This is a genomic window from Pedobacter mendelii (assembly GCF_014635725.1).
GTDB classification, from domain to species: domain Bacteria; phylum Bacteroidota; class Bacteroidia; order Sphingobacteriales; family Sphingobacteriaceae; genus Pedobacter; species Pedobacter mendelii.
The window spans coordinates 288,357-346,027 of record NZ_BMDJ01000004.1 but is presented as its reverse complement, the minus strand read 5'-3'; the positions used below and the strand labels follow the sequence as shown (position 1 = coordinate 346,027).

The following is a 57,671-nucleotide window of genomic DNA, read 5'->3' as shown; positions in this document are numbered from 1 at the left end:
TCTTTAGCAATTATTAAAGACCGAGCAAACGAAATTGCAGCAGTGCTGGTAGAGCCTGTACAAAGCAGAAGGCCAGAATTTGTGCCAATAGAATTTTTAAAAAAGGTAAGACAAATCACAACTGATGCTGGTATTCCATTAATCTTTGATGAAGTAATCACTGGTTTTAGAATGCATCCAGGTGGTGCACAAGCATTATTTGGCATAAAGGCTGACCTCGCATCATACGGTAAAGTTATTGGGGCAGGTGTACCAATTGGCGTAATTGCTGGTAACAGCAATTTAATGGATGCATTAGATGGTGGTAACTGGGAATATGGTGATGGATCATATCCAGAAATTGGTGTAACCTATTTTGCCGGAACATTTGTAAGGCATCCATTAGCGCTTGCATCTGCAAAAGCATCGTTAAATTACATGAAAGAAAAAGGTCCTTCTTTGCAACAAGATTTAAACGATAAAGGTGCTTACTTAGCAAAAGCAGTTAATGCAGAATTTGATAAAAGAAAACTACCAATTTATGTAGCAAATTATGGTTCGCTATGGAAAGTAAAATATCATGAAGAAATTCCATACAGCGAATTGATGTTTGTTTTGATGCGTGAAAAAGGAATTCATGTGTTGGATGGTTTTCCTTGTTTCATTACAGAAACATTAACTTACCAAAACATCGATAGCATAATTAGCTGCTTTGTAGAAAGTATGGATGAAATGATTGAAGCAGGATTTTTCCCATCAGTAAATAAGGTAAATAATAATTTTAAGATTGATGAGGTGGTTGTTGATAAAAATAACCCACCAGTTACGGGCGCCAAACTTGGTAAAGATAGAGAAGGAAATCCGGCCTGGTTCGTGCAGGATTCAAATCAAGAGGGAAAATACCTTCAGGTTAAACTTAGCTAATGAAAATGGCAGAGGCTAACTTAATCGAAGTAGATTTTAACCCTTTTGAAGAGGGAAAAGAAATTGAAAAAGTTATTATTTTAAATGAATCTCAAAAAGAGATTTGGTTATCATGCATCATCGGCGGCGATGCTGCAAATTTAGCATATAACGAATCTGTTTCTTTAAATTTAAGTGGTCGATTTAACTTCGCGGCTTTCCAAGAAGCTGTAAATATGGTTACTGCTCGTCATGAAGCATTAAGATCAACAATTTCTAAAGATGGCGAGAACTTAATTGTTTACAATCAGGTAGATGACCAAATTATTTTTAATGATTTTTCCCATATTGATTCAGCTCTGATAAAAGAAGAACTAAAAGCTTTTGTACAAAAAGAGATTAGTATTCCTTTTCAACTTTACGATGGTCCGTTATTTAAATTATTTGTTCATAAACTAGATGACGAAACGCATTACTTTACCATAATCATTCATCATATTATTGGAGATGGCTGGTCGCTGGGAATTATTCTCGAAGATTTAAGCACTTGCTACAATGCTTGCTTAAGCGGAATTAAATCTACACTTCAAGCTCCAGATCAAATAAGTACCTATGCAATTGAGCAGGTAGCTTTTAGTCGCACAAAAGAATATATTCAAACCCAGGAATTTTGGCGTAATCTATTTAAAGATGATGTTCCTGTATTAGATATGCCTTTAGATTTTAGCCGTCCAACAACCAGAACTTACCAGGGTAAAAGAAATGATTATGTAGTAGATGCTCAACTTTATGATTCAGTTAAAAGCCTGTCAGTCAAATCAAAAAGTAGTGTTGTATCTACCTTAATTGCTGCGTTTGAAGTTTTTTTGTATAACCAAACCGGACAGGAAGATATAGTTTTGGGTTTACCAGCAGCTGGGCAATTGGCATCTGAAAATTTAAATTTAATTGGTCATTGTGTTAATCTATTGCCATTACGTAGTAAAATAAACCCAAATGTTTCATTCATAAATTACTTATTAAAAAGAAAAAATGAAATACTGGATGCTTATGATCATCAGCGATTAACTTTTAGCGAATTATTAAAAAAGTTAAATATTAAAAGGAACAAAGCCAATATCCCATTGGTTCCTGTTGTTTTTAATGTTGATAGAGGCATGGATGATGCTGTTAATTTTTCAGGCTTAAGGCATCAAATTATATCAAATCCTAGAGTATCACAAACCTTCGAAATTTCATTAAATGTTAATGGCTCAAAAGATTCGATGATTTTTGAATGGGCTTATAATACACAGCTGTTTACTTCTGAAACGATAAATAGAATGATGAATGATTTCGTTTCATTGCTTACAGTTATTTCCGATAATCCTGATACGTTAATTGCTGATACCGTTTCAAATGTAAATCCCTTTCCAAACATAACACCATCAAGCCTAAATTTCCCTCAAAACCTTACCATCCTTGATTTATTTGAAAATGTAGCAACAACCAAAGCTAACAACATTGCTGTTGTATGCGAAGGTAAATCGCTATCCTACAAAGAATTAAATATAAAGGCTAATCAACTCGCTAATTATATTTTAAAAAAAGGTTTACCAAAAAATGGACTAATTCCAATTTGCATACATCCATCTTTGGAAACAGTTATAGGGATATTCGGAATATTAAAAGCAGGTTGTGCATATGTTCCAATAGATCCGGAATATCCTATTTGCCGCATTAAAATTATTACTGATGAAATAAACTCTAAACTCATCATTGGTGACGGCGTAACTGCTAAAAAACTCAATGAATTACCAGCTCTAGAAATAATTGCCATAGATGATCATACATCTCCTGCTTGGAAAGAAAACTCATCAAAACCATCCTTAGTTTCTGATCCCGATTCTCTAGCTTATATCATCTATACTTCCGGTTCAACAGGAAACCCAAAAGGTGTTATGATTCAGCACATTGCATTAACTGATTACCTATTTGGCTTAAGAAATAAAATTCCTGGGTTAGAAGGCTGCAAAAGTTTTGCACTTGGTTCTGCAATTTCAACCGATTTGGGCAATACTACCCTATTTAGTGCGCTAACATTAGCTGCTCAACTTCATATTTTCGCAAAAGACAGATTCAACAATGCCGATTATATTCATCAGTATTTTACTGATAATCCAATTGATTTTCTGAAAATTGTTCCCTCTCAATGGAAGTTTTTAATGTCTCAAAAGCGATTATTAGCACCCCATAAGATTTTAATGTTTGGTGGTGAAGCATTGCCTGCAGAATACATCAAGCTAATAAAAGCTTCAAATGCATCTTGTCAAATTGTGAACCATTATGGTCCGACAGAAACCACAATAGGTAAATTGATCCATTTGGTTGATAAAAACTATGATTATCCCGTAATTATTCCAATTGGTAAACCATTTTCAAATGCTTCTATCTATGTATTAAATAAAAATTTAAAAATTTGTCCAATCGGTGTTCCTGGTGAACTTTATATTGGTGGTTTAGGTCTGGCAAAAGGGTATCTTAATAATGATGAACTCACTGATAGCGTATTTATAAAAAACCCGAATAACAGGAATGAAGAAAAGATTTACAAAACCGGCGACTTGGTTAAATGGCTAGCCAGCGGAGATATAGAATACTTAGGCAGAATTGACGACCAGATTAAAATTAGAGGCAATAGAATAGAATTGGGAGAAATTCAGAATGCATTACAAAAGCATCATAATATAAAGCAATCCGCGGTTTTTGCTGTAGAAGTTGCGCAAAGAGAAAAGGAGCTAGTTGCATATGTAGTGCTGAACAGTAATTTTGATAGAGATGAAATAGTTCAGTTTCTAAGAAAGCAACTGCCAGAATACATGGTTCCTAAAATCTTTGTTGAGCTCGATAAACTTCCTTTAACTTCAAACGGTAAAGTTGACAGAAAGACACTACCGGAGTTCAATGCAGGAAATCAGCTAGATATAGAAGGATTTGTTGAGCCACAAAATGAAATGCAAAAACTTGTTGCTGATATTTGGGCAAAAAACCTAAATCTTGAAAAAATCAGTATAAAAGACGATTTTTTCGAGCTTGGTGGGCACTCTATGATTGCTATAAAAGTTATGGTAGAAATAGAAAAGCAAACAAATCTACGATTGCCGCTCTCAATTCTATTTGATAATTCCACTGTAGAAAAATTTGCGCAACAATTAAATAAGTCAAAACAAGACATCAATTGGGATTCTCTAATTCCAATCAAATCATCTGGCACAAAAGCACCTCTATATATTGTTCATGGACAGGGCATGAATATTATTGTATTTAAGCCGTTAGCTAAAGAAATAGATCCTGATAGACCAATATACGGCTTGCAACCTAAGGGTTTAAATCCTGAAATTGAACCATCTAATACAATAGAAGAAATTGCTGCAGATTATGTTAATGAAATTATAGCTAATAATCCTAACGGACCATATTTAGTTATGGGCTACTCATCTGGCGGAACAATTGCATTAGAAATGTCCCATCAAATGAAAAAAATGGGCAAAAAGGTTTCTTTTCTAGGACTTTTAGATACTTATTTTGATGGAGAAAGTTATATACAATTGGCTAGCAAAAACAATCACATAGAAATTATAGATTGGACATTCAAATTTGTAGGCTTTGGCTTTCTTTATCTATGCAAACATCCAAAAGAATTCCTTCGCCATAAAGTGAGTTTTAGCTTAGGCACCATGTACAATATTTATAAAAAAATAAAACCGACTAAAAAAGATTTATCAAACCCAAAATATGTGTTAGGCAACATTCAATCTGTACATGCAAAAGCCTTTAAAAAATATAAAATTAAAAAATATGATGTAGATGTACATTTATTTAAATCAAATGACATTTTATTAAGCTACGTACCATATGCTAAAACAAATGGATGGGAACCATACATCAATGGAAAATTATCTATAATCGATATCCCGCTTGCCCACCTTCAATTTTTTAAACCTGAATATGTTAAAATTTTGTCAGATAAATTAAATGAAGTTTTAAAGAGAATTGACTACTAATTAAATAAATTGAGCAACCTGATAAATAATAAGCTGCTATGGGAAGATTATGAGGAAAGCATACTTATAGATAAAAAAAATGTCAATATTTTCAAAATTTCCCTTGATATCTATCAAATAATTAAAGAGCATTTTATGCTAGTTTTAACGGATGATGAGTTAAATAAAGCAAGTAAGTTTAAACAAGAAAGCGATACTAAAAGATATGTTATCGGTAAATTTTGCACCAAAATGATATTGGCTAAAATGATGAATAAGAAGCCTGCAGATATACATTTTGAATTTAGTGAATACAAAAAACCATATATAAATGATATAAATTTTAATATAAGCCACAGTGGAGACTATGTTGTTATAGCATTTAGCACATATTCTGTTGGTATTGACATCGAGGCTATAAATCCGGTTTTAGATTACCAAGAACTTATCCATCAGTGTTTTAATGGAGAAGAAATTAAAAAAATTATAGACTTAGATAGCTTTTATCTTTTCTGGACCAGGAAAGAATCCTTATTAAAAGCAACTGGAGAAGGTTTAATAAACGATCTGCCTACCATAAATTGTACACAAGAGAAGACAGAGCGATTTGGCATTTTTTACGAACTAAAAAGTTTCAAATTAAACGATGGATATTTTTTAAGCATAGCATCATCAGAAAATCAAGACATTTATAAATATTGGGATTTAAAAACGTTAACTAACATCATAAATTTTCCTTAGAAAGAAATGTTTAAGCTTCCCGAATATCTCAATAAAAGCATACGCCCAAACTAAAAATTATAATTATAATTGTATTCCAAACATCATTTTCATCCCATGGAAATTCAAAGAGTTGATAACATCACGCACCAGGAATTTTTAAAAAATTTCTACGAACCAGGTATTCCGGTTGTTTTTAAAAATGCTTCCAGTGTTTGGAAAGCTAAAGGCTTATTCTCACCAGAATGGTTTAAGAGAAATTATGGAGAAAGGGTTTTAAATAAAGAAGGTAAAACTTATACCATGAGTGAGGTTTTTGATTTGGTAGAAAACAGCACGGTCGAAAATCCTGCACCATATCCATTAAAATATAATATTACTAAAGATATACCTGAATTGTTACCGCTCATTCAACCGTTAAACTTACACTATGCCTTACCAAATTGGTTAGAGAGTCAATGGTTTAAAAAAGGTTATTGGGGCAGTGCAACAGAACTATTTATTGGCGGCCCAGGTGGTAAATTTCCATACCTGCACTTAGATTATTACCATTTAAATGCATGGATTACTCAGTTATATGGAGAAAAGCAATTTACAGTTTTCCCCAGAGGACAAGAAGATTTACTTTACCCTAGAGCTGATGATCCATGGCGTTCGGAAGTTAATATTTTTGAGCCTGATTATGAAAAATTCCCTAAATATAGAGATGCTACACCAATTAACTTTACGGTTGGCCCTGGCGAAACATTATTTATACCATTTGGTACATGGCATTCAGCTTACTCGCTAACCACTACCATTTCTGTAGCGTTTGACCAGTTAAATGAAAAAAATTATAAGCCGTTTTTAAAAGATGTTTGGGATTTTAAAAGACGCGAAGGACTAGTTAAAGCATTAACAATGCATAGTTATGCATGGCTTGGTTGTAAAATTGGAAATAGTTTGAAATAAAATTTCGGTTTTCTACTTGTAATTCTTATTTCGTTCCATTTAACAATCGTTTAAATTTTCAAATCTAAATAAAGCAAAATTATGGCTGCTCTTAAAGAAACTTTAAAGAAAATAATCAAATTTCACCCATACTCGCATGTTAAACCACTTCAGAACTTGATTCATGTTGGTTCTGAACATCACGGTTATACCATTCCAAATAATTATTTAGATAAAAACTCTATATGCTATTGTATAGGTGCTGGAGAAGATATATCGTTTGATACAGAACTAAAAGTTTTATTCGATTCGAAAGTCTTCATTTTTGACCCAATGCCTGAAGGTATAAACTATTTCAAAAAATTAACAAATGCATTAGCTAAGGGCGAAACATTTGGGGTTTTTGATGATAAAAATTTCCTTTATCGTTTAAATAGCAAACAGATAAATGAAATAACATACGTAAACAAAGGTGTATGGAATGAAAAAACAACCTTAAAATTTTACGCACCTCAATTAGACAATTATATTTCTCATTCTGTTTATCTCTTTCAAGATTCTGACGATTATATAGAAGCACCTGTAGATAAGTTAAAGAATTTTATGCAGGAGTTTGGTCATATGTCAGTAGATTTAGTTAAAATCGAGATTGAAGGCGCTGAATACACAGTCATTGATAGCATTATAAAAGACAAACTCGATATCAAAATTATTTGTATTGAGTTTGATGAAGTTTACCATAAAAAAGATTTAGCACATAAGCTTAGAATAAGAAAATCATCAAATCAGCTTCTTAAAGCAGGATATGTTATGGTTCATTCTACCTATATGATGAAAAGAACTTTTGTGCGTAAAGATGTTTATGATTTGTTAAAATCGAAGGAATAATTTCCTTTCTAAGTTTTTCGCAACGAACGTTCCCATGCTGCACTTTGATTCTTTTTATAATAACGAATCATTCCTGCTAACACTGCATAGTTCATAATGCAGAAATAATAAGGAATAAAAAATGCTTTTATTTTAATGTTTTTACGTTCGAAAAACCAACCCAATACACTTAATAAATAAAACAAAACCTGAGCAATTAAAATTACTTGATATAAGATAAGATCCGTTCTAATCACAATTATTAGATTAAGAATCACAAGCAAAATTAATAAAAACGGTGTTATTGTCCACCTTAAAACCCGGTGAGATATATACTGAAATGTAAGCACAGGATAATGAAAAGGATTTGCTGCTTTCTTTAATCGTAAAATAGATTGAATACCTCCGGCAGCCATTCTTATTTTCCTTTTCAGCTCTTCTTTTACATTTGCCGATGATGTTTCTGAAGCATAAGCGTTTGGCTCGTAAGCGATAATAAATCCTTTTTCAGCAATACGCATTGCAATCATGTGGTCGTCAATAATCGTATCCGATTCAACAGGTTGATAAAGAGAAGTTCTAATACTGAATAGCTCTCCAGCTGCTCCCACATTAGAATACAGTTCATAATCCCATCTTTTTAATAAAGATTCATACTTCCAGTAAAATCCTTCACCGGCAGAACTAGCATCAGCAAGTTCTTCGACCATTATTCTCTTTTCGCCCGCAACTGCACCAACTTTAGGGTTTTGGTAATGCTTAACAAGTTCATTTATCGCAGCCTTATTCAAAAAGGTATTTGCATCGGTAAATACTAAAATTTCGTTCTTTACATAAGGCATAGCTCTTTTAATAGCAGCCATTTTACCAGTTCTAATATCTTCATGCAACAGCTCAATTTCACTGTATTTACTTATCCTTTCTGCGGTTTCATCCGTAGAGCCATCGGTTATAAAAATAACCTGCATTATATTTTTTGGATAATCTAAATCGATTGTATTTAAAACTTTTTCATCAATAATATTTTCTTCGTTCCATGCAGCAACCAGAATGGTAACGGTGGGTAATTCTGCATCATTACTAAAGGAAAAGGGTTTAGTAAAGCGTCTTTTTATTTTAACCAACAGTAATAATAAAAAACCATAACCTACAAAAGTGTAAATTATCAGGAATAGGGAAATCCAGAAAGCTATAATCATTTGGGATATTTAAATTTTAAAACCTAAGTTTTTACTGTTTTTAGTGTGAGTTAAATTCCAAGAGACACCCTTAAATGTCCATTTTACTAAATCCAATCTATTTTTTAAGAGGTAATTAATAATTTGTTTGCTACAAGCGATAAATATATAGTATAAACTAAATAAAACTGAATTAATAATGCCAGTGTTTTTTCTTATAAATAGCATCCTATTACGAGTCATGAAGTATGTTTTAATTGCACTCTCCTTACCCACACTCATCGACTCTTTATGGTAGATTTTAGTTTTTCCTGTAAACCATATTTTCTTACCTGCTTTTTTAAATCTTTCACACCAATCTAATTCTTCATAATAAAGAAAAAATTCAGCAGCCATTAAACCAACATGTTCTAAATCAGACCTTCTACACATCATTGCAGCGCCATGGCAATACCCGGTTTCTCTGCTATCATTATCGAATTGACCTTTATTTTGCTGCATGCTACCAATACCACTGTTTCTACAGGTAAGATAGTTCATCTCCGTAAAGCCGGCATATTGTATGGTATCAGGTTGATCATAATACAAAATCATTGGAGATAATAAACCAATCTCCGCATTAGTTTCCATTTCACTAACCAACACATCAATAGTGTTGGAAGTAATTTCCGTATCATTATTTAGAAGTAATAAATAATCACCTGTTGCTTTTTTAATCCCCAGGTTATTGCCGCCGGCAAAACCAAGATTTTGGGCAGAGCGGACATAGATTAATTCGGGATAAATAGCTTTATACTCCTGCTCAAATTCCTCTTTACTCCCATTATCCACAAAAACAACTTCTAAATTATATACAGACGGGTTTTGCTTCAATGAAATTAAAAAATCTAGATTAACTTGGTGCTGATTGAAATTTACGGTGATGATTGATACTGACTTCATTATTTGGTAAAAATAATGAAATAACCACAACAAAATAATATATATGAAACTTAATCTCTAGTTATTTGTTTATCTTTTATTAAAAACATCGAAGATAAAGTATCTTAAATTATACAGAAAAGAATAATTATTATTCCAAAACCAAGGCGCTTTCTAACATATATTCCTAAATTTGAAAATTGTCTTTTTTGATAATTTAAAATCTAATGTGTAAATAGCTATTTTGAGTATTCAGAATGGATAAATAACATTAAATAATTACATCACCTAATTGAAAAAATGCGAATAGCCCATCTTATTTTAACCTACACCGACCCCCACCAAACAGAAAGAATGATTAACAATATGAAGCATGAAAATTTCGATTTTTATATTCATGTTGATAAAAAATTCGATATTAATCCTCACCTTTTTTTAAAAAAAATACCCAATGTATATTTCATAAATAATAGAGTTGATGTTAAATGGGCAGGATTTAATACAGTAAGGGCAACCTTCGAATGTATTAAAGAAATTGTTAATAAAGGAATTGATTATAAGTACATCAATTTTCTAAGTGGTCAGGATTATCCTTTAAAGCCAGCCGCATTTTTAGCAGAATTTTTCGAGAAAAGTGATAAGGAGTTTTTAAGCTATAGAGACATTAAAAACGACTGGAAAGAGGGTTTAATCAGAATGGAGAAGTATTTTTTGACCAATTTTAGTTTTAAAGGGAAAACTACTCTTGAGAATTTTATTAACTATGTTATGCCAAAAAGGAAGTTGCCCTATAATTTGTATCCATATGGCAAATCAATGTTCTGGATGCTTAGTCCGGAGGCAGCCATGTACGTAGTTAACAAAGTAGAAAGTGATAAAAAATTAATAAATTTCTTTTCCTTATGTTGGGGAAGTGACGAGTTTGTGTTTCAAACCATGCTGTTAAATTCTCCTTATAAGGATAAGATTAAAAACGAAAATTACAGATATATAGACTGGTCATTAGGAGGTGCAAATCCCAAAGTGCTAGATGAAAGTGATTTTGATGCTTTGAAAAATTCTAACATGCTTTTCGCCAGAAAGGTAAATGAAACCAAAAGCAAAAAATTATTGGATTTAATTGATAGTCAACTCTTAACCATCTTTACGGTATTTACATGGGTCATATCATAAACCTTACTACATATAAAGATAGCCGCGGAGTTTTAACAGTACTAGATAGGGTTGTCGATTTTGAAATTAAACGCCTGTTTTACATCTATGCAGTTGATGATTCAGATCGTGGTGGTCACAGACATCACAATACTTATCAGGCGGCAATTTGCATCAAAGGTTCTTGTAAAATAACTAACAATGACGGACATAAGACAGAAATATTTGATTTAGACACTCCCGAAAAGTGCTTAATTTTAGAACCGAATGATTGGCATATAATGCATAGTTTTACAGAAGACGCAATTTTGTTAGTTCTTGCCTCAACCGCATTTGACCCCAAAGATTATATTTATGAGCCCTATGAGAATACCTTATGAGAATTTAAAGGCTTTAAATAAACCGTTTGAAGAAGCGTTTAAATTAAAATTTAACGATTTTTTAAATAGTGGCTGGTATATACTTGGTAATGAAGTTGCACAATTTGAAAAGGAATTTTCCAATTATCATGATGAAAATTATGTGGTTGGTGTTGCCAATGGTTTGGATGCATTAATCCTTTCGTTAAAGTGTTGTAATTTTAAAAAAGGTGATGAAGTTATTGTGCCTTCAAATACCTATATAGCCAGCATTTTATCAATTTTACAATGCGATTTAGTACCTATATTTGTCGAACCAAATGTAGAAACATACAATATAGACCCTAAAAAAATTGAGGATGCTATAACGTCAAAAACCGTTGCTATTATGGTGGTTCATTTATATGGTCAATGCTGTGAAATGGAACCTATAGTTAACATAGCTAATCAAAATAAATTAAAAGTTGTTGAAGATTGTGCGCAAGCTCATGGTGCGAAGTACAAAGGAAAACTAGCCGGTACTTTTGGTGAATATGGTTGTTTTAGTTTCTATCCAACAAAAAACCTTGGTGCACTGGGCGACGCGGGAGCGATAATTTGTAAAACTGAAGAGGATTATATTAAGCTTAGGCAATTAAGAAATTATGGATCGGAAAAGAAATATCATAATGGTATAATTGGCTATAACTCTCGTTTGGATGAAGTGCAAGCATCTTTTTTACGTGTTAAGTTACCTTATCTAAATGAAATCAATAACCATAAAAAAACTTTAGCCTCCATATATCAAAGTAACTTGAATGAGAATTTCATTAAACCAATAATTGATAACGACTTTGATAATGTTTACCACATTTATAATATTAGGCATAAAGAAAGAGATAGATTAAAAGCTTATTTATCGGCAAACAATATTGATACAGAAATCCATTATCCAGTTGCTCCACATAAGCAACAAGCGCTTTACCAGCTTAATAATTTGAGTTATCCAATATCAGAAGAAATACATGCTACTACATTGAGTTTGCCATGCTCATTTGCTCACACAGAAAATGATATACGTAAAGTTGTTGAGATTATAAATCAATTTAATTAATCCATTTGATGCACTATTTATTAAAAGAACTTGCTCCACCAGTATTAAATACATTACGCTGGTTTAGTTTCAAATATGGCTGGAAAGGTAATTTCAAATCATTTGATGAAGCCAAGGAGCATTGTTCGGGTTACGATGAAAGTCATATATTAAATAGAATTGTAGAAACAACTGGTAAGGTAAGAGATGGTGTGGCTATTTATGAAAGGGATGGTATTATATATGATGAAGTACAAGTTAACCACACTTTATTAAGCATATTACTGTTAGTTGCTGGTAGAAATGGGAATAAATTAACACTAATAGATTTTGGTGGGTCATTAGGAACCTCCTATTACCAGTGCATCAAGTATTTATCACACTTAGTAGAATTGAACTGGTGTATTATCGAGCAATCTAACTATGTAGAAGTTGGTAAAAAATCATTTGAAAATGCTCATGTTAAATTTTATTATACAATAGAAGAATGTATTGCAGATGGGAAAACACCTGATATACTATTGATTTCAAGCACTTTACAATATATCAAAGAACCATATAATCTTCTAAATCACCTACAATCATTTAATATACCATATCTAATGCTCGATTTAGTTGGATATAATGATACCGAAGAGGATAGATTAACGATTCAAAAGGTTCCTCCTGTGTTTTATGGCATAGAGGCGTCATACCCTTGCATCTTTTTTGGTAAAAATAAATTAGAAAATCAAATCAGGAAAAATTACGAATTGGAGTTTGATTTTATATCCGAATCTCAAAAATATTATATAAACTTTAAACCATTTCGCTATCAGGGTTCTTTTTGGAAATTGAAATAGATATTAATATTTATCCAATTCATCCAATATTGCCGAATCTAAATCGATGTCGAATTTCCTTGCAAAAATCATTTTAGAATCAACGATTTTAGATAAATCTGCGATGCCTAAATACTTCGGATTAGGCTTACCTTCAGACCAATCTATATAACGTAGATTATCATGATTGGTATGTTTGCTGTGTTCAGAATTCATGATTACTGTTGCTATAACAAATTCATCAGAACCCCATGTGTATTTGAAAAAATCATGAAATTTCGAATTCCTATACAGCTTACTCACCACATAAGCTGCAGAATCATGAGTGATTGTCCACCAAGAAGAGTTGCTACCACCATAAAATTCCATATCATCAGGTAGTTTCCTTTTTTTAGCTAAAGAATTAACTACGCTTTGAAAAAGATATTTGCCTTTTAAACCTGAATCTGTAAAGTGGAATTTCTCAAATCTATCACGCCCTTCTTGGTACCAAAGCGAATCTTTTTCAGCTATATGCATAAAGTTTTGACCGATTTTATCAATAAAAAATTTGTACGTCTCATCCGCTGAGTGTATCGGATAATCCTGGCCACTAATCAAATTGACAAAATCATATTGCTGTTTAGTTGCGATAACTTCTTTAAGCGATTGAACTATTGCCCTGGTAAAACTCCAGCCAGCCCAGGTACAATTTACTCTTTTTTTGATGAAATATATCTGCGGCAAATGCTCTAAAAACTTATATTCCAAAGCATCAACCTTTTCATCTAAATGTATATAAATATCAAATCCTGGGTGTTTTAAACGATTTACCAAACGCAACAACTGCGTCGGATTTTTATGAACCATTATAATATGAGCAACACGCATCATTAGGGATTAATTTTGTAGGGTTGATTTGTAATTTGATAGAGATAAACACTAACATCAGCCGTATGTGATGTTTTAATAAACTTCCCTATTTTTGATAATTCTGTTTTCAAATTTGCTGCAGGAAGATTCCTATTTTCATAATACCACTTTGGCATGCTAATAGGATCACCAACATTTGATAGAAATTTGTTGTTAAAGATAACCCAAACTCTTTTATTATTCTTAATTTTTTTAAAATCTGAGCCCAATTTCGCGTTATATTCAGCAAGATTTTTAGAATTCCATCTAAAATCCCGACCTTCAATAGCATTAAATTTATATTTTTTTAAAATCGAGTAAACTTTAAATCCGGGCAATTCATTCCAATAAACATAAACAGCATCTCCAGCTCTAAATTCTTTATTTATCATATCAAATGACTCTTTTTGATATGATTTTTTATGTTTATAAAATGTAGCACTGTTTGTAATGGATTGAAAGGATTGGATTACAGGTGAGATTAATAGTAGGAAAACAATAATGATTTTTAATGGCTTACTCTTATTAATTAAACCGTCCAAACCGATACCTATTAGCAGCAGAAAGATTGGTGTTAAAAACAACCAGAACCTTTCTGTTAGCGGATAAAGTTCTAATCCGGAAGCAAGGAATACCAATAGCAATGGAAACACCAGTATATTAAAATTTTGGAGCGACTTTTTAAAACAAAAATAAATTCCTGCTCCCAAAAAGATGAACGGTAAAAATGGCATCTTAATCAATGGTGCATAAGAATGTGTTTGCATTCCCGATTCAACAAAATTCCATAGCAAACCCATAGGATAATCCAACATCCTATAAAAGCTTGTAAAAAACCAACTTAAATCTGAAACAGATTTAGGTGGTAATGGCATAAAATCTCCATAAAATCTAAACCAATTAACTACCCATTCAGCATCTGGAGTTTTATTAATAAAAAAAACAAACAGTAAAATAAAACTTATCAACCAGGTGATAAATGGTATTAAACTTTTAAATAAAATATTCCATTGTTTTTTTATCAAATAGTAAATCGATAAGCCTAAACCAATGCCACCTAATATAAAAATTGCAGAAAACGAAAACCAAAGAATAATAGCTCCGCCTAAACTCCAGATAATTATTTCTTTAAAACCGTTTAGTGTTCTATATTTAATAAACAGGCAAAATGATAGAATCGAGCAAAGCAATTCGGTAGAATATTGCTTAATCTCTACAGAGTGATAAATAAATGCCGGCGAAATACATAAAATCGCCATTGCAACCAAAATACCTGTGCTTTTTAAGAAATACTTGGTAACTGGAATAAATATTAGGATTGATAATAATCCTGATAAAAGCGGTATAATTCTTAAACCATACTCATTATGACCAAAAATATTTAAAAATAATTTTACAATGAGCAGAAATCCAATTGGTGCCTTTTGCTGATAATCTAATGGTTTTGTTAATAGCTGCTGAAAGTTAAAATTTAACAAACTTGATGCTAAATATCCCTCATCCAACCACAAAGACCTATTGATGAAGTAATGGTATAATCTTAAAAATACGCCTAAAACTATAATTAATAAAAATAAATAATAACTGAATTTATCTTTCAGAGCGCTTTTTAATAGGAATGGCATGCAAATAGACCGTCGGGATTTTATGCAATATCGGAATTTTTAATAATTTTACATAAATAAATCACCCACTGTGCATAATATCTCTCTGAATAATTTAGAGGTAGTAGTTTTTGATGTTGATGGTACCTTATATAATCAAAGCCTTCTCAGAAAAAAAATGCTATTCTCCTTAATGAAGTATTTTGTTTTTCATCCCTGGAAGATTAACGAATTAGTTATCCTATACCATTTCAGAAAAGAAAGAGAAAAAAATAAAGGCTTTAAAGGGGCCAACCTTAACGAACAACAATATATATGGTGTCAAAAAAAAATTAATCAATCCATTGATAAAATTAAAGAAGTTGTAAATAAATGGATATTAACTTATCCTAATCAATTTTTAAAGGCATGCGCATATCCCGGCATTCATCTTTTATTTAAATCACTTGCCGAAAAAAATATTCGTATCGCGATTTATTCTGATTACGATTCCATAGAAAAGATGAGCGCTATGGAACTAAAAGCCGATTTATACGTTAGTTCAACTGATGCTCATATCAATGCATTTAAACCTAATCCTGATGGGTTAGCATTTATATGTAATGAATTTGGCATTACAGATAAAAATCAATGCCTATTTATTGGCGACCGATTGGAACTGGATGGCGAATGCGCAAACGCAGCGGGTATTCCATTCGTATTGGTGAATGATGTAAGTGTAAATAATTCCCTATTTGAAAACCTCTCAAAACAAGTGCTTAATGTTGTTAAGCAGGAAACATTATGATCGATAAAATCACATATCCCCAAGATCCGGAATCTTCAGAGGAGCCAAAAGAAACTGAACTCCGACGTGCAGGTATAAAAGAATATGTTACCATAGCTCGGCCAGATAATTGGGTAAAAAACTTATTTATGGTGCCTGGGATGCTTTTTGCCTTATCTATTTTCCATACACCAATCAATTCAGCACTTATCATCAAAATTGTTTTAGGTGTTGTAAGTATGTGCTTAATAGCATCTGCAAATTACGTTATAAATGAATATTTAGACGCGGGTTTCGATAAATTCCACCCATTAAAAAGAAAAAGATCATCTGTTGTAACCATGATAAATCCTAAAATTGTATACATAGAATATGCAGTTTTGGCGATTATAGGTATTGCCCTTTCATCTTTTGTATCAATTAAATTTTTGTCGGTAGCTACATTTTTATTGATAATGGGAATAATTTATAATGTGAAACCATTCAGAAGCAAAGACCGTGTATTTCTTGATGTTTTAAGTGAATCGATAAATAACCCAATTCGCTTTGCGGCAGGCTGGTTTATCTTTAGTCCTGCCTTAGGAATTCCCAGTAGTAAATGGGATCTAAATTGGATTAACACCTTCCCTCCTGTTAGTATAATCATTGCTTATTGGATGGGTGGTGCATTTTTAATGGCTACAAAAAGATTTGCCGAATATCGGTTAATTGATAACCCAAAAATGGCTGGTTTATACCGCAAATCATTTAAGATTTATAATGAAAACAGCTTATTGGTATCGATGTTTTTTTATGCAATAACCTGTGCATTTTTTATGGGAATATTCTTAATAAAAGATAGAATTGAGCTTTTGGTGAGCTTCCCGTTTTTTGCGCTGTTATTCTCTTGGTATCTTAAAATAGGATTGTTGGACGATTCGCCGGTTCAGGGCTCTGAAAAACTATATACCAGAAAATGGTTTATGCTTTATTTGGCACTTTTTACGGCCTTACTTTGTGTACTCATGTTTGTTGATATTCCTTGGTTACACTGGTTTTTAAATAACGCAAATAATTACAATTACGATTCTTAAAATTGATGAAAAACGATAAATACGATTTAATTGTTGTTGGGACTGGTTTTGCTTCATCATTCTTTTTACAAAAATATCTAGCCAAAAATAAAGGAAATAAAAAAGTTTTGGTTTTGGAGCGAGGCTATTTTTACAGCCATGTAGAAAAGCTTAAAGTGAGAAGAGGAGAAAGTTTACCCGATATTAAATACGAACAAAAGTGGGATTCGCTTGTAGAAAATTTTAATCCGAAAAAAGATTGGCATTTTACAACCGGATATGGTGGCAGCTCAAATTGCTGGTGGGGTTGTACGCCACGTTTTATGCCGTCTGATTTCAAAATGAATTCGCTTTTTGGGGTTGCTCAAGATTGGCCAATTTCTTACGACGATATCGAACCTTATTATGATGAAGCTGAAGAAATTATGCAAATTTCGGGTCCAGATGATACACCATTTCCGAAGAATGGAAAATATCCCCTTCCACCGCACAGATTTAGCAAAGTAGATGAAATTTTAAATAAAAAATATGGCAATAAATACATAAGCCAACCCACTGCAAGGGCGAGCCGGGCAACTGCAAATAGAAATGCATGCATGGCATCAAGCACTTGCGGCACTTGCCCTGTTGATGCAAAGTTTAGCATTGAAAACTCTGGTATGATGGTTTACCAAAACCCGCAAGTAGAAATTGTTTATGGAGCCCAGGTTTATAAATTAGAAATGGTAAATGATGTAGCTAGAAAAGTTTGCTACATGAAAGATGAAAAAGAATATACCGCTGAAGGAGAAGTTATCGCACTTGGTGCAAATCCATTTTTCAACACGAACATTTTACTAAATTCTGGAGATAAAAATCAATTCACCGGTAAAGGTTTTGGTGAGCAATTGGGCATTCAGGTACTGATATATTTAGATAATTTGAGTAATGCAGGTGGCAGTACCTGGGTAAATGCAAATGGGTATATGCTTTATGATGGGCAACACAGAAAAGATTATGCAGCCTGCTTAATTGAAGTTAATAATGCTCCTTTTATTAGGTTTGAAGAAAATAAGTGGCTTAACATTGCGAGTTTTAGATTGGTTTTTGAAGATTTACCAGATGATAAAAATTACATCACAACATCTGCAAATAAATTGAAACCTGAAGTGCATTATGATGGTCGTTCTGATTATGCAGAGAAAGCATTCAAAAACGCCAAGATAGAATTACCTAAAATTTTATCTTGCTTGCCGGTTGAACGCTTAAAGTATCTGGACCCATTTCCAAACGAAGGTCATATTATTGGCGGAACAAGAATGTCAGCAAATGCAGAAACGGGTGTGGTAGATAAATATTTAGTGCACCACAAATATAGAAATGTGTTTGTTTTAGGTGCAGGGGCTTTCACTACATATAGTGCTGCTAATCCTAGCTTAACGCTATCTGCCCTATCTTTATTTGCAGCTGATAAAATGTTTTAGTTATGGAAAGAAGAAGCTTTTTATTATTATCAGGTGTATTGGTTGGTATGGTTGCAATTCCACCATCACTCTATTTTGTTTCGCCAGGCATAAAAAAATACGCAGCTAAGCTAATCGAGAAAGAATTATCATATTTAAAACTAGATAAAGAAGGACTAAATAATTACATCAACGATTATTTTAAGAATGGATCTAATAATGTAATGGCGAATGTAAAATGGAAAGTTTTGTATTATGGAAGGAGTGACTCGAACAGTTCCAACAACGTAAATGATCTTTTGCGGTATTATCTTTTATCAACTGATTTTTTCTTAAACCAGATGAATGTAGAAAAAACGGTTAAATATTTAGGAATTTTCGATCCTTATAAAAGCCCAATAGCCAATCCATTTTCATACATCCTATTGCCTGCTAACCAACAAATTACCTAAATCAGCTCTTTGTAAATCTGCTTATAAATACTGGTATTTAATGGGTTTTTTAGAATTATCTTCAAACTTTGTTTTAAGAAATAAGGATAATCTTTTTTTTGCAACGCAATATTTATTTGTTCAAGAATAATATCGTTAGATAGCATTTTCTCTAACTGCTTCAAAGCCAAATCTGTACTGCCAGACTCTAGGTTATTAAAATTATTGCTAGTAAATACCTCATCTAAATAATTATCCATAAATAGCTTTTGCCTTTGTCCCCAATAGTGAAAAACAACATCATTGGCAGGTCTTATTTCGGTAACCTTTTGAAGCACTAAGGAGAATGCGAGCTGCTCACTAACAAACCATTTCGAATTCTGGTAAAATTGATAAGTTAAGTCCGTAACATCCTCCATATAAGATGAAAAATCACTATTTAATGCTAATACGCCGGTATTCCAGCTGTAATCATTTTCATCAAATTTTACAGTTTCATTATTCATTTTTAAAACTCTTCCCGAAATAAATTTCATAAAAGATAAAGGGAAATGTGCTTGATTAAATACTGCGAATTCCGATATCGCATCACCTAATCTGTATTCGCGTTTGTGTAAAAAGCTTTTCCCTTTAACAAATAAGTTTAAAATTTTTGATGGATTCTTTATAAAAAACGTATCTGTATCGACAAAAAATAGATGTTCATTGGGATATTTTTTAAAGGTTAAATCAATAACACCAACCTTTTTTAAATGGTTGAATGTGGTTCCCTTTAAAAATTGCCATTCTAAATCTTCTGTAAGTAATACATATTCAATATTTAATGATGGAAGATGCGTTTTAAATGTCTCAGGATTATCCGTGTAAATAACAAACCTCATGTTATTCAAATCTGGCTTCCAACTAAGAAAGCTGTAAATACAAAAGATTGCTCTCCTATACTCCAAGTCACTTCCATAAGATAATAGCACAAAATTTTTAAACATAGATGATTTTCGGCAATTAAAAAAGGTTTTTAAGTAGAGATGGTAACCTTAATTTTTGTAATGCAAATATATAACTATTAAAATTAACACTTATTTTATAAGGGAATTGAGGATGGTTAAACCAAAAAGTAAATAAGTGGGATAAGTTATTTGCTTTGAAAACCATTTTTGAAATAATGAATAGTTATTAGAGTGTTGATTTTAATACATTGACGACTATTTAGATAAAGCAAGAAGATAATAAAAAGTTAATTTTCATGGCATGATAATTTTTTAAAAATTATCATATATTGCGATATGAATAATGTAAAACAACAAACACAACAGAAATAAAATGTTTTGTATTTTTCTTAATACAAAAACAAACACAAACCAAGCAATATTAAATAAACAACACATTATCAGGCAATTATAAAATGCAAATGAATAAATTTAATTGTAATTAAAATGTAATAATTTCGAATTACTTTTAATTTTATTTAATACTTAATTTTAATGATAAATCAGCTCTAGTACCTTTTAACAACCCTAATGAGTAAAAGTATAATCTATATAAAATTTTAGCAAGCAAATTAATACACAATAATCAAATTATCCCCCGTTTTAGAAGCAACAAACAATTATTAATTTATCTTTAACAAATTTTAATGAAAATCACCCCAAAAATGCCTCTTTTCATCGCTCTAATTGTTATTCTATTTGCTGCTTGCAAAAAAAATACAACACCTGAAGAGATTAAATCTGAAACATCTGTTATACTTCCTATAACTAGTCCAATACCAACAACACCAGTGGCTATAATTCCATCCTACGAGGTTGGTACAGGCTCCGGTTATTTAACAATCGATGGAAAATCTTTAGACCTATCATCAATTAAACTTATAAAAGTAAAAGGAGGCACCTACAAAGGCATCTACATTAAAAATATTATAGCTTCATCTTCAAATCCAGTAAAAATTGTTAACAACGGACAGGTAAATATATCTGAAGGTATGGAAACGGACAACGTTAGTTACGTAACAATATCTGGAGACGCAATTAGCAGTTTAACATATGGATTTGCTTTCGAAAATATTGCTTTAAGAGCAATAAAGTTGAATGGGCTTATGAATGGTGTTACGCTGAAGAACATGAGTTTCAAAAATGTAAATGATTATTGCATTGCAGGAGAGAAAACAAACGGGAGTAATTTAGCTTACAATGGGACTTCGAATAGTAGAGTTGAAAATTTTAAAATTTTAAATTGTCTTTTTGATAATACTGGTCAAATCTCTTTTGGAGGCAATCTAAATGAGAATGAAGATACAGGACTTTTTAAAGACGTTGAAATTGCAAATAATATATTCCAAAATACAAATGCTGGGAGCGTTTGTGCATTTACCAATGTACAAGATTATAACATCCATAACAACATCGTAAATAACATCAATCAATCAACCAATAATCATAACGGTGTTTTCTACATGCAGGGTAATGGCATTTTTCATGATAATAAATTAACAAATTATCAAGGCAATGCGATAAGAATGTGGATATACTCAAGGGGCAATTCTCCAGCAACAGTAGAAATATATAACAACATTTGCTATAATACAAGGAAATATGGAGGTTTTGAAATTCAACAATTTGCTAGAAATATCATTGTTGGAAAAACAACTTTTGTTAACGCTAAAGTGTACAATAATACAGTTGGTAAAATGAACACATCAGAAGATTGGGAAGGTCAAATATTAGATTTATATAATTTTGGAGGCACTTTAGATTACTATAACAATTTAGGATTTGAATTGTATAAAGTACAGGGCACTATAACAGATATGATAAATTATAATGGAAATGCTGCTAAAACAAATATTTCAAATAACAAATATTTCGCTCAACAATCAAGTGCCGTGGCAGACATTAATAAATTTACCTCACTATTTGTTGGAATAGGTTCGCCAGGAATATAATAATACCTGATAAAAAATTTAAAGGTTCGTAAAATAAAATTTACGAGCCTTTTTTTGTAAGTAAAATAAGTTATTTTAAAAAACTTGATAATAAAGCGATTTTTAATAAAATTCCAAAACCAAATGAAATGTTTTATATCTTAGCAAGATAATTCCCTATTATACAACACTCTTCAGATGAATTTTATCTTTATAGACTATAAAAGTCTGTACAAACTATTTTTTTTAAAGTTAATGCTGCATCTAAATAGCGTTTATTATATTTCATATACCAATTCTAACTTTTCGCAAACTACATAAGCCCTATTCATATCTTATAAAGCATAATATCAAGGCTTATAACTTGATTACTACAATCATACCAACAATAATGATAATTTTAAATAAGTGGAGGCTCTTTTTGCCATACTTCTTGATAGTACTATTATTAGTACTTATTACCTTGAGGATAATGGTGATTTTCTTAAATATAGCAGATATTGCAGGTATGGAACAGAATGTGATCTACAGCATTCAGCAACTTCTTTACAATGGCAATTTATATACATCACCATTAAATGCTCCTTTCTCCATTACACAATATACACCTATATATTACCTTATAAATGCCTTCACCTCCAAATCCTTAGGTTTTACAGAAGATAATATTTATGCTTTATACCACATTGGTAGATTTTGGAACTTGATATTCAACTTAGCAAGTTCCTACCTTATCTATAGAATTGGCAAAGATTATTTTAGAATATCTGGTAATAAAACCGTAATACTTTTTGTTGCTTCATTCGCTTTAAATTTCGCACATAATTTTGCTGTAAGGCCAGATTCTTTACATGATTTAGCAGGAATTGCTTCCATTTATGCAATGATAGTATATTATAAATCGGAGAAAAAAGATATTGCAACCCTACTGATAACTGTTTTACTAACAGCTATTGCCGTATTTTCAAAACAAAGTGGAATACAATTTATTATAATATTTGTGGGTTTTGCATTCCTAATTAAAGATTGGGCAACTTTGCTAAAACTGATTGTTTCTACTGTTCTATTTTATGGAATTCTCTTTTATATTACTCATTTAGTATATCCATCATTTTTTGAGAACATTATTGGGGGAGTAAAAAATGGAATTGATGTTACAAACTTCGTAAAATACATACTTACAAGAAGCATATTTATCTTAACTGGATGGCCTTTAATTTTGTACTTTCTATATCTTTTGCTTAGTAGAAACTTACTATTCAAAGGAGTAGCCATTAGCAAGCTTTTAGCGATAAGCGCATTAGGAACGCTAATTTTTGCTTCAGTAACAGCACTTAAAATGGGGGCAACAACTCAATACTATGTGGTGTTTATGAATTTGGCATTAATTGTAGCACTTAATCAAAGTTTTGAAATTAAGGCATCGGTAAAAGGATTAAAATTTTTCATTAATAAGTACTCATTAACTTCAATTTTTTGCTTATTCATAATCTTAATATTTGGTTTTAATACTTTTAAATCAATCGCAAATTTTAAAGAAGACCCAAAATTAATTTCACAAAAAAACAGTACTGCCATAATAGCTAAACTCATAAGCTCAGGCTTGCAAAAAAATAGTGGCAAATACATTTATTCAAATTTAGGAACTGATACTTATGCTCCATCCAGACAATTTTTAAATAACATTTATTTCAAAAATTGTCTTGTACCACAGCGAGATATACTCGAATATTCTACCAGCAAGCTTGAAGTTGTTGGATATAATGAATTTGAAAAGCTATTAAAAGATGGAGATATAGAATACATAATCGATTCTAATCCGAATTCTAAATATGAAATTGTTAAGGATTTTAATAAAATCAAAAAATCAGATTACATATTAGTATTAAATAGCGATGGGTATTTAGTTTATAAGAACAATAAAAGCACATGGAAGAGAAAGTAGTAATTATTACCCCTTGCTTTAATGAAAATACTACCGTAATTTCATTTCTGCAGAATGTTGAAAGCGTGATAGAAAAGCTCCCTCAAAACTTTGAGGTTGTTGTAGTAGATGACTGCTCTTCAGACCATACCCTTTCTTTGCTAAAGCAATTTAAATTCTCAACAATAAATGCAACATTAACAATTTTAGAATTGAATTTTAATGTTGGTCACCAAGCAGCAATTTATCAAGGCCTGCTATATTCTAATAGCATAGCATCTGATAAATTTATCATAATGGATTCTGATGGTGAGGATGACCCCGAAGCCATTGCTGATTTGGTTAAGTTTAAAGATTTCGATATCGTTAATGTGGCAAGAGGTAGAAGAAAAGAAAGCTTTTCTTTCCAAGCTTCATACTATATTTACAGATTTATATTTAAAATTATAACCGGAAAAATATTAAATTTTGGAAATTTCTGCATGATTAAAAAGAAGGTTTTGAAAACCTCATGCTATACCGGGTTTATACATTTTGCTGCTCATCTTTCTAAACAAAAAGTTTCATCAACTAGTATTGTTTACAATAGATTGAAAAGAATTGATGGCAAATCAAAAATGAATTTAACCAGCTTGGTTCACCATGCATTTAAATCTTTTGTAGAATATGCAGAAGAACTATTAATGGTTTTTTTAAGAATTTTTATGCTGATAATCGTTTCCTTTTTTGGTTTTATCGGTATTGTATTATACAAGAAATTTTTTACAGATGAAGCTATTTTAGGTTGGGCCAGTACTATGACTGTAAGTTTATTTACGACAGCACTAATATGTATCGGCTTCTTTGTGATGGGAATTCTATTGCTAAATATGATATCTCAAAAGAGCCAAAGCAAGAGTGAAATATTTAATAAGCTAGCCAACAATGAAATTTTACCTTCCGATAGCTTGAAATTATAGAAGAAGAATTCTTCTTCTATAATTTTATGAAAGCCTTTTTTATCTTATTAAAAATCTTCCTGATATGCCTTTGATTTCCGCTTATTGGTTTAAAATTTTCCCAAGGGGTTAACGACAAATATCTGTAAAATTCATCTTTGTAAACTTCTTTCGAGTTATATGTTTTAAATATTGGTTTAATATCAAGAAAATGGACCAACGATGGATTTTCATTTTCATTAAAGGCAAACCAGTTCCATTTTGGATCGAGCTGTAACCATTTATTTGCCAAAACTACATTTAAACCATATTGATCTGCCAATTGAACATATTTTTTATGAATTCTTAAGGCATCAATCACTTTCTCAGAAATACCTTCTGCCTTCCATTTTTTAGGATTAACAACCAGAACACCTGAGTTAAAATATTTTGTATCAGCTGTAAGTCCTAATTCAGCATAATTTGCAATTCCACCCCATTTGCAATCAACTGTTTTACCAACATCTTGTGCTGCAGCAACTGTATATTCTCCTAAAGATAGATTCCATAATTTTGAAATATCATCTTGAACAATGGTATCTACATCTAAATAAATTAATTTTTCTACATGTTCTTCGACAACATAAGGAGAAAAAACCCTCATATACGCTGTTAACGGAAAAGCCGAGCTATCAACAGGAATCGTGATATGAGTCGGGACGATTTCTTTGCTTTTAAACCATTTAATGGTTATCCTCGATGGATCTACAATTGATTCTAGTTTTTTTCTGAATGACTTTGCAATTCCATCATCAATGATATGAAAATCAATGTGTTCGTCAGTTTTGTGATTTAAATCAATTGATTTAAGCAATGCAACAATTAATATTGCATAGTGGTTATCACTAGCACAAATTATCGATATATTATTATTTACTTTCACACTATAAGAGTTATATAAAATTATCTGATTATTATTTCAAAAATTTAAACTTCAATTTTTGAATGATGTTATTTATCTTTTTTAAATATCTGCTTGAGGCACCAATTGGTTTAAAATTTACCCATTTCGTTTGATTTAGATAATGATAAAAATCATCTCTATAGTTATAAGCATAAGTTTTATAAATAGGCTTTCTATGAAAATAATGAATGAGTTTAGGTTTAGGATCTTCATTTACAGAAAAACAATTCCATAATCTATCAATTTCAAACCAGTTGCGAATTAACGCAATATTCAGACCGTACTGATCGCCTAATGATGCATATTTTTTATTCTGATTAATAGCATTAATTGTTTTTCTGGTGATGTCTTGCTCGAGCCATTTTTTAACATTAATGATTTGCAAACCAGCATTAAAGTACTTTTCATCCGGGTTTAATCCCAACTCTTTGTAGTTTTCAATTCCGTTTCCAATTGTTTTAGTTATAGGGCCTATGGTATCGCTTGCCGCTCCAATAACATAATTTCCAGTATCAATATTCCACAAGTTAATTATATCATCCAACATAATCATATCAACATCCATAAATATAGCTTTTTCTACATTTTTGGGAACAATATAAGGAATTAATAATCTGATATATGTATTAATCGGATATGCATTATTAACAATCGGAAGATTAATGTCTTTAGGAATTATCTCCGTCATTTTTAGCCATATTAAGTTCATCTTATCTAAACTTAATGAGTGTTGTAACTTAGATTTGTTTACCCTAGAAATTTTGTCATCAACGATATAGACATCGACAATTGCATTATCAATATGATTAATCTCTATTGATTTCAACAACGCTGCTAATAAAACAACATAGTTGTTATCGCAAGCCAACACAACAGAAATATTATTTTTTTTCATTGACTATTTTATGTGAACTCTTAAAGAAAGTATTATTTAACTGTTTTATAAGAAGAATTAACTCTTTAAATCCAACCTGGTAAATGCTTAAAAAGCTAAATTTTGAATATTTATTTAATGGTTTATACGTCATATAAATTGCAACAACTATTGGTGTTATAGATGCAAAAGCTATGGAATAAACAGAGTGATAAATACCAACGAATGCAAAAACAGCCGCAAGATTTACTAATGACATTATAATAATTTTATAGAAATTGATTTTTGGCTGGTGGATGATATCTACTCCAATTGCAAAAAACCGATCGGCAGGATACAATAATGCAATAACCATAAATATTCTAAAAAGGTTAGGAGCCTCATTGGCAACATAACCTTTACCTCCTAACAAATGAATAATAGGCTGAGCAAAAATTAAAGCTATAATTACTACAGGTATTAATACAATAGTTAACATACCGATTAGTTTCTTTAACGTATAAATCATTTCAGTTTTTTCTCCCTTGTTATAATGGGTAGATAACAATGGCATACCACTGGTAACAAAACTTAATAATGGTATTTCTACTATTTGTAATAGTTTCCCACCTAAATTATACATGGCTAATGCAGCAGGACCTATTAAAAAGTTGATAACAAAAGTATTTGTTACCCCAAATAAATTAGAGCTGATGTTGGTACCCATACTGTATTTTCCAAAATGGAACAGTTCCCATGCAGTATTAAGCCTTGCTTTAAAAACTGAAGAAATCATAGTCCATCTTAATACTAAAACTATGCAACTGGCAAATAAATTAGAACCTATAAAAGTGTACATTACAGTCATTAAATTTAGTTTGCCTAAATAGGCTAAAGTAAATATAATTAATGTATAAGAGCCTTGATTAAATATCCTTAACCACAACAATCTATCAAATCGCTTACTTGCCTGAACGATACAATCGGCCATAAAGCATGGAAGCGTAATAAGGGATATGATGGAAAAATATTTTAAGAATAATGCCAAACCCTGATCGGTCACATAGCTTGAAATAAAATAGGTTGGTATATTAATAATTAAAAATATAACCGAAATTACCATTGCTAACAGCCAGGCGGAACCAGCAACTTCATTTCCTCGCTCTTCGGTAGTACCAGAAAAAAACTTAACAATTGTTATGGTTAAAAATCCTGCCCGTAAATTATCTATCAAACCAACAATAGCTAAAAAGAATATATAAATACCAATATCAACTACAGTTAGGTTTCTATATAAAATAGATAAGGTAATCATTCCAAAAACCGCCATCATCCCATTGGCTAGCAGAGATTGAAAATGCATGTTTTTAAAAATTGCAAACGCCTTTTTTATAAGTTTTATCATTTATCTAGCGCTGTTGCATTATTATTATAAATTACCATTAGTTATTTCGTTTGCTGCAAAATCAACAGCTCTGGCCGTAAGCGCCATATATGTTAACGATGGATTTTGACATGCAGAGGATGTCATACAACTTCCATCTGTTACAAATACATTTTTTGCCGCATGGATTTGATTGTTAGAATTAAGAACAGATGTAGCAGGATCGGTTCCCATACGAGCTGTTCCCATTTCATGAATGGTAGAACCGCCAGGTTTATTGTAATTGAACATGCTAACATCAGAAAAACCTGCGTCTTTCAACATATTAGCGCAAGTTTCCTGGATATCCTTCATCATATTTTTTTCATTCTCATTAAATGAAAAATCTATTTTTACTAAAGGCAACCCCCATCTATCTTTCTTTGTATCATCTAAAGAAATCTTATTTTCAAAATAAGGTAAACATTCACCCCAACCTGCCATCCAGATTGTCCACGAACCAGGTGTTGTTAATTTAGATTTAAAATCGACTCCAAAACCTGCTTCACCTTGTCTGTCTTCCCATTCCTTACGTTCGCCATCACCTTGAATATTATAGCCTCTTTTAAAATCCAATCCTTCATTATCTTTTATATTCCGATACCTAGGTATTAGAAAACCACAAGGCCTTCTACCTTTATAATATTTGTCTTTAAAACCACTAAAAACACCATAAGCACCAGCAGATGAATGATGATCCATTAAATTGCGTCCAAGCTGGCCGCTATCGTTACCAAATCCTGTTGGAAATCTTTTCGACTTTGAATTTAACAATATGGAGGTTGTAGCAATAGTTGAAGCATTAACAAATATAATTTTAGATTTATAAATTAAAGTTTCATTCGTATTTGCATCAATTACTTTTACACCCGTGGCCTTTTGAGTTTCCTCGTTGTATAGAATTTCGGCGACAATAGAAAATGGACGGAGTGTTAAATTGCCTGTTTTTTCTGCAGCTGGAATAGTTGAACTATTGCTACTGAAATAACCTCCAAAAGGACACCCTCTATTGCACAAATTACGGTTTTGGCAAGGCCCTCTATCATCCCAACCACGCGATAGATTCGCAACCCTGGCTATCGTTAATATTCTGTTTTCTTTATTTTTTATTGAGGTTTTTAAATGGCTTTCTACACAATTTAGTTCCATTGGCGGTAGAAATTTTCCATCAGGTAATTGTGGTAAATTTTCTGATTGTCCACTCACGCCAATAAAATGCTCAACATAATCGTACCATTTTTCTAAATCTTTATATCTAATTGGCCAATCTACCCCAACCCCATCTTTTTTATTTGCCTCAAAATCTAAATCACTCAAACGGTAGCACTGCCTTCCCCAAGTTAATGATTTACCACCAACCTGATATCCTCTTAACCAATTAAATGGCTTTTCTTGAATATATGGATGAATTTTATCACTTACGAAAAAATGTTTATCGGCCGGGCTGTACACATTGCTATGAACTGGGTCGTTTTCAATATCCTGAAGCGTATTATGTAAACCATTTTTAAAATCCCAGGGCTTAAGGTTTGCTGTAGGATAATCCACAATATGTTTTACGTCTCTTCCACGCTCGAGTAATAATGTTTTTAACCCTTTCTTGCACAATTCCATAGCCGCCCAACCACCACTTATACCAGAACCTATTACAATGGCATCATAAACTTGTTCTGTTTTAACAGTTGTATCCATATTTATTTCGTTGCCCACGATTTTTGATTTGGGTTTAGCGGTGTACATGGAATGAAACTTCCAGGTACATAATCGTAAGATAAACCTTGAGATGCACCAAGTTCAGAGCTGCAATAGCCCTCAACTGTAAGTTGCTTTAATAGTGTAAAAAAAGGACGACCGACAAGTTTATTGTTTATCTTATTTAAAATTTGGTAGCGATAAGTATCATTCTCTTCAAAATGTTTCAATATTTCTACACGTTGTAAGGAAGTACAACGCTCAAAAGATTTATTAAATCTACTTTGAGTATAATTTTGAACATTTTCCAGACCATTCAAAAATTTGTTTTGCTCTACTTTAGAAGTGCAATTATGCAAAACATTAATTATGTAGTTTTGAACACCGGCACTTTTGGCTCCTGGTGTGTCTGTTTGTGGAATAATGGTTTCTGCAAGTTCAGCTATAAGCACTTTGAAATCAGTGATCTGACTTAAACTAATCTTTTGATGTAGGTCGAACCACTTGTAGGCAGAAAATGAAGAAATACCTAAAGCACTTAAAGCGAGAATACTTCTTATGGATGTTCGTCTATTCAAAATGAGCGGGATAATTACAAAAAGTAAAGATAAATATTAATCGAACAAATTTTGGATATTTTGATGTATTATTTTTTTTTACTCACCTTTTAAACTTTTTGATTTATATTTATCAATTATCTCCAATAATTATTTTAATGAGACCTATTTCCATTCCGCTTAGTGTCGAAAAATACAACAAAAGTTCAAGTTTTCTAAAATCTGAAATAACATCAATTACTGAAAATTTTAAAAAACTTTTCAGTACTGAACCTGATATTTCAATTATAATTCCTGCTTACAATGAAGAGGAAAATATATTGAAAACATTGTTTTCTTTATCGAAGACCAATACAAAATATTCTTTAGAAGTTATAGTCGTTAACAATAACTCCAAAGATAAAACAGAAGAATTAATAAATGCCTGTGGCGTAATATGTGTAAATGAATTGAGACAAGGCATTACGATTGCAAGAAATTCCGGCCTTGCAATAGCTAGAGGAAAGTACATTATGAATGCAGATGCGGATACAATATATCCAGAATCGTGGATAGATAACATGATAGATCCGCTAAACAACAATAATAAAATTGCGTTAACCTACGGCAGATTTTCTTTTATTCCCGAAGAAACGCCAAGAATTTTATACTTTTTTTATGAATATTTATCTGATTTTAACAGACATATAAACAGATTATTTAAAGAAGAAGCTCTAAATGTTTATGGTTTTAATTCAGCATGCCGCAGAGAGCAGTGTTTAAAGGTAGATGGATTTGTTCATCCTCCTGGAACGAATGAAGACGGTTGGCTAGCCATGAAATTACGTAAAGCTGGCTTTGGCAAATTACATTGGGTTACCAAAAGCGAAAGTATAGTATGGACAGGAGACAGAAGAATAATTGTTGATGGCGGAATATATAAATCTACTTACGATAGATTTATAAAATATTTTAACTTTAAACACGTAAAAAAAAGTTAACCTTTAAATAAATTCTTGATAAACAGCCTCAATACTTTTAGTCATCGTGGAAATATTAAATTTTTCTTGAACTGTTTTTTCTGCTTCAATACCTAAATTTTTGACTAATTGTTTATCCAGAATTAGTCTTTGAAGAGCTTTTGAGAGACTTTCTACATCAGCAGGTGGAACCAGCAAACCATTTACACCATCTTGTATCAAATCTGTAATGCCATCAATATTTGATGCTAGTATTGCTTTTCGCATAGACATTGCTTCTAATAAAGCAATTGGCAAACCTTCCCATAATGATGGTAAACAGAAAATATCAATCGCATTTAAAATGTCAGGTATATCGCTTCTAAAGTCTACGAAAGTGATGTACTTATCAAGTCTCAATTCTTTTGAAAATGCAAGCATTTGTAACTTTAAATCCCCATCACCAACAATTAAAAAGTGAACATTTTCCTTTTCTGAAAGCATGGCTATCGCCTTAAGGAACACCAATGGAGACTTCTGATTGGTAATCCGGGCAATATATCCTACCAAAATCGATCGCTCATCAATGCCAAATTCCGCTCGTATATTTTTAAATTCTTTACCTGGGTTAAATTTGAAACGATTTATTCCATTTGCGATTACAGTTGCATTTGACATTGGAAATTTATTTTTTCCTTCTACAAGATTACTTTTTGAAACACAAATTGTTTTATTGGCCACAGCAACAAGAAACCTTTCACTCATGCTTCTGATAAATTTCACCACTTTACTTTGGTCTGGATGGAAAGACCAACCATGAACCGTGTAAATTAATGGAATTTTAAGTGATTTTGCACTGTAAAAAGTATTTGAATTGGCTCTGGTGCCATGAGCATGAATTAAATCGATTTGCTCAGTTGCTATAATTTGCCTAACCACTTTCCAAACACTAATATTGAAGGGTTTTTGAGTGCTTACAACATAGGTTTTAAAGCCGTCCAACTTAAGCTGTTCAACCATTGGTCCTTCTGTAAATGATAAAATTACAGATTCATATTTGCCCTTATCCAAGTTATTTACCAAATCTAAAACATGCGTTTCACCGCCACCAACCTGGCCCTGCCTAATGGCATGTAAGATTTTTTTTCTTGCAGTTTTCATAATTGGCACTAATTTTTTTTACGCTCCAATTCATCTACAATCCCTTCGTTATAGTGAATTGTGGCAGTAGATATTTCATTTGCTTTTCTTGCCTTAAATAATGAAAGTATTTGAAGAAACATGAAAACCGGAACCTTTACTAGGGCATTGTAAACAGCTTTTGATGCTTTAAAATAATTTAAAGCAATAAAAAATATCGAAAAGAAACTTACAATGGCTGTAAGCCAAAAAATCAACATACTGCTTAGGAAAAAGATATCTATCAAAATGCATAATATTGATAGCCCGGCAATAATAAATAAAGGTGGTCTTGAAAAGATAAGTCCACAAAGAAATTGATTTTTATTAAGCTGGAATACTCCTTTAAAAACCAATTTTACGCCCTTACCAGCGTACTTAAACCAGGTATTTATCCATCTCGCTCTTTGATTAACCAATTGTTGAGATTTAGAAGTTTTTTCGTCGTAAACAATTGCCCTTTCTGCAAAAGCTATTCTTTTGCCGCGATTCAAAATTTCCATTTGTAGAACTTTATCAAAACCAGCACCTTCAATGGATAACGTTTCTAAACATTCTCTGTAAAAAGAAGTTGTGAAAGCCATACCAGATCCAGCTAATGAGGCAGATGAACCATTATCAAACAAAAGTTTCCTATCAATAAACCGATAGTAAATGTCTCCAGCCTCGTCAAGACAGGCGTAAGCAGTGTTCAAGTTTTTGGCTTTACGTACCCCTTGTACCGCTAAATATTCTAAATCAAAAAATTTGTTTAATTCATTTAAATATTCTGGTTCAACTAAATTGTCGCTATCAATTATTGTTAAAAGTTTATGTGGTCTAATAAATCTGTTAACAGCATAAAAATGAGATTTGGTGTTACTAGCCAATTTCTCTTCCGGACGAAGCAGTATTACTTTATCGCTATTAAAGTTTAGATTGGTAATATCGCAATCATCAGCAACTACATAAACAACATAATTATTGTAGTTTAAATTTAAAATTGATTTAACAACATCTGTTAACAAGGTAGTTTGTTGATAAGCCGTAACAATTATTCCATAATCATACTCGCTTCCTGCAACTGTCGAAACCTTATTTTTGCTTTTAAAAAAATGAAAAAGATATAAAAATACCGGAAGCAATAAATTAAAGCCAACCAATACTTGAAAAATGATAAAAATTGTAATCAAAACTTCCATATTAATTTTTATCTGATGAGGTATTTTCGATTGCTTTATATAAGTCTTTCACGCTATTTTCCCATGTATGTTTTAATGCAAAACTTCTTCTCTTTTGTTCTAGCGTATCGCTATTTTCCCCCAGTGCTTGCTCAATGAGCATAATATATTGCTCTTTATTTTCAGCCAAATAAACAAAGTCAGAAAAGGATTCCATTGCTTTAGTAGCGGTTGCAACAACAGGTTTTCCAATTGCTAAATACTCATCAATTTTTCGTGGATAATTGCCAATTGTAACCATATTAACAAGTTGAGGATTTATGCAAACATCAAACGCATTTATAAAATCTGGCAAAGTATTAATCGGCTTGTTTCCAGTAAATATTACATTTTTATAATTATGTAAATCGCTGGCTTTGAAAATATCGTCTTCCTGCCCTACCAAAATAATTGTCCATTCTGGTTTTGTTAACGCTATATAAGCAATAATATCTTTATCTAAACGGATGCTTTGTATTGCACCAACATAACCAATAATTGGTCGTTTAATATTGGCCAAACCTAATGCTTCAGGCTGAGTTTTCTTCCTAAAAAATATATCTAAATCACAGCCTTGCCCGATATAAAAGGAATTTGGGTTGTATTTTCTGCAGTAATCAGCAAGGAAAGTAGAGTTTGCTACACATAGAGTATTTTTTGCAATTAACTTAGGTTCTAACTGCTCCCCGTGTTTTTTCCAATAGTCAACAGCAATCATGTAATCTCTTGAATAATAAACACTTGCTTTTGGTTTCAGAAAATCATTTAAGAAATAACCTTTAAACATCTCGTTATCATTAAAAAGAATGAAATGTTTAAAACCTAACTTTTCTGTAGCTTTTAATATAGATTTAGATAGCTTTTTATTATTGTAATAATTTATAAGATTGAATATAGCTGTGCTAGGAATCCAATTGATAGATTCTACCATGCAATCGGGGTATAAATTCCATAAATTATCTTGAACTTCAATCAAGCCATTGGCTTTCCCTTTTATAATATCTAATCTACGCTTAGTTTTAGGATTATTTTTATCTCGATAAAGTGTAATTCTATCTAAAGGAGAGTTAATATACAAAACTCTATTTTTTTTACTAATTTCTATTGCAATGTTCTTGCAATTGCTTCCAATTTCAGTATCCCAAGGTTGTTGCCCAACAATTACAAAATCTATTCCTTCCAATTTTGGTTGATTAAAATTTTCTTAAATAAAGACCAGAATAACAGTTAACATATCTATAAGCAGTCCTCAAATGCCTAACAAAAAAATTATCACTATTACGCCACATGTTTCTATGCATAGTACTTGGCTCAGAAGAGGAGTTAACTTGTTCTAAAACAGATTTATGTGCATCGAAAAAAAAAGCCTTACCTCCATGTTTGATAAAAGACATCATCATGCCAAATTCTGTTTTATCACCAGATGTTCCCTCGATATATCTCCCGAATTTTTGAAAATAAGTACTTCTTTTTAAATGAGGATGGTCGCTATACAAAGCAAATTTATTTAATCCAGGATACCACCATTTAAAAAGCATTTCAGAAAAACCGTATTTGTAACTCTTTAGGTAAGGGTATTTTTCGTAAGCATAAAAGCGAACAACATCAAAATCCGAACGCTCCATTAAAAGGGAATGACCATTTTTTAAATTTTGCGCAAAGTTATCTAATGGGATAAAATCTTCTTGTATGTACAAAGTGAATAGCGTTTTTACAGCATCTAAACCCTTATTTAAATTATTTCCTAAACCTTTATTAACAGGTGTAGTAATCAACTTAAAATCGTATTGGTTGCTTAAACTATTAATATAATCAATGTGTTCAACCGAACTGCAATCATCTGATATAATAATTTCTTTAAAAGCACAATTAGCCTTCTTCAATTCGGAAAGCAAACGCTCTAAAGATTTACTACGATTGTAATGCGTAATCATTAGAGTTATATCGTCAAAATATGCAACCTTCGTTGTGGTTTCCATTTGCTTTAGTTAAAGGGATATTTTCTCCCATGAGGAAGTTAGTTTATTATATTGCTTAATTACTTTTGCAGGATTACCTACTGCTACAGAAAATTCGGGAATATTTTTGGTAACTACGCTCCCTGCACCAATTATGCAATGTTTGCCAAGTACAACTCCTGAGGTAATTACGCTATTTGCACCAATCCATACATCATCAGCAATTACGATGGGTTTGCAGGAAACTTTTTGAAGAGATGGCGGGATATTTACGTCTTCGTAACCGTGGTTCAGACCAGATATTACGATATTTTGAGCCATCATAACATGGTTTCCAATAGTAACTGGCCCAATGATAACATTGCCCATACCAACAATGGTTTTGTCGCCTATAATAACATCACCAACACCATTATTAATTGTTGCAAAATCTTCAATAATAGATTTATTGCCTAAGCGAAAATCGTTAAATGGAAAAACGTCAAGCCTGGTATTGAACCTAACAATAGAGCCTTTACCTCTTTTATGTTTAAAAGGATTTAAAAACAATCGTACCCATAGCCGTGGTTTATTATCATTAGATGCCATTAGCATACTTAGTGCCAAGCTTTTTAATTTAGGATTCGATTTTATTTTGGAGATGATTGAGGTCATTATTTTATTCGTTAAAATCTTCAGTATTCGGTTTTTTTCTTCCTCTAAAAAAACCAATTATAAAGAAAATTATAGCAGGTATACTAAATATTTCCCATGGCATATCAGGCTATTTTAATTAATTTTTTTTCTTTTAATTCTTGATCTAGCTTGGGCATCATATATACAAAAACAATTGACGCATATACTATAATCGTTGTGGGCATAGTATTAATAACCTCATTACCGTAACTACAAAAAAGAATGCCTGCAAAACCTGATGTTAATGCAATTGCCTTTATCTTTAAACCCTCATCTTCTATATCCCATACAATACCACAACATCGCCCGAGAATGTAAACCATCATACATATCCAGATGGTAAAACCAACTATGCCATACATTGCCCAAACTTTAACCCAGTAGCTATCGGGTTGTACTTTTGACAAAAATTTATCTGCGTTATAGGCCATTCCATTCGAGCCAACAACACCTAAACCACCACCAAATGGAATACCACTCATATATTCTTTTAAAACCCTTTGAGAAGCTAATCTTACATTTAAAGAAGGATCATCCGGATTTAAAGAACTTCTAAATCTGTAGATGTTATAATTTCCATTTCCAATATTAGTAAACTTTAAAAAACATAGAAATAGTATTGCTAATGCACCTCCTAAAAATAGTACTTTGAATTTTTTACTAAGTAATATTGCAACAAAGGCTCCGGGTACTAAAGCAAACATAGCACCTCTCGTTCCAGAGATTAACATACCATATAACATTAAAGCTGAACATGTTAATAATATAATTCTCACCTTCCTTTTAACCGGACCTAATGCCAATATTAATGTAAGCAAACCAATGTGAGCTTGCGATGCGCCAAATTGTGCTGCTTCAGAGTAGAATGAGAATACTCTTAATCTGCCCCAAAGTACATGCGTTACTGCACCTCCATTGTCTAAAAATATTCTATCACCTTTTGATAAACCAAAATGCAATTGCTTAATACCATCTAAAGCTGCAACAGTTGATAATACAATAACAATTAGTAAGAAATAATCTAAATCCTTATTGGTTTTAAAAACTAAGAAATACAGCATAACAATTAGTAGAGGGTATTCTGCAGCAGACCTAATTTCTTTTAACCATCCAATTGTGCTTGCACCTGCCGGATTAGCTACTTCGAGTACACTTAAAAAAAACCAAAATAGAAAAAGATAAAACAGGTCGTTATTTAAGTTCTTCCAATTTTCTTTAGGAACTGAAAAAATTGCGCATATAAAAGCAATTAACATGATTACTTCGATGAGAATACCAATAGGAAACATTATTCCTAATTCTCTTGAAATAAGCCAGTAAACAAAGCAATATATTAATAATATGTAAACGACAACTTTAGCAACCATAAATACAAAAGGTAGTTATATTTTGTTAATTAGCTCTGAACCTGAGTTTTATTTAATACCCAACCTAAAAATCCAGGCAGTTTTTTAATATAATCTACAAACTCTTTATTAGAATCTTTAATGGTATTACCGGCTTCGAAAACTGAAATATTTTTCTCAGTAAATAGAAGCCACTCCTTAGCGATGTTTATATCCTGGAGTGCATTTACATCAACAATAATTGTATCAAATTCATCTTTTAATACGTCAAAACCAGCCTGAAGGCTTTTTATGCTTTGAATTTCCAAAAGTGATTCTCGGGCTTTACTTTTATTCATAATCGTTATCAGATCTTCTGTATGAATCTCCTTTTTGATTAAAAATGTTTGGAAATTTTGACTTGTAGCAAGGGCCTTACTATCAGATTTAATAACAGGCAGTTCATCAGCGATTAAAAGAACCTTTTTACCAGTCATTGCAAAAGCGTAAGCTAGACTGTAACATAAGAAAGTTTTTCCCTCCCCAGCTACCAAACTTGTAATACCCAAAATCTTACTACCATCTGCATCCATTTGGTTATTGATTTCGAAACGCAACGACCTAAGCATATCTCTATAAAGCTCGAAGTTTTGATTCCCATCTTTATCGTTCCAAATATCTCTAATGTTTCTTTCGTTACTTTCGATTTTATTTAATACACCAAGCGTTTTAGACCTTGTTGCATTTGCCAATTGTTGCGCACTAATAATTTTATGATCGAGAAAGAATATTAATAATACAAATCCAAAACTTGCAATAAAACTTCCTGCACCAGCACCTAATAGGTAAAAAATCTTTTTAGATGGTTCAGGATTACCTGGCAAGCCAAGTTGTTCAATCTGCAATCTTAGTCCTAAGCTTTGTCCTGCCCTATTTTGATTAACCTGATCTAAAGCAGTTGTATATTCTTTGATGGCTAAATCAGCCTCTCTCTGATAATTTTGAATATCAGCATCATAAGGAACCATACTGCTATATTTCGCTCTTAAAATACCTAACTGCTGATTAATTATCGTCAAGCTTCTTTTTTGCTCTTCAAGTGATATTTCAAGGGCAGTTTTTTGCGCAATTAAGGTTTGTCTAGAAGCACGCGGATCTACTACATTTTCATCAGCATTCTGATTACTTCTTCTAACTATGATTCTATTAATAGAATCAATCTTTAATTGATCTGAAGCCTTAAATCCGTTGTCTACGTACCTATCTGTAGCAATTTTGAGGTCGCCTTTTAAACGAATGAGTTCGCGATTATCGGCTTGGGTACTTCCTGCAGTGTATGAGTCATTACCATTTAGTTTACTTCGTATAACCGAAAGTGCACCCTGGTTGGATTGAATTTTTGTTAATGCATCAGCCCGTTGTGCTTCATATTGGGTAATCTGACCATATACAGAACCAGATTGCTCATCAAGATTTAAAAACCCCTTATTTTTTTTAAAAGCTGCCAGAGCGTTATTTTTCTCATTCATAGTAGCTTCCTTTTGTTTCAGTAATGAATCTAAAAGAACTATGGAATTATTTTGATTGAAGCTTATTTCACTGCTATAATTACTAATAAAGTCAGCAGCTAATGTATTTACAACATAAGCAGAAAGTTCTGGGTTTTCAGAAACATATTCTAAAGTTATTAAATCACTGTTATCTGCATGGTTAATTTCAATTTGCTTTCTCAGTGTTTCCTCACCATATCCCATCGAACCGACCAAATTGTAAAGTTTGTATTTACCATTATTATCGGATAATGTTAGTATTGATTTAGTGGCAAGTTTTTCTTTAAATATCTGGATCAATTCAGCTCGATTTTGAGCATTTAACGAATCAAGCTTTTCACTATATTTTCTAAATGACTTTTTTGGATTTTCTAAATCATGAATCATCAAATTATAGGCAAGAATATTCATGATTTTTTTCATCTTGAATTTTTCCATAATTTGGTTAAATTGTTGACTAACTTGAAAAAAATCAGTATTCTCGTTAGAAATAACTTTTTTCGAAGGATCTAAAAGTCCCGTAGATATTTGAACTTCTGAACTATACTGTTTGGGTAAATTTTGAACCAAAAAGTAAGTAATTGTTACAGCAATAATGGGTACTAGAATTAGCACCCATTTATATTTATTAATCAGTTTTAAAAGTGATTTTATATCCATTTAAAGAATTTTGATTTCTCTTATTTAACTTCGCTTAACTTCATACCAATAATTTGTTCCAATAAATCCTTAGATTTTAAATACAAAGATTCTGCTTGAATTTTTTGTTGGAAAGATGCGAATTGATTAATACGAGATTGATTATATGCATCCAAAGTAATTTCTCCCTTTTCAAATCTTAATCTCAAACTTTCGGCTACACCTTTATTGTCTTGTGCCATTTGAGAACTAATTTTCAACAAACTTAATTGTTGAATGTAATCGTAGTACCTTACTTTAACATCATTAATTAACAAAAGTTCAAAATCTTTTTGCTCAAGTTTTGCAATTTCATAATCTATTTTTGCCTTTTTAACTAAAAAAGGTTTTGTAAGTAAATTACCTAAATTAATACCAACACCAAATTGAACACCATTAACATTATACGGATTAACAGGATCTAATACTGCTCTGTCACCTGGTCTGTAAAAATACGAAGCATTGAAAATATCTAAATAAGATAAACTAGCCGTAGTAATTCCAATTTTCACACCATCAGAACGTAACTGATAGGATTTTGCACGTGGAAAATTTTGTTTCGCCAATTCAATATACTTTTCTAAATCAGCATATTTTATTTCCGGAATAATTGTTTCTTGCGAATAAGCATTCACGCTTAAAAAGATTAAGCATGCGAGCGTAATTTTTAGTAAAGTTTTCATTAATAATAGTGTTGATTTATATAGGTTTTATTTTTGAATTTAAATATGAGATGTTACAAAAACGGATAAAGATACAATTAAACTCCTTTCTTTTAAATAAGTGTAAGAAAAAAAAAATATTAATGTCCTTTTCTTGTGTTATAACCTTTATTAAATTTCATAAAATTTATGTATTTCAATATTAATTAGTCAGTTAGAAGAATGTTTTAAATAAATAATAGGTATAGAAAAAGCATCAATTGCTGAAAATTAACGCTAGACCTTAAAACTTAACACAGCTCTCTTTTTGTCTCTTGTCAAAAAACCTATTTTTTCAGATATTAGGCTTAACAATTATCATTCATTGAATCACTGCTCGGGGAGGATAGTTTTTCAATTGGCTTTTCCTTTAGTCTCCATCGGTAGATGAAGCGTAGTTGAAGCGCAGATGATCCGCTATTAAGGGCTTAACTCGGTAAATCAAATTGAATAGCTATGGCACCTCCCAACTTGTTGCGGTTTAACCAAACAACACATGAAAAGAGTATGTATTTATCCGAAAGATCTAGCATCTTAACTGGAAAAAGTTTAGCGCCAGCATAGAGAGTTCTTAGAAATTTAAAATTTGTACTCAATAAGCGTAAAGATCAATACATTACATTTGATGAATACGCCAATTTTTCTGGCATCGATGTAGAATTGATTCAGAAAATTTGTTTGATGCTGTCTTTGGCTTGTACTTTAGCCATCAGTTAAGAAACAAAACCCGACCCACGTCCCCGGGTTTTGTTATGATTATCCTAAATCATTTTTACATCAAAGAGATATTTTTAACCTTCGATTATTAATTTTTCTTCACATGATTAATAAGCTGCTTTTTTTTAGTTAACGTCACCCTGAATTTATTTCAGGGTCTTCTTTGCAGGAAAGATGCTGAAATAAATTCAGCAAGACGTGGCGTAGAAGCAAATTTGATACCATCAAAGCAAAATCGACAGGCAACAAAAAGATACACTTATTAGTACCAATCGGACACTAATCTGACATTTACAATATTGATGCACGATTCAGCTTCACCACGCTACCCTCTGCGTGTAAAAATAAGTAGGCTTGAATATTGTATAGGCTATACCGGAAACTAAAATTTACGATATGGAAACTTCTTTAAATCAATCGAATATGCTCAGCACTGAAATAAAAGTCTATCGGGCCTTTGCAGGAAAACCGCAGATAAAAAAAATAATGTTTTCCAACTTAATCACTTCTTTTTTGAGCAGCTACCAAAAAGCCCGCAAAAAAATATAAGAATGTTCCATAGGCAATAAGATTTTAAACCAAAATCATTTTACTTCAAAACATGCTTCAGACATATTTCCGTTTAAAGGCAGCGCTGTAACTTGTTTTTGAACAATATTTTTTAAACTTGTTTTAAAAGCAAACTAAAAGAAAACCTGGAGCCTTTCCCCAATTCACTTTCCATCCAGATCTTTCCATTGTGCAATTTTACTAGCTCAGCTGAAAGGTATAGTCCAAGACCAAATCCCGACACTTTACGAGTCTGTATGTTATCAGCCCGGTAATAGCTATCAAAAGGTTTTTTTTGGTCTTCTTCTTTGATTCCTTCATCATTGTTCTTAATACTGCTGGTTACCGTTTTCTTAGACGCACTAAAAAAGATTTCGATAGCGACTACTAAGAACCACAAAAAAATCCCGTAAATCTGGTTGGAGTTAGTTTACAATTGATTACAAGAAAATTTCAGCTTTGTATAGACTTCAAAAATACAGCGAAAATTTGGTAGTTGAGTTAGTGACAAAATGGTTGATATATATTGATCCATATTGCCCCATCTTAAAAAACAAAATCCTCTAAATTTATCATTTAGAGGATTCTTAATACAACATATACTGTGTATGTCGGGGTGGCAGGATTCGAACCTACGACCTCCTGCTCCCAAAGCAGGCGCGATACCGGGCTACGCTACACCCCGAAAAAGGCATCGATCTTTTAAAAATAAACTTGCAATTACATCTGCAAATTTTGTCGGGGTGGCAGGATTCGAACCTACGACCTCCTGCTCCCAAAGCAGGCGCGATACCGGGCTACGCTACACCCCGAACTTGGTATCTGTTTCCCTTTCGCAAGGGCTGGCAAAGTAACGGTTTTAAAATGATAAATCCATTTAAAATTGCCAATTTATTTTGCGGAGAGGGCGGGATTCGAACCCGCGGTACCGTTACCAGTACGACAGTTTAGCAAACTGTTCCTTTCGGCCACTCAGGCACCTCTCCGTTATCTCAAAATTTGTTATACCAACCTTGTTTTGAGGTTTGCAAATATAGTAAAACAACCTATTCCACAAAAAAAAATTATAAAACTTGTTGATAATCTATGCGAACGTGATAGATACTCATCAGCATTGTCTTGAAAATCAATTTGATAGTCTCAATATCTTTTAATGTTAAATCGCAATTATCCAATTGATTTTGCTCTAATTTGTAGTTAATTATCCTTTCTACTAGGTCATTTATATTCTGAGCATCGGGATTTTTAAGACTTCTTGACGCAGCTTCTACAGAATCTGCCAACATTAATACACCGGTTTCTTTGCTAAAAGGAATGGGGCCAGGGTAGCGGAAAATATTTTCGTCGACAAATTTTTCTGGTGAATTTTTTAAAAACGATTGATAAAAATAATCAACCCTTGTGTTGCCATGATGTGTTCTTATGAAATCGATAATAGCTTCAGGCATCTGATTTTTTCGTAAAATCTCAATTCCTTTATGTACATGCTGAATAATAATTTGTGCACTTTGCTCATAAGGTAATTTATCGTGAGGGCTAACAGCCGTATTCTGGTTTTCAATAAAATATTGAGGATTATCAACCTTACCAATATCATGATACAGCGCCCCTGCCCTAACCAGAACGGAATTTCCGCCTATTTTAAATATTGCCGCCTCGGCCAGGTTCGCAACCTGTAACGAATGCTGAAAAGTTCCGGGCGCTTTAAATGCCAACTCGCGGAGAAGTTTGTTATTGGTGTTCGTTAACTCTATTAAGGCAACATCTGATGTTATACCGAAAACTCTTTCAAAAATATAGATTAATGGATAAGCCAATAATGAAAGTAATACGCTAAATATAAATGGAACAAAATTTATCCATTGAATATCCCTAAAAGTTCCTTCACGCAATAAAGCAATACCTACAAAGGATACAAAATATGCCGAAAGAATAAATAATGCCGACACCAGAAAACGCTCCCTTTTAACGAAATTTTTAATGCTAAAAATAGCAACCATACCTGCAGTTACTTGATAAAATACAAATTCGAAACTGTTTGCAACAAAAAATCCTGCTATTAAGATAACCAGCATATGCAGATAAAGCGCCAAACGCGTATCAAATAGAATTCTTATAATTATTGGAACAACACAAAATGGAATGTAATATAAGCTTCCAATATTCATTTTTAACGCCCAAGTTAAGGCAAGTAACATTCCTGTAGTTACAATTAAGATTAAAGACAATTGCCTGTTATCAGAAAAAATATCTCTTCTAAAAAGAAAAAGAAAAGACATTAATATACTTATAACAAAACCAACCAGCACAACCTGGCCTAAATAAACCAACGTTCTGCTTCCTATAGTTTTGGTTTGAGCCTCGTAAGTAGCTTTATATGATTCTAATTTTTGATAAATCTCATCATCAATAACATCATTTTTAGCAACGATTAATTCCCCTTTTTGCACCATTCCTTTCGTTGTAGATACATCGTTAACTGTATTATTTCGGATAACTTCCGTTAATCGCTCATTAAATACAATGTTTGGCGTAATGTGATCTTCTGCTAAATTATTAACCAAATCTTGCATCACCTGATTAGATGATTTAAAATTTAATTTAAAGTATTGAAGTGCGGTTTCAGCGGTAAAAATATCCTGTGTATTTCTTAGTTTTGAAACATTATTATCCAACAAAGCGAAATCATAATTCTTTCCTCCAGCTTGATGTTTAACGTTTAACCCTATAATTCCTTTTTGATAAATCCCTTGTAAAAGCTTGTATGAACTGTTTTTATATAAGGCTTTATCCTTCTCATCTAATTGACCAGAATGCCACTTAATATCAAATTCATTTAAAAACCCCTCTAGCGCATCATCAGTAATTTCTTTATCAAATTGATAAACAGGTAAAACATCTCGTAACGCATCTTTTTTATCGGTACTTACCTGGGGGTTTGTTTTTAAAATAGCAAAAGGAAAAGGCGATATCAAATCCTTATTCATCCAAACTTTATTCTTTTCAAACTCATACCTAAAGCGAGGCTGCTTTGGTAAAAAAAGAGTAATGATAAAGACCGTAAAAATCATCATCAGGTATTTAAGATTTGATGAATATTTACGATAAAGGATTTTATGTGAATTTTTCTTGATTTTGGCCAAAACGATACATTTATGATGCCGTCAAAAATAGCATTTTTATCTAATATACATTTTACTCATTTTGTTTGCAATTACCATTTTTTATATTTCAATTTATGATATTAAATTAATATCAATTATGTATCAGGAAAAAATTATTAGCCCTCCATCAGGGTATTTAACGTTTGCATTATTTTTAGTGCTTCTGGGTGCTTCAGTTTTTTGCTTTGTAACCGAAAGCTTTGTTTGGGGTAGCTGTATCCTCGCTTTTGATTTCTTTCTTGTTTTACCAGGATTGATAATTAATAACCCAAACGAATCTAAAGTTTTAACCCTTTTTGGTAAATATGTTGGTACAGTTAAAACCGATGGATTTTTTTGGGTAAATCCGCTAACAAATAAAAGAAAAGTTTCTTTAAGAGCAAACAACCTAAATGGCCAGCAACTAAAAGTAAACGACAAACTCGGAAACCCTATAGAAATAGCAGCAGTAGTGGTTTGGAAAGTTAACGAAACTGCAAAAGCCATTTTTTCTGTAGAAAATTATCTTCAATATGTAAATATACAAAGTGAGGCTGCAGTGAGACATTTAGCAAATATTTTTCCTTATGATCATGCAGAAGGTGAAGAAACAAGTATCACTTTAAAAGACGGCGCAGAAAAAGTAAGCGAGCTTCTTGAAAAAGAATTAAACGAACGCCTATCCCGAGCAGGAATAGAGGTTTTGGAAGCAAGAATTTCTCACTTGGCTTATGCACCGGAAATTGCAAGCGCCATGCTGCAGCGACAACAAGCAACAGCCGTTATCGCCGCCCGTAAGTTAATTGTTGAAGGTGCAGTTGGAATGGTTGAAATGGCCTTGGAAAAACTATCGCAAAAAGGAATTGTAGAACTTGATGAAGAACGTAAAGCAGCAATGGTGAGCAACTTGCTGGTTGTACTTTGTGGCGACAGACATGTTCAGCCCGTAGTAAATACCGGAACGCTTTATAACTAATGAAGTGGAATTCGAAGAAAAACAAAACTTAAATCTTTGGTGGCTTTACATCTTATTAGGTGTAGATGCTATTATCGTTTTAAGCATACTTCTTTTCGATAACGGTGGAATGAGCTACCAGAATTTACAAAAAGTATACTTCGCTCCTGTAATCGCTGTACTTCTTCCATTTTTTATTATTTTTTTGATTCAAAAAAATATATTAACCACAAGTATGAATGATGAAGGAATTTTATATCAGTATTTTCCTTTTCAAATAAAACCAAGGTTATTTCAATGGAATAACATGGAAAAAGTTTACATAAATAGTTATGATGCATTAGGAAATTACGGTGGATGGGGCGTTCGGTAAAGGTTATGGTTTAAATTTAGTGATAAAGCATACTTAATGAACGATAAAAACAAAGGTTTACAGATAGAATTTAAAAATGGCAAGAAACTTCTTTTTAGTTCCAATAAGTTAGATGAAATGGAGTCGTTTCTAAATAATATTAAAACAAAATATAATATTCAAGCAATAAAGTAAAGAATGGTTGAGAAAGATAAAAAAGCTTTTGTATTAAGAATAAGCCCTGCTCTTTTAAAGGAGATTAAAACCTGGGCTGGATATGAGTTTAGGAGTACAAACGGACAAATTGAATTTTTATTAAACCAAGCAATTAAATCAAGGAAGAAAATCAAAAATTAAGAGGAAAAGATTTAAAGCATAATTATAATTTATATCTAATACTTTTCTTATGAATTTTTTAAAGAGTAATAAAGTCTTTTAATGCCAATATACAATTTAATACGTTTATCCAGTATCAAAAAATGTATAACTTAGCGGCCTAACCAAAAATTTATAAATTTAGTTTACATGAGAGAAGTTGTAATTGTTTCAGCTGTAAGAACGGCTATTGGAAGTTTTGGCGGTTCACTAGCTCAATTTTCTGCCACTCAGTTGGGAGGTTTTGCCATTAAAGCCGCTATAGAAAAAGCAGGATTAAGTTTAAATCAGATTCAGGAAGTTTACATGGGAAACGTGCTTTCTGCTAACCTAGGTCAAGCACCTGCTACGCAAGCCGCAAAGTTTGCAGGCTTACCTGATGTACCTGCAACAACCATTAACAAAGTTTGCGCTTCAGGCACAAAAGCGATTATGCTTGCTGCACAAAGTATTGCGAATGGCGATAATGATATTTTAATTGCAGGCGGCATGGAAAGTATGAGCAATGTGCCTTACTATTTAGATAAAGCAAGAAATGGTTATAGATTAGGTAATGGCCAAATTATAGATGGATTAGTAAAAGACGGCCTGTGGGATGTTTATAACGATTACCACATGGGGGCTGCCGCAGAACTTTGCGCAACAGATTGTAATATAAATCGTGAAGCACAAGATAATTTTGCAATCGAATCCTATAATAGAGCACAATCTGCTCAAATAGCAGGAAAATTTACCGGCGAAATTGTAGCTATTGAAGTTAAAGACCGCAAAGGCGAAATTACTTTGGTTAATTCTGATGATGAACCTACCGCAGTAAAATTCGAAAAAATCCGCGGATTAAAACCCGTATTTAAAAAAGATGGAACAGTAACTGCCGCCAATGCATCAACATTAAATGATGGAGCAGCTGCATTAGTTTTAATGAGTGCAGAAAAAGCATCAGCATTAGGTATAAAACCGCTAGCAAAAATTTTAGGCTTCGCAGATGCACAACAAGCACCAGAGTGGTTTACAACCGCACCTGCTAAAGCAATCCCATTAGCTTTACAAAAAGCAAATATTGATATAAATAATGTTGATTTCTTTGAAATTAACGAAGCTTTTTCTGTTGTATCAATCGCAAATAATCAAATATTAAACCTTAACGAAGCTAAGGTAAACGTAAATGGCGGTGCCGTTTCTTTAGGCCATCCTCTTGGTGCATCAGGTGCAAGAATTGTAGTTACCTTATTGTCTGTATTAGAACAAAATAACGGTAAAATCGGTGTTGCCGGCATTTGTAATGGTGGCGGCGGCGCAAGTGCATTAGTAATTGAGAAATTATAAAATCTATTCAATGAAAAACATCAAATTCTATTTTCTAACTATTATCGGACTTTGGAGTTTTAACTTAAACGCTCAAACAACAGTAAATAAACTTGATGTTTTTCAGGATAGCTTAAGCAGCATATCGAAAACAGTTTATTCGGCACAAAGTGATGAAAAGAAGTTTACTGAAAACGGAAGATTTGTTAAAACTTTGGTTGAAGCACTAAAAGAACCTAACTCTTTCAATTATACTTTTGATTCTTTAAAAACGGTTTCAGTTATTAAATCACCTGATCAGCTTTTCAGAATCATTTCCCGGTATGTACAGTTAGAAAATGGAACGTACAGGTACTATGGCACCATACAAATGAATACTAAAGGTTCACTTAAGCTGTATCCATTGATTGATCAAACTGAAAACATTAATGATCAGAATATAATTACCAACAACCAAAAATGGTTTGGAGCAAAGTATTACGAAATTATTCCTGTAACATTATCTGGCCGTTTACCATATTATGTTTTATTGGGATGGAAGGGTAATACATTAGAAACGACTAAAAAAGTGGTAGAAATTTTATCTTTTGATAATGAACATGTTAATTTCGGCATGCCTGTATTTGATGGGAAAGAGCTTAAAGGTAAAAATCGTGTAATTTTTGAATATCAGAAACAAAACGCCATGATCTTAAAAACAGATAAAAATGCAGGCTTAATTGTTTTCGATCACCTTGCCCCTTTCGATCCTGAAATGGTGGGGAAATTTCAATTTTACGGGTCAGATGGAAATACCGATGCCTTTAAAATAGTTGGTGGTCGTTTAAAATTACAAGAAAATGTAATCTTGAAAAATGAAGCCAATGCAAGCGATGCGCTATACGCTGATCCAACTAAAAATGTAAAACCAGTAAGAAAGTTTTAGCATCGTGTTATCGTAACTTATTCATTATATTATAGATAAGTTAAAAATTTGTTAGAATGCACATCGCTGACTATATTGCGCCTTACTTTATTGGCTAAACAACAAAAATTTCGATTGTAAATTTTGACAAAACTAAACTAATTATTCTTTAAATTTTTAATATGGCATTAGAAACTGTTGCCCTAAACGAAGATCAAGCACTCGATGTGCATTTGGAAAGTAATGGTGTTGAAACACAAAAACTTCTAAATCATCCTGTTGGGTTATTTGTTTTATTTTTTACCGAAATGTGGGAAAGATTTAGTTACTACGGAATGAGATCATTGTTGGTTTTATTCCTTGTAAGTGAAGCAAGTAAAGATGGCTGGAACTGGACGAGACCCGAAGCATTACAACTTTATGCCTGGTACACTGGTTTAGCCTATTTTACACCGATTATAGGTGGATTAATTGCCGATAGAATAACGGGTTACAGAAAAGCAGTTATTTTAGGCGCTCTGATTATGACGCTTGGGCATGCAACCATGGCTTTGGAAGGTGTTAGCACTAATTTATTTTACCTCGGATTATTCTTTTTAATTGCAGGTAACGGATTATTTAAACCAAATATTTCTTCAATTGTTGGAAAACTTTATCCACCAACAAGCGATAAAAAAGATGCAGCTTACACCATATTCTACATGGGAATTAATAGCGGTGCTTTTTTAGGTATGTTAATGTGTGGTTATGTTGGAGAAAAAGTTGGCTGGCACTACGGATTCGGATTAGCAGGTATCTTTATGTTCTTTGGTATGCTACAATTTTATTTCGGGCAGAAAATATTTGGTGTATTAGGTGCAGCAGTAAATAAAGTTGAAAAAGTAATCGATCCAACGGAAGAAGTTTTACCTAAAAAAGTTGTAAATCAGCGACTTTGGGTTGTAGCAATTCTATCCATATTTACAATTTTCTTCTGGATGGTTTTCGAACAGGCAGGTGGTTCAATGACTATTTTCGCAAAAGATTATACCCTTCGTAATTTAACCGGAACAGCAGGTACAACTTTTAAATGGGTAGATGCAGTACTTACTATTTTTCCGCTTGTGGCTGTAACTATAGTTCTTTTAACCCTTGCGTTTAAAATAGCAAAAAAATATCCAGCAACAATTTTCTTCACAGCTTTAAGTTTTCTTATTATATGGGGGCTGGCAATTTGGAAAGTACAAAAAGAGTTTACATCTCTAAATACAGAAGTTCCTGCCTCTTGGTTTGGCATTTTAAACTCTTTTTTCATTGTAACACTTGCTCCATTCTTTTCTAAATTATGGGAAACTAAATTTAACCCTGGTGGACCGGTAAAATTTGGAATGGGATTAGTATTTGTCGGGATTGGTTTTGCAGGTTTAGCTTATGGAGGAATGGATATTGCCCGTGGTGCATCAACAGCTCAAGTAAGTATGTTCTGGCTAATATTTGCTTATTTTTTCCATACCGTTGGCGAACTTTGTGTTTCTCCTGTCGGATTATCTTATGTAAGTAAACTAGCTCCTGCTAAGCTCGTAGGTTTAATGTTTGGTTTTTGGTTTACTTGTACAGCTATTGGAAACTGGCTTGCAGGCAAATCAGGAAGTCTTATTGATAAAATAAGTTCAGAATATTCAATTTCTACATTCTTTTTAATTTTTACTTTTATTCCAATTGTTGCAGGTTTAATTATGTTTGCAATAAATCCAATTTTACGGAAATGGATGAATGGAGTTCATTAATATTTTTAAAAAACTATAATTTAAAAGCCCGATTAATTTCGGGCTTTTGCTGTTAATCAAACCCCATGAGTGAAATACAAACTATAGAAGAAATTCAAAACTTTGACGGTAAGTATCCAAAACAACTTTGGTATTTATCATTAGTAGAAATGTGGGAACGCTTCTGCTTTTATGGCATGCGTGGTGTTTTGGCTTTTTTTATGGTGGATCAGTTACACCTATCCGATCAAAAATCCAACCTTCAATACGGAGCAATTCAGGCTTTTGTTTACGCCTTTACATTTATCGGAGGAATTTTTGCCGACAAAATTCTGGGGTTCAAAAAGTCGCTTTTTTGGGGTGGTTCATTAATGATCATTGGAAACTTAATTCTTGCTTTTAATCCTCAAGGATTATTTTATGCCGGTATAACTCTATCAATTATTGGAACAGGCTTTTTCAAACCCAATATTTCATCAATGGTTGGTGAATTGTATCATGAAAAAGATAATCGAAGAGATGCTGGTTATGGACTATTTTACGCAGGCATAAATGTTGGAGGATTATTAGGAGGAGCAATGTGCATTTATCTGGGTAAATATTACTCGTGGCACTTATGTTTTTTATCAGCAGCTCTGGTGATGGCTTTTGGCTTAAGCACCTTTATTTTTACTAAGAAATACTTAGGTCCGATTGGCAATTCCCCCTTGCTTCATTTAGAGAAAACAAAAAGAACCATTTACGAAGTTGTAGTTTATGTCGGTTCACTTTTGTGCATTCCTTTAATTTTTATCATGGTTAAAAACACCGCATATACCGATTATTTCATGTACACAATTGGTATTGTCGCTTTAGTTTACTTCATTTATGAAATTTTTACTGTGAAAGAAAGAAAAGCCCAGTATAAACTACTGGCTGCCTTTATATTTATATTTTGCTATTTTATTTTTATGGCAATTTCGGAACAAAGCGGTGGTTCACTTTCATTGTTTGCTAAAGATAATTTAGATCATAGTCTTTTATTTTTATCAATAGATCCTAACGTTGTAAACAATAGCGTAAATTCTTTCTTTGTGATTATTTTTAGTCCGATAGTTGGTATTTTGTGGTTACTGATGTACAAGAAGAAAATAGAACCCAATACAGTTGTAAAGTTTGGGATTGGCTTTATATTACTTGCTTTAAGTTTTTATATTTTCTACGCAACCAGATTCTTCGCAAATGAGCAAGGAATAAGCTCTTTAAATGTTTTCACACTAGCGTATCTTTTATTAACCCTCGGAGAACTCTGTTTAGGGCCTATCGGCATGTCTATCATTACTAAACTTTCGCCAAAGAAAATGTTTGGGATGATGATGGGACTTTGGTTTCTATCAAGCGCTTTCGGACAGCTAGTAGCAGGTAAACTTGGTGCAGAAATGTCGAGTATTGAAAACGCTTCACTTATGACTAAATTAATGTCGTACACTGAAGGATATAAAAAGCTGGCAATATATTCATTAATAGCAGGTTTAGCATTAATCATCATTTCATCAATGATTAAAAAATTAATGGCAGAAGTTAGATAATTAACTTTTAACAGAATTTAACCCGTTTCAAAACTATTGATAAGGGTTTTTCATATTAAATATTTACTTTCGCCCTTTGAAAAGAGCAAAGGTTAAAGATTAAAATTGCAAATATATTAAACCACAATAAGCGTGTCCGATAGTTTAGTTATCATTCCAACATATAATGAAAAGGAAAATATTGAAAAAATTATCCGTAAGGTATTTTCTTTAACCCAACCTTTTCACATTTTAATTGTTGATGATGGTTCTCCCGATGGCACGGCAGATATTGTAAAATTGCTACAGGAAGAATATTCAGGCCATTTATTTATTCAGGAAAGAGCAGGCAAACAGGGATTAGGAACAGCCTATATTTTTGGCTTTAAATGGGCACTAGAACGATCTTATGAATATATTTTTGAAATGGATGCAGACTTTTCTCATAACCCAAAAGATTTAATTCATTTAAGAGAAGCTTGCATAAATGGTGCTGATGTTGCAGTTGGTTCTCGTTATGTTAAAGGGGTAAATGTTGTTAACTGGCCAATGGGCAGGGTTTTAATGTCGTACTTTGCATCTATGTATGTTCGTTTTATCACAAGAATAAATATTCAGGATGCTACTGCAGGGTTCAAATGTTATCGTAAAATTGTTTTAGAAACAATTCCTCTGAATAAAATTAAGTTTGTAGGTTATGCCTTTCAAATTGAAATGAAATTTACCGCTATCAAATTTGGTTTTAATGTTGTTGAAGTACCGATTATTTTTACTGACAGAACAGAAGGAACTTCAAAAATGAGTACAAAAATATTTAGAGAAGCTTTTCTTGGCGTTATCCAAATGAAAATTAACAGCTGGTTTAGAAGTTATAAAAGATAGGTTATTTATTTACCTTACTTTCTCTAATCATCGTTCCGAAATCTTGTTTTTTATCCATTGCATTAACCGTCATAACTAAGCGTTTCGTTCTGGTTGGTTCCGTTTTTGCAGAATTTATCCAATTGATATAATAATTTTGATGTGATTTAGGTTGTTTTAAAAAGTTTTGCATCAAATGTTCTTCTTCAGATAAACATATTTCTAAATCCTCAGGCATTTCAATTTTAAAATCCTTATCTTCTTGGAGAGAAAGTTCTAACAATGCACCTTCCTTTTTATTAAGTTTTTTACGAAGCTCCCCTTTTAACGCAATTATAAAATCGCCTTCACCCATTGGAATTGTTGCAATTCCTGCAATTTCCAATAAATCAATTCTACCTTTTACACGAAAACTTTTTTTGCAACCTTCTTTTATTTCATTTGCTAAAGCACCTGGAAGAAAAACATAGCTCCACCCAGTCTTCTCCCCCATTGTTTCAAAACGTTCTATTTCTGCTTTAAATTGGATCATGTTTGAAGATATACAATTTTTTCGGCTCAAAAAACAAATAATTTATAAACCAATTAGCGATGTTATTCTGCTTATCACTAATCAACAGCTACAGGATTCATGTGGATATCAAGTTTGGCAAACTTCAAAACTTCTATGCTTGGAAAATTAAAGTCTTCTACAACTTTCCCTAAAATTAAGTAACAGCCTTTACCTTTAAAAGGATACATCGGCGTTGTATTCGGAAAATGCGTTGTATCGAAAAAATCGCCTTTTGCATCTAAAAAAGTGCCAAACCACATTTTTGTATTTTTAATGGTATGAACAGTTTTCTCGCAAACATAGTTACCAACCATTTTAACAGTTTTACCTATATGATTATGTAAATCGGAAGCCATTATATCACCACGATAATTTGTTTTGAGTAAATTAAACATACTAAAATTCAATGGAAAATCTAATAATTCCAGTTCTGCGTATGCATCCTCAATTTCAGAATTTTCCAATTCTGGTAAACTAAAAGTTTTATGTATTGTTTTAAACAATTCGGCATGATTAAGTTTCTTTTGCTTGTGACCCAAATAAGTATAAATATCCCAGAGCAATGTCTTTTTATCTTTTCCGGTAAAACGTAAAGCACCTAACCGAATTAATAAAATTGCCTGTTCTAAAGTAATTTGCGTACGCTTTACAAATTGCTCTAAATCAACATATAGCCCATTCAAACGCCTTTCTCTGGGAATAGATTCTATAAATTTCCCTTCCAAACCTTGAATACCAATTAAACCCAAATAAGCATCATTACCTTTAATATTTACAACTTCATCACTATTATTTACGCAAGGTAAGTGAACTTTTGCGCCAGTTTTTTGTAATTCGTGAACATAAACCCAGCGACTATAAAAACCGCCATAATTATTTAGTACAGCAACCATAAATTCTTTGGGGTAATAAGTTTTAAGATATAAACTCTGATAACTTTCTACAGCAAAAGATGCAGAATGTGCTTTAGAAAAGCTGTAACCTGCAAAAGATGAAACCTGCCGCCAAACTTCTTTAGTTATTTCCTCATCTCGTCCTAATTCTTTTGCTTTATCAAAAAAACGTTGAACGAGCTTGTCGAATTCTACTTTAGAGCGATATTTTCCGCTCATTGCTCTGCGCAAAATATCAGCATCGGCTAAATCCAAACCTGCATAGTGGTGGCAAATTTTAATCACATCTTCCTGATAAACCATTACGCCATAAGTATCTTCTAATTGTTCTTTCATTATTGGATGTAGATATTCAACTTTATCAGGCGCATGATAACTCTGTATATACATTTTCATCATTCCCGAACTTGCTACGCCAGGCCTGATTATAGAACTTGCGGCAACCAATGTCAAATAATCTTCGCAAGTTAATTTTTTAAGTAATTGCCGCATTGCAGGCGATTCAATATAAAAACATCCGATAGGCTGCCCCGCTTTCAATTCTGCATTTAATTTAGGGTTGTGCCTAAAAGTTTTAAAATCATGTATATCAACCTCATCACCTATATTTTCTTTAATAATTTTAATTGCCTCTCTGATATGCCCTATCCCGCGCTGGCTTAAAATATCAAACTTTTCATAACCTATAAATTCGGCTTCATACATATCCCACTGCACTGTAGGAAAACCTTTGGGAGGCAAATCTAAAGCTGTATAATAGGTAATTGGTTCTTCAGAAATTAAAATTCCTCCTGCATGAATTGAACGTTGATTTGGCATATTTTTCATCAGCTGATGAACATATAATAACTTGGTATAAGTTGGGTTTAATCTATTCTCTCTTTCTTTAGTAGGATCGGTAAAACCATCAATCTCATCTTTTGGCAAGCCCAAAACTTTACCAATTTCACGAATAATTGCCCGATCTTTAAAAGTACTCATGGTACCTAAAAAAGCAACATCACCTTTAGGGTATCGATCAAATATATATTGTTGTATAACGATTCGTTCATCCCAGGAAAAGTCGATATCAAAATCAGGAGGGCTTGTTCTCTTTTCATTTAAAAAGCGTTCGAAATATAAATCGAGCTCGATGGGATCTACATCGGTAATCCGTAAACAATAAGCTACAATACTATTTGCACCCGAACCACGGCCTACATGATAAAACTTACATTTATTGATGGCAAAACGAATAATATCAAAAGTAATCAGGAAATATGCATGATAGTTTAACGCTTCAATTACTTTTAACTCTTTTTCTACACGTTGCCTTGCTACTTCATTATCCAAGCCATATCTATATTTTAAACCCCTAAACGCTAATCGGCGAAGCAATATTTTATCACCATGGGTTCCTGTTTTTGTATATGTTTTTTTATTTTTAGAAAACTTCTCGGTAGTCAAATAAGCATCCATATTACAAGCATCCATTAGTTTACTGGTATTTACGAGCATAAAGGGATATTGATTATACTGTTCTTTTATTTCCTGTTCAGGTATAAAAATTTCTTTTTTTGTGCATTTTGCACCATGCTGAACCATACTCAAAAGTGTACTTAGGCTAACTGCTCTTAAATATTCATGCAAACGATATTCAACTTTATTAGTAATTGTAACCGGATGCCAAACCACTAGCTTATCTTTAAAATTTTTTATAGGATAAGTATATAAATGATTGAGCTGTTCGCTACGTATGCCTACAAACTCATTTGAGGCTAAAGCAGGTTGTTTATCTTTACAAAAAGGATAAACTATAAAAGCGTTTTTAAAGGCAGGTGCTTTAATGGGAAGAGGTTCTTGATTTAAATTATGCCAGGTTAAAAAATCATTCAGTTCTTTCATACCTTCCTTATTTTTTGCAATGCCAAAGTAGAGTAATTTATGTTCCAAACGGAATTCAATACCAATAATCGGCTTAATTAAATAAGGTACGTTGCCTTCATCTTGTTCTGTTTTATCGATTTTTATATTTTGTTTTTCACACTCACGTATAAATTCCATTGCCCCTGTAGAATTATTTATATCCGTTAAAACCAATTGGTGAATATTTAATGCACGTGCCTGGGCAACAATTCTTTTAATATCAATCGTACCGTATTTTAAACTATATGATGAATGCACATTCAGAAACATAGCTACTAACTATCAGTTGATTTATTTACGGACGATATATCAGAATTAATAAAAGTTCTTATCCGTGATTTCTTTCTTTCCTCTTCAGTTTTTTTACGAGGATTGTATTTAATTATTCTATTTTTTTCATCTTTAGATGGAGGTGCAACAATACAAGCTTTTACTACCGATTCTACGCCGTAATGTTGACGTACTTTGTCCATTGCCTGATACAAATCGTATTCTTCTTCTGAAGTATGGTATAGGCCAATTTGTTCAAAACCGCTAACCAAATGAGAAAGTTTAACACCAATTAGCCGCAATAGCATACGTTTACTATACAATTTCTTAAATAAATCGTGCGCCTTTAGTATTAAAAAAGAATCTAAAGCCGTGTAAGGAATTCGAGCTTGTTGTGTTACGGTTTCGAAATTAGAATAACGTATAGTAACTGTTATACATGCGGTTAATTTTTGTTGGCTCCTAAGATCGAATGTTAAATTAGTAACCATGCCCGTAAGTATGGCTTTCATTTTACTAATGTCCATACTATCACTTTCAAAAGTAGTTTGTGTACCGATCGATTTTCTCTCCCGATAAGGAACAACAGGTGAAAGATCTATACCGTTAGCTTTTTGCCAGAGACTTAAACCATGATCACCTAAAATTTTAAACATCAGTTCTTGAGGGATGTCAGCCAGCGTTTGAATTTTTCTAACACCCATTTCACTTAATTTTCGATAAGTTGCATTGCCGATACCAGGAATCTTATTTACTGTTAAGGGATTTAAAAAAGAACGAACTTCATGAAAAGGAATTTCAAGCTCACCGTTCGGTTTACACTCATTTGTACCTACTTTGGCAACAGTTTTATTTACAGATAAACCAAAAGAGATAGGCAAACCCATTTCTTTAATAATGGTTTGTCTTAATTCTGAAGCGAATTTCATGCAACCGAAAAAACGATCCATTCCAGACATATCTATATAATGTTCATCAATACTTGCTTTTTCAAATAATGGAACACGTTGGGTTATAATCTCGGTAATTTCGTGTGA

At 32.3% G+C, this 57,671-nt stretch carries 48 protein-coding genes and 3 tRNA genes (2 of these 51 cut by a window edge); 25 read left to right on the top strand and 26 right to left on the bottom strand.

The genetic code is table 11. The annotated features are described in order from the left end of the window. The 5 genes from IEV50_RS09610 to IEV50_RS09590 all read left to right on the top strand — a co-directional run. Positions 1 to 903, top strand: partial view of a polyketide synthase gene (locus IEV50_RS09610; RefSeq protein ID WP_188413500.1) — the 3' portion only. 5,721 nt of this gene lie to the left of the window's left edge; only the last 903 of its 6,624 coding nucleotides appear in the window; the start codon falls outside the window, past its left edge; the stop codon is at positions 901 to 903. Between the two features lie 5 nt (positions 904 to 908). Next, positions 909 to 4,925 carry a non-ribosomal peptide synthetase gene (locus IEV50_RS09605; RefSeq protein WP_188413498.1) on the top strand — a complete coding sequence of 1,339 codons (4,017 nt, stop codon included), beginning with the start codon at positions 909 to 911 and terminating at the stop codon, positions 4,923 to 4,925. A gap of 9 nt (positions 4,926 to 4,934) precedes the next feature. Continuing rightward, positions 4,935 to 5,645: a 4'-phosphopantetheinyl transferase family protein gene (locus tag IEV50_RS09600; RefSeq protein ID WP_188413496.1), complete on the top strand. Its 711-nt coding sequence runs from the start codon at positions 4,935 to 4,937 to the stop codon at positions 5,643 to 5,645. A 96-nt stretch (positions 5,646 to 5,741) separates the two neighbouring features. Further along, complete coding sequence (locus tag IEV50_RS09595) at positions 5,742 to 6,575, top strand: cupin-like domain-containing protein (RefSeq protein WP_188413495.1); 834 nt, start codon at positions 5,742 to 5,744, stop codon at positions 6,573 to 6,575. A gap of 81 nt (positions 6,576 to 6,656) precedes the next feature. Then, positions 6,657 to 7,442 carry an FkbM family methyltransferase gene (locus IEV50_RS09590; protein ID WP_188413492.1) on the top strand — a complete coding sequence of 262 codons (786 nt, stop codon included), beginning with the start codon at positions 6,657 to 6,659 and terminating at the stop codon, positions 7,440 to 7,442. Positions 7,443 to 7,450: 8 nt separating this feature from the next. On the opposite strand, the gene IEV50_RS09585 is transcribed toward IEV50_RS09590, so the two are convergent. Beyond that, positions 7,451 to 8,620 carry a glycosyltransferase family 2 protein gene (locus tag IEV50_RS09585; RefSeq protein ID WP_188413490.1) on the bottom strand — a complete coding sequence of 390 codons (1,170 nt, stop codon included), beginning with the start codon at positions 8,618 to 8,620 and terminating at the stop codon, positions 7,451 to 7,453. Positions 8,621 to 8,629: 9 nt separating this feature from the next. Continuing rightward, on the bottom strand, positions 8,630 to 9,541 hold the full coding sequence (locus IEV50_RS09580; RefSeq protein WP_188413488.1) for a glycosyltransferase family 2 protein: 912 nt from the start codon (positions 9,539 to 9,541) through the stop codon (positions 8,630 to 8,632). 279 nt (positions 9,542 to 9,820) lie between these two features. Here IEV50_RS09580 and IEV50_RS09575 point away from each other — a divergent pair, with 279 nt between their 5' ends. From IEV50_RS09575 to IEV50_RS09560, 4 genes are read left to right on the top strand one after another with little or no spacing between them, the layout of a single operon-like run. Then, entirely contained in the window at positions 9,821 to 10,693 is an 873-nt protein-coding gene (locus IEV50_RS09575; protein ID WP_188413486.1) for a beta-1,6-N-acetylglucosaminyltransferase, read from the top strand. Further along, positions 10,678 to 11,052: a sugar 3,4-ketoisomerase gene (locus IEV50_RS09570; protein WP_188413483.1), complete on the top strand. Its 375-nt coding sequence runs from the start codon at positions 10,678 to 10,680 to the stop codon at positions 11,050 to 11,052. Before IEV50_RS09575 ends, IEV50_RS09570 begins: the two co-directional genes overlap by 16 nt. After that, positions 11,027 to 12,124, top strand: a complete 1,098-nt coding sequence (locus tag IEV50_RS09565) for a DegT/DnrJ/EryC1/StrS family aminotransferase (protein WP_188413481.1) — start codon at positions 11,027 to 11,029, stop codon at positions 12,122 to 12,124. Before IEV50_RS09570 ends, IEV50_RS09565 begins: the two co-directional genes overlap by 26 nt. 8 nt (positions 12,125 to 12,132) lie before the next feature. Further along, a complete protein-coding gene (locus IEV50_RS09560; RefSeq protein ID WP_188413479.1) occupies positions 12,133 to 12,945 on the top strand; it encodes a methyltransferase, TIGR04325 family in 813 nt (270 codons plus the stop codon). A gap of 3 nt (positions 12,946 to 12,948) precedes the next feature. On the opposite strand, the gene IEV50_RS09555 is transcribed toward IEV50_RS09560, so the two are convergent. Both IEV50_RS09555 and IEV50_RS09550 read right to left on the bottom strand, forming a co-directional pair. After that, positions 12,949 to 13,797: a beta-1,6-N-acetylglucosaminyltransferase gene (locus IEV50_RS09555; RefSeq protein ID WP_188413477.1), complete on the bottom strand. Its 849-nt coding sequence runs from the start codon at positions 13,795 to 13,797 to the stop codon at positions 12,949 to 12,951. After that, positions 13,797 to 15,440: a glycosyltransferase family protein gene (locus IEV50_RS09550; RefSeq protein WP_188413475.1), complete on the bottom strand. Its 1,644-nt coding sequence runs from the start codon at positions 15,438 to 15,440 to the stop codon at positions 13,797 to 13,799. The genes IEV50_RS09555 and IEV50_RS09550 overlap by 1 nt, the downstream gene beginning before the upstream one ends. A 70-nt stretch (positions 15,441 to 15,510) precedes the next feature. Between IEV50_RS09550 and IEV50_RS09545 the strand changes: the two genes are divergently transcribed. From IEV50_RS09545 to IEV50_RS09530, 4 genes are read left to right on the top strand one after another with little or no spacing between them, the layout of a single operon-like run. After that, positions 15,511 to 16,206 (top strand): HAD family hydrolase, encoded by a 696-nt coding sequence (locus IEV50_RS09545; RefSeq protein ID WP_188413473.1) that lies wholly within the window; start codon positions 15,511 to 15,513, stop codon positions 16,204 to 16,206. Next, the gene (locus IEV50_RS09540; RefSeq protein ID WP_188413471.1) at positions 16,203 to 17,258 is read left to right on the top strand and encodes a UbiA prenyltransferase family protein; all 1,056 of its coding nucleotides are present in this window, start codon (positions 16,203 to 16,205) and stop codon (positions 17,256 to 17,258) included. The genes IEV50_RS09545 and IEV50_RS09540 overlap by 4 nt, the downstream gene beginning before the upstream one ends. A 5-nt stretch (positions 17,259 to 17,263) precedes the next feature. Beyond that, positions 17,264 to 18,700, top strand: a complete 1,437-nt coding sequence (locus tag IEV50_RS09535) for a GMC oxidoreductase (RefSeq protein ID WP_188413469.1) — start codon at positions 17,264 to 17,266, stop codon at positions 18,698 to 18,700. Between the two features lie 2 nt (positions 18,701 to 18,702). After that, positions 18,703 to 19,131 carry a hypothetical protein gene (locus IEV50_RS09530; protein WP_188413467.1) on the top strand — a complete coding sequence of 143 codons (429 nt, stop codon included), beginning with the start codon at positions 18,703 to 18,705 and terminating at the stop codon, positions 19,129 to 19,131. On the opposite strand, the gene IEV50_RS09525 is transcribed toward IEV50_RS09530, so the two are convergent. After that, complete coding sequence (locus IEV50_RS09525; protein ID WP_188413464.1) at positions 19,128 to 20,096, bottom strand: hypothetical protein; 969 nt, start codon at positions 20,094 to 20,096, stop codon at positions 19,128 to 19,130. The two genes, IEV50_RS09530 and IEV50_RS09525, sit on opposite strands and share 4 nt — an antisense overlap. Before the next feature lie 647 nt (positions 20,097 to 20,743). Here IEV50_RS09525 and IEV50_RS09520 point away from each other — a divergent pair. From IEV50_RS09520 to IEV50_RS09510, 3 genes are all read left to right on the top strand, one after another. Continuing rightward, a complete protein-coding gene (locus IEV50_RS09520) occupies positions 20,744 to 22,048 on the top strand; it encodes a hypothetical protein (protein WP_188413462.1) in 1,305 nt (434 codons plus the stop codon). A gap of 451 nt (positions 22,049 to 22,499) precedes the next feature. Next, complete coding sequence (locus IEV50_RS09515; protein ID WP_188413461.1) at positions 22,500 to 23,972, top strand: ArnT family glycosyltransferase; 1,473 nt, start codon at positions 22,500 to 22,502, stop codon at positions 23,970 to 23,972. After that, positions 23,957 to 24,910, top strand: a complete 954-nt coding sequence (locus IEV50_RS09510) for a glycosyltransferase (RefSeq protein ID WP_188413459.1) — start codon at positions 23,957 to 23,959, stop codon at positions 24,908 to 24,910. Before IEV50_RS09515 ends, IEV50_RS09510 begins: the two co-directional genes overlap by 16 nt. A gap of 16 nt (positions 24,911 to 24,926) precedes the next feature. On the opposite strand, the gene IEV50_RS09505 is transcribed toward IEV50_RS09510, so the two are convergent. From IEV50_RS09505 to IEV50_RS09485, 5 genes are read right to left on the bottom strand one after another with little or no spacing between them, the layout of a single operon-like run. Then, a complete protein-coding gene (locus IEV50_RS09505; protein WP_188413457.1) occupies positions 24,927 to 25,811 on the bottom strand; it encodes a glycosyltransferase family 8 protein in 885 nt (294 codons plus the stop codon). A gap of 31 nt (positions 25,812 to 25,842) precedes the next feature. After that, positions 25,843 to 26,727 (bottom strand): glycosyltransferase family 8 protein, encoded by an 885-nt coding sequence (locus tag IEV50_RS09500; protein ID WP_188413455.1) that lies wholly within the window; start codon positions 26,725 to 26,727, stop codon positions 25,843 to 25,845. Next, the gene (locus tag IEV50_RS09495) at positions 26,714 to 28,090 is read right to left on the bottom strand and encodes a lipopolysaccharide biosynthesis protein (RefSeq protein ID WP_188413453.1); all 1,377 of its coding nucleotides are present in this window, start codon (positions 28,088 to 28,090) and stop codon (positions 26,714 to 26,716) included. The genes IEV50_RS09500 and IEV50_RS09495 overlap by 14 nt, the downstream gene beginning before the upstream one ends. 24 nt (positions 28,091 to 28,114) lie before the next feature. Next, positions 28,115 to 29,800, bottom strand: a complete 1,686-nt coding sequence (locus IEV50_RS09490) for a GMC oxidoreductase (protein ID WP_188413695.1) — start codon at positions 29,798 to 29,800, stop codon at positions 28,115 to 28,117. A gap of 2 nt (positions 29,801 to 29,802) precedes the next feature. Continuing rightward, positions 29,803 to 30,378 (bottom strand): gluconate 2-dehydrogenase subunit 3 family protein, encoded by a 576-nt coding sequence (locus IEV50_RS09485; RefSeq protein ID WP_188413451.1) that lies wholly within the window; start codon positions 30,376 to 30,378, stop codon positions 29,803 to 29,805. Between the two features lie 137 nt (positions 30,379 to 30,515). On the opposite strand from IEV50_RS09485, the gene IEV50_RS09480 reads away from it, so the two are divergent. Continuing rightward, a complete protein-coding gene (locus IEV50_RS09480; protein WP_188413449.1) occupies positions 30,516 to 31,337 on the top strand; it encodes a glycosyltransferase family 2 protein in 822 nt (273 codons plus the stop codon). A gap of 3 nt (positions 31,338 to 31,340) precedes the next feature. Here IEV50_RS09480 and IEV50_RS09475 read toward each other — a convergent pair whose 3' ends face one another. The 8 genes from IEV50_RS09475 to IEV50_RS09440 form a co-directional block, all read right to left on the bottom strand. Continuing rightward, on the bottom strand, positions 31,341 to 32,456 hold the full coding sequence (locus IEV50_RS09475) for a glycosyltransferase family 4 protein (protein ID WP_188413447.1): 1,116 nt from the start codon (positions 32,454 to 32,456) through the stop codon (positions 31,341 to 31,343). An 8-nt stretch (positions 32,457 to 32,464) separates the two neighbouring features. Next, a complete protein-coding gene (locus IEV50_RS09470) occupies positions 32,465 to 33,655 on the bottom strand; it encodes a glycosyltransferase (protein WP_188413445.1) in 1,191 nt (396 codons plus the stop codon). Position 33,656: 1 nt separating this feature from the next. Further along, complete coding sequence (locus IEV50_RS09465; RefSeq protein WP_229746685.1) at positions 33,657 to 34,856, bottom strand: glycosyltransferase; 1,200 nt, start codon at positions 34,854 to 34,856, stop codon at positions 33,657 to 33,659. Between the two features lie 10 nt (positions 34,857 to 34,866). Next, on the bottom strand, positions 34,867 to 35,652 hold the full coding sequence (locus IEV50_RS09460) for a glycosyltransferase family 2 protein (protein WP_188413443.1): 786 nt from the start codon (positions 35,650 to 35,652) through the stop codon (positions 34,867 to 34,869). A gap of 9 nt (positions 35,653 to 35,661) precedes the next feature. After that, entirely contained in the window at positions 35,662 to 36,285 is a 624-nt protein-coding gene (locus IEV50_RS09455; protein ID WP_188413441.1) for an acyltransferase, read from the bottom strand. Between the two features lie 104 nt (positions 36,286 to 36,389). Beyond that, positions 36,390 to 37,562 (bottom strand): O-antigen ligase family protein, encoded by a 1,173-nt coding sequence (locus IEV50_RS09450; RefSeq protein WP_229746684.1) that lies wholly within the window; start codon positions 37,560 to 37,562, stop codon positions 36,390 to 36,392. A 140-nt stretch (positions 37,563 to 37,702) separates the two neighbouring features. Next, positions 37,703 to 39,841: an exopolysaccharide transport family protein gene (locus IEV50_RS09445; RefSeq protein ID WP_188413437.1), complete on the bottom strand. Its 2,139-nt coding sequence runs from the start codon at positions 39,839 to 39,841 to the stop codon at positions 37,703 to 37,705. 20 nt (positions 39,842 to 39,861) lie between these two features. Then, on the bottom strand, positions 39,862 to 40,542 hold the full coding sequence (locus IEV50_RS09440; protein WP_188413436.1) for a TolC family protein: 681 nt from the start codon (positions 40,540 to 40,542) through the stop codon (positions 39,862 to 39,864). Between the two features lie 1,131 nt (positions 40,543 to 41,673). On the opposite strand from IEV50_RS09440, the gene IEV50_RS09435 reads away from it, so the two are divergent. Continuing rightward, the gene (locus tag IEV50_RS09435; RefSeq protein ID WP_188413434.1) at positions 41,674 to 41,826 is read left to right on the top strand and encodes a hypothetical protein; all 153 of its coding nucleotides are present in this window, start codon (positions 41,674 to 41,676) and stop codon (positions 41,824 to 41,826) included. A 112-nt stretch (positions 41,827 to 41,938) separates the two neighbouring features. On the opposite strand, the gene IEV50_RS09430 is transcribed toward IEV50_RS09435, so the two are convergent. The 5 genes from IEV50_RS09430 to IEV50_RS09410 all read right to left on the bottom strand — a co-directional run bounded on the left by IEV50_RS09430 (position 41,939) and on the right by IEV50_RS09410 (position 44,897). Next, complete coding sequence (locus IEV50_RS09430; protein WP_188413432.1) at positions 41,939 to 42,226, bottom strand: ATP-binding protein; 288 nt, start codon at positions 42,224 to 42,226, stop codon at positions 41,939 to 41,941. A gap of 211 nt (positions 42,227 to 42,437) precedes the next feature. Then, positions 42,438 to 42,511, bottom strand: a tRNA-Pro gene (locus tag IEV50_RS09425). A gap of 53 nt (positions 42,512 to 42,564) precedes the next feature. Beyond that, a tRNA-Pro gene (locus IEV50_RS09420) sits at positions 42,565 to 42,638 on the bottom strand. 87 nt (positions 42,639 to 42,725) lie between these two features. Then, a tRNA-Ser gene (locus tag IEV50_RS09415) sits at positions 42,726 to 42,812 on the bottom strand. Positions 42,813 to 42,890: 78 nt separating this feature from the next. Next, the gene (locus IEV50_RS09410; protein WP_188413691.1) at positions 42,891 to 44,897 is read right to left on the bottom strand and encodes an HD family phosphohydrolase; all 2,007 of its coding nucleotides are present in this window, start codon (positions 44,895 to 44,897) and stop codon (positions 42,891 to 42,893) included. A gap of 190 nt (positions 44,898 to 45,087) precedes the next feature. Here IEV50_RS09410 and IEV50_RS09405 point away from each other — a divergent pair, with 190 nt between their 5' ends. From IEV50_RS09405 to IEV50_RS09375, 7 genes are all read left to right on the top strand, one after another. Further along, complete coding sequence (locus tag IEV50_RS09405) at positions 45,088 to 45,945, top strand: SPFH domain-containing protein (RefSeq protein ID WP_188413430.1); 858 nt, start codon at positions 45,088 to 45,090, stop codon at positions 45,943 to 45,945. A 4-nt stretch (positions 45,946 to 45,949) separates the two neighbouring features. Beyond that, positions 45,950 to 46,297, top strand: coding sequence for a hypothetical protein (locus IEV50_RS09400; RefSeq protein WP_188413428.1), 348 nt, complete (start codon positions 45,950 to 45,952; stop codon positions 46,295 to 46,297). Between the two features lie 504 nt (positions 46,298 to 46,801). After that, positions 46,802 to 47,977, top strand: coding sequence for an acetyl-CoA C-acyltransferase (locus IEV50_RS09395; RefSeq protein ID WP_188413426.1), 1,176 nt, complete (start codon positions 46,802 to 46,804; stop codon positions 47,975 to 47,977). 10 nt (positions 47,978 to 47,987) lie between these two features. After that, on the top strand, positions 47,988 to 48,881 hold the full coding sequence (locus IEV50_RS09390; RefSeq protein ID WP_188413424.1) for a hypothetical protein: 894 nt from the start codon (positions 47,988 to 47,990) through the stop codon (positions 48,879 to 48,881). 161 nt (positions 48,882 to 49,042) lie between these two features. Next, positions 49,043 to 50,626, top strand: a complete 1,584-nt coding sequence (locus IEV50_RS09385; RefSeq protein ID WP_188413422.1) for a peptide MFS transporter — start codon at positions 49,043 to 49,045, stop codon at positions 50,624 to 50,626. Between the two features lie 65 nt (positions 50,627 to 50,691). Beyond that, positions 50,692 to 52,173, top strand: a complete 1,482-nt coding sequence (locus tag IEV50_RS09380; RefSeq protein ID WP_188413420.1) for a peptide MFS transporter — start codon at positions 50,692 to 50,694, stop codon at positions 52,171 to 52,173. 132 nt (positions 52,174 to 52,305) lie between these two features. Beyond that, on the top strand, positions 52,306 to 53,034 hold the full coding sequence (locus IEV50_RS09375; RefSeq protein WP_188413418.1) for a polyprenol monophosphomannose synthase: 729 nt from the start codon (positions 52,306 to 52,308) through the stop codon (positions 53,032 to 53,034). A gap of 1 nt (position 53,035) precedes the next feature. On the opposite strand, the gene IEV50_RS09370 is transcribed toward IEV50_RS09375, so the two are convergent. The 3 genes from IEV50_RS09370 to dinB all read right to left on the bottom strand — a co-directional run. Beyond that, positions 53,036 to 53,545 carry a YdeI/OmpD-associated family protein gene (locus IEV50_RS09370; RefSeq protein ID WP_188413416.1) on the bottom strand — a complete coding sequence of 170 codons (510 nt, stop codon included), beginning with the start codon at positions 53,543 to 53,545 and terminating at the stop codon, positions 53,036 to 53,038. A 77-nt stretch (positions 53,546 to 53,622) separates the two neighbouring features. Beyond that, positions 53,623 to 56,634 carry a DNA polymerase III subunit alpha gene (gene dnaE, locus IEV50_RS09365; RefSeq protein ID WP_188413414.1) on the bottom strand — a complete coding sequence of 1,004 codons (3,012 nt, stop codon included), beginning with the start codon at positions 56,632 to 56,634 and terminating at the stop codon, positions 53,623 to 53,625. Between the two features lie 5 nt (positions 56,635 to 56,639). Next, on the bottom strand, positions 56,640 to 57,671 hold the 3' portion of the coding sequence (gene dinB, locus IEV50_RS09360) for a DNA polymerase IV (protein ID WP_188413412.1). It continues 252 nt past the right edge of the window; only the last 1,032 of its 1,284 coding nucleotides appear in the window; its start codon lies beyond the right edge, outside the window; its stop codon occupies positions 56,640 to 56,642.

Excerpts from the sequence above, each read along its gene's own strand:
- IEV50_RS09395 (WP_188413426.1), top strand. The coding sequence starts at position 46,802 with ATGAGAGAAGTTGTAATTGTTTCAGCTGTAAGAACGGCTATTGGAAGT.
- IEV50_RS09530 (WP_188413467.1), top strand. The coding sequence starts at position 18,703 with ATGGAAAGAAGAAGCTTTTTATTATTATCAGGTGTATTGGTTGGTATG.
- IEV50_RS09560 (WP_188413479.1), top strand. The coding sequence starts at position 12,133 with ATGCACTATTTATTAAAAGAACTTGCTCCACCAGTATTAAATACATTA.
- IEV50_RS09480 (WP_188413449.1), top strand. The coding sequence starts at position 30,516 with ATGAGACCTATTTCCATTCCGCTTAGTGTCGAAAAATACAACAAAAGT.
- IEV50_RS09540 (WP_188413471.1), top strand. The coding sequence starts at position 16,203 with ATGATCGATAAAATCACATATCCCCAAGATCCGGAATCTTCAGAGGAG.
- IEV50_RS09410 (WP_188413691.1), bottom strand. The coding sequence starts at position 44,897 with ATGATTTTTACGGTCTTTATCATTACTCTTTTTTTACCAAAGCAGCCT.
- IEV50_RS09470 (WP_188413445.1), bottom strand. The coding sequence starts at position 33,655 with ATGGAAGTTTTGATTACAATTTTTATCATTTTTCAAGTATTGGTTGGC.
- IEV50_RS09570 (WP_188413483.1), top strand. The coding sequence starts at position 10,678 with ATGGGTCATATCATAAACCTTACTACATATAAAGATAGCCGCGGAGTT.
- IEV50_RS09405 (WP_188413430.1), top strand. The coding sequence starts at position 45,088 with ATGTATCAGGAAAAAATTATTAGCCCTCCATCAGGGTATTTAACGTTT.
- IEV50_RS09440 (WP_188413436.1), bottom strand. The coding sequence starts at position 40,542 with ATGAAAACTTTACTAAAAATTACGCTCGCATGCTTAATCTTTTTAAGC.
- IEV50_RS09605 (WP_188413498.1), top strand. The coding sequence starts at position 909 with ATGGCAGAGGCTAACTTAATCGAAGTAGATTTTAACCCTTTTGAAGAG.
- IEV50_RS09515 (WP_188413461.1), top strand. The coding sequence starts at position 22,500 with ATGGTGATTTTCTTAAATATAGCAGATATTGCAGGTATGGAACAGAAT.
- IEV50_RS09590 (WP_188413492.1), top strand. The coding sequence starts at position 6,657 with ATGGCTGCTCTTAAAGAAACTTTAAAGAAAATAATCAAATTTCACCCA.
- dnaE (WP_188413414.1), bottom strand. The coding sequence starts at position 56,634 with ATGTTTCTGAATGTGCATTCATCATATAGTTTAAAATACGGTACGATT.
- IEV50_RS09460 (WP_188413443.1), bottom strand. The coding sequence starts at position 35,652 with ATGGAAACCACAACGAAGGTTGCATATTTTGACGATATAACTCTAATG.
- IEV50_RS09525 (WP_188413464.1), bottom strand. The coding sequence starts at position 20,096 with ATGTTTAAAAATTTTGTGCTATTATCTTATGGAAGTGACTTGGAGTAT.
- IEV50_RS09580 (WP_188413488.1), bottom strand. The coding sequence starts at position 9,541 with ATGAAGTCAGTATCAATCATCACCGTAAATTTCAATCAGCACCAAGTT.
- IEV50_RS09490 (WP_188413695.1), bottom strand. The coding sequence starts at position 29,800 with ATGGATACAACTGTTAAAACAGAACAAGTTTATGATGCCATTGTAATA.
- IEV50_RS09450 (WP_229746684.1), bottom strand. The coding sequence starts at position 37,562 with ATGTTAATTGCTTTTATATGCGCAATTTTTTCAGTTCCTAAAGAAAAT.
- IEV50_RS09575 (WP_188413486.1), top strand. The coding sequence starts at position 9,821 with ATGCGAATAGCCCATCTTATTTTAACCTACACCGACCCCCACCAAACA.
- IEV50_RS09520 (WP_188413462.1), top strand. The coding sequence starts at position 20,744 with ATGAAAATCACCCCAAAAATGCCTCTTTTCATCGCTCTAATTGTTATT.
- IEV50_RS09435 (WP_188413434.1), top strand. The coding sequence starts at position 41,674 with ATGGAAACTTCTTTAAATCAATCGAATATGCTCAGCACTGAAATAAAA.
- IEV50_RS09535 (WP_188413469.1), top strand. The coding sequence starts at position 17,264 with ATGAAAAACGATAAATACGATTTAATTGTTGTTGGGACTGGTTTTGCT.
- IEV50_RS09455 (WP_188413441.1), bottom strand. The coding sequence starts at position 36,285 with ATGACCTCAATCATCTCCAAAATAAAATCGAATCCTAAATTAAAAAGC.
- IEV50_RS09510 (WP_188413459.1), top strand. The coding sequence starts at position 23,957 with ATGGAAGAGAAAGTAGTAATTATTACCCCTTGCTTTAATGAAAATACT.
- IEV50_RS09390 (WP_188413424.1), top strand. The coding sequence starts at position 47,988 with ATGAAAAACATCAAATTCTATTTTCTAACTATTATCGGACTTTGGAGT.
- IEV50_RS09380 (WP_188413420.1), top strand. The coding sequence starts at position 50,692 with ATGAGTGAAATACAAACTATAGAAGAAATTCAAAACTTTGACGGTAAG.
- IEV50_RS09595 (WP_188413495.1), top strand. The coding sequence starts at position 5,742 with ATGGAAATTCAAAGAGTTGATAACATCACGCACCAGGAATTTTTAAAA.
- IEV50_RS09385 (WP_188413422.1), top strand. The coding sequence starts at position 49,043 with ATGGCATTAGAAACTGTTGCCCTAAACGAAGATCAAGCACTCGATGTG.
- IEV50_RS09565 (WP_188413481.1), top strand. The coding sequence starts at position 11,027 with ATGAGCCCTATGAGAATACCTTATGAGAATTTAAAGGCTTTAAATAAA.
- IEV50_RS09550 (WP_188413475.1), bottom strand. The coding sequence starts at position 15,440 with ATGCCATTCCTATTAAAAAGCGCTCTGAAAGATAAATTCAGTTATTAT.
- IEV50_RS09370 (WP_188413416.1), bottom strand. The coding sequence starts at position 53,545 with ATGATCCAATTTAAAGCAGAAATAGAACGTTTTGAAACAATGGGGGAG.
- IEV50_RS09555 (WP_188413477.1), bottom strand. The coding sequence starts at position 13,797 with ATGATGCGTGTTGCTCATATTATAATGGTTCATAAAAATCCGACGCAG.
- IEV50_RS09585 (WP_188413490.1), bottom strand. The coding sequence starts at position 8,620 with ATGATTATAGCTTTCTGGATTTCCCTATTCCTGATAATTTACACTTTT.
- IEV50_RS09500 (WP_188413455.1), bottom strand. The coding sequence starts at position 26,727 with ATGAAAAAAAATAATATTTCTGTTGTGTTGGCTTGCGATAACAACTAT.
- IEV50_RS09445 (WP_188413437.1), bottom strand. The coding sequence starts at position 39,841 with ATGGATATAAAATCACTTTTAAAACTGATTAATAAATATAAATGGGTG.
- IEV50_RS09495 (WP_188413453.1), bottom strand. The coding sequence starts at position 28,090 with ATGATAAAACTTATAAAAAAGGCGTTTGCAATTTTTAAAAACATGCAT.
- IEV50_RS09475 (WP_188413447.1), bottom strand. The coding sequence starts at position 32,456 with ATGAAAACTGCAAGAAAAAAAATCTTACATGCCATTAGGCAGGGCCAG.